Here is a 57,671-nt window from a genome sequence, read left to right on the forward strand (position 1 = left end):
TGACATATTGATACCTGCTTAGTTACGGTGATCTTATCACCTCTAATCAGGTGGCCAAAATAGTTGTACCACTACACTGGTACCTTTTATCCAAGATAGAGAAACACTGTAACCAATTTGTAAATATCAATGCAATGACTATTTACGCCTCTATTTAGAGAGATCAGGTTTCGTCAACAACAATAAATTTAGCTCAAACTCTATACATTACCCCTTCGCAGAATTTAGATATCCAGTTACTTTACATTGGCCAAATCAGCGCTGTATTGGCTTATAAAGCTGTTAACTCATTTCTGTTTCAAAATGAGATAGAAATTGATCAAGTTATGTTGGCTTTCGACATGATCAAAAAAAGCGTCAAGGTCTGGATCACTGAAGGAGATTTTGATTACTATTCATTACTGATGATGAACCGCCCATAGCACATCTTCTCAATCGAGAGTGCATGATGGGTGGTGTGGGGGCTGGAGGTTAGATACCTCCGGTTACCCGATTAGGCCTAGAGTTTTCGCCACATCAATTGCGCATCAGCACCATAACTTTTGCACACTTTTTCCGACAACGGTTTAAAACCTTGCCTTTGCCAAAACATCTCTGAGTTCTGGACTGAAACCAACCTAATTTCTTTGAAACCCAAACCAGTTGCAATCCCAACCAGATGCTTCATCAGTTTGGAACCAATGCCTTGGCCAAATGATGAGCTTGCAATTGCCAAGTCATGAAGAAACAAGATGTCCCCTTCAGTTTCTTTAGGTAAGGCGTTAAACAACTTTGGAGGCTGCTCTTTATTCCAAGAGTGCGCTAACAAATAACCCTTTAGTTCTTCACAGTCTCGATAGATAAAGCAGCATTTGGGTGTTCTGTTCCATTTATCCTTTAACACCTCTAGACTTTCGGGTTCGACAAGCTGATAGACCTCTGATTGTAGCTTTAGTATTTCAGGCCACACTGCTTCTCTGATTGTTTCTATCGACATACAATACTCTTGGCCCAACGCCCAAAGCAGCGGAGCGAGTTGGCGCGTCCAGCCCGAAGGGCGGTGCTGCCTTTGTTTGTTATGTGTTTGTAATTACTCTTCATCCCGCAGCCTATCTCTGCACTGCGTAATAAGTTCTTTGTATTCAATTGAAGATTCTTGATGCAATACCTTCTCGAGGATACAGCACAAATTCCAAAGGGCGCGCACTTCGGCCTGATCTTCAATATTTAGTTTATCGCTATCACTAAACCTTCGAGTTAATTCGAATAAGACCCAGGCCTCATCTTCAGTGAGTGTGATATTGACTTCCTTGCTCATAAACTCTCTTTACACATAACAGCTTATTAGACCCCTAAAGGGATGATCAAACGCCCCAAAACAGCGCCTAAAACATACCTTCAATATTTGCATTTACTTTATATAAGGTAAACAGTACTTTACCGATTTAGTGCAGGTAGCACTGTTATATTCCGACAAAACGACGACTAATAATATTATGCGGCAGGTTACGTTAACTCATTTCTGTCCAAAAACGAGTTGAGGCTGAAGTAGTGACAGAATGGACAGACTAAATTATTTATATTCATTAAACATTTCATACTCTGCTTCGGTGATATCACAAGCTTCCCAGTTGATAGCTTCACAAATCAGATTAATTCGAGCATCGCCCGCAGATACGTTTATATGCCACAGCTTTTCGGGCAATTCATCATAGAAATCTACATCTATCATATCGACAAGGTGAGATTTTGACTTGCGCGTGATATCAGCTTCAAACACTGTGTACATAGGCAATTCATAAGAAGGCTGATCCACACAGAATTTGGTTGGCTTACAGCACTCTACTACTGCCTTTTTCCTGATGCCGAACACGTAGAATGTCAGCGTAACCACACACCCGCCTCTGCCTGCCTTAATACTGATATCCAAATCAGCATTAGCAAGCCACGTATTACAAATATCTGAAAGGTTATCCATATTAAAATCCAAAGAAAATATAACGCCGTTTACGAATCAGCTTCTAATCACTCCCCTGCCAAGCAGACATTGAATAGTAAAAAAGGTAGCGCAAGCGCCTTGGTGCTTAGGCTAAAACTCGCTTCTCCCCTGTTACTAAAATAGCGTTAGCTGGCATTACCGAAGGATCCCCAACCATCACTTTTTGCACCATAAGGATTAGCAATGGTATTCAATCGTTTTTGGATGTCAATAATCGTGGCGTATGCAGGAACGACCAAGATAAAGCAATATAACGTCCAGTCAGACGTTTCTTCATCATGCTCTAAGGAACATTCAAATCCGAGCGGCTCAATTAATGGTTTCAGTAACACTCCAATTTCAGGGTTTGGAACAGCGACAAAAAAATCTATTTCCATTGGCTTGGATAAATTAGAACCATGCTCTCTAAGATTTAACAATGACATTCCATCTGCATCATTTGGGATACTTTCCATATTCATATCATCCTCTTCTAGTATCAGCTCTCGTCCGACTCAGACGCAGCGGCTGCCAGTTAGATTTCGTCTTCTAGTCGATCATTCTCTTGGGAAAGCAACTCATGCTGACGGGCCTCATTTGACCATTTAATTTGAACGCCACTTCTTGCCAGCTAGTTGCACCATTCGCATGCGCTAACAACTTTATCACCCTGATCTTGATCTCTGACCAATTAAATTCTTCAAGGATCAAAGTTGGCGGCATGAAGGTATTAACAGCACTAGATAAGAGCGCGCTTGGCGAAGCCACATAAAACTCAAAAAATACGCTGTCTACTTCATGCCCCTCAAAACAAACATCAACTTCAACTCTCACATTGAATCTTTCCCAGTCTCTCGGAAGCCCTGCTCCGGCCGGATTTAGATCATCACTATAGATTCTTAATAGCTTTAATTTCATCACTCAATTCCAAGTTAAGCTAACACTGTGATTGGGGCTTATCACTGTTGTTTTTATCTCTCATACTGCATATGAATTAATGCTACCGGTTCCAGATTACCCCTCTCTTTGCTCAATGACATAGGGTTTGAAGCCCCAAACTGGGTATATAAACCATCTCTTCCTAATTGGTTCCAATTGCACCCTCTTATTCCTTATATAGGCCAGCTTCCCTTGCACAATTGAATCTATAGCGCTGTCAAAAAGTAATTTAGGTGGGAGTCCCCTTTGTTCCAACATGGACAGGTTACGCAACCCCTTATGCTTGATGTGTGGTTCTACTTCCGAATGATCAAATCACCGCTACTAAACTGAACTTGCCGTCCATCAAAAAGAACTTCTTCCCAATATTCAGAGTTCGAAGATTCATTGTCACATACAGCGAGGTAGCCCGTATGTATATCGCCCGTTTCAGGCAAAACACTCACCAATGATCCTGCGTGTATCTCGAACTTCTCACATAACTCAAGCTGACCTATTGATGCGCGAACTTGGATAATCAGCCCAAAATGCTCCGCTTTTTCTTCGACTGTCGCAAATGAATCTGTAGCTTCTAGTTCTTCTAGATACTGTTTCAACTTTTTGATGGCTGGGTTCATGAATTTCCAAACATAACAGCTTATTAGATCCCATTATGGGGTGATAAAACGCCCCAAAACGGCGTCTAAAACATATCCACAATATTTACATCCTTTTTATCTATAGTAAACAATCAATTATAGAACACGCTGCGCCCTCGCTGTGTTCTTCCGACAAAACGGCAACGAATAATGTTATGCGACAACTGTTAACTCATAACCGCCCAAGCCCAAGTAAATCCTAACTAACCCTAACCTCTAGCGACAACAGCCACCCACTCCCACCATAAAAACACTTGAGAATAGTCAACTATTGCATAATAAATCAAAATCCCTGTGTTTTTATCTGTTAATATGCCCGCCGCTAGCAAAGTAGCCGTAGAGCGACAGCGCTAACTTCTTTCGAACAAACACAACAAACACAAGGACATTTACTAATGAATGCGGTTGTTATCGCTGTCAGCTTAATGCTGATACTCAGTTTACTTAGGATCAACGTAGTAATATCCCTTACCTTAAGCGCCATTGTTGGCGGCTTGGTGGGTGGGCTTTCTATTGAGGAAACCATTAGCGCTTTTAATGGTGGTTTAGGCGGCGGCGCAACCATTGCCTTAAGCTATGCCATGCTTGGCGCGTTTGCTGTGGCTATTTCTCGCTCAGGCATTACCGACCTACTGGCGCAAAAAGTGATTAATACCTTTGGCGGTACCACCACCAGCAATAATATTTTTTGGTTTAAAACCGTGTTGTTCTCCGCTATTTTGTTGGTGTCTATCAGCTCGCAAAACTTAGTGCCGGTGCATATTGCGTTCATTCCTATTTTGATCCCGCCTTTGCTCCATGTGATGGCGCAGTTTAATATTGACCGCCGCGCGGTGGCTTGTGTGATCACTTTAGGTTTAACCGCCACTTACATGTTATTACCGGTGGGATTTGGCGGCATTTTCTTAAACAATATTTTGCTTGCTAATCTAACCAGTAACGGCTTAACCGCAGAGGCATCAGATTTACCGCTGGCGATGGCATTACCGGTAGCAGGCATGGTATTAGGCTTATTAGTAGCCTTGTTCGTGTCTTATCGTAAACCCCGTGAATATTCGCTGGAAAAAATTCTAGCCGCTGAGCCAGAAAATAAAACTTTTAAACCGGGCCATATTGGGGTCGCGCTGGTTGCCATTGTAACAGCACTTACCCTGCAGCTTTATGCCGATTCGATCATTCTCGGTGCGCTCGCTGGCTTTACTATTTTTACCTTAGGCGGCGTGATCCGCTTTAAAGAAACCCAAGATGCCTTTACTCAAGGTGTGCGCATGATGGCGATGATCGGCTTTATTATGATTGCAGCTGCAGGCTTTGCAGCAGTAATTAAGGCCACCAGCGGCGTGGAAACATTAGTAAGCTCTATTGGTTCAATGATTGGCGAAAATAAAGGCTTAGCGGCAATGCTGATGTTAATTGTTGGCTTATTGATCACCATGGGCATTGGCTCATCATTCTCAACTATTCCCATTATCGCGACCATTTATGTGCCTTTGTGCATTCAGTTTGGCTTTTCGCCAATGGCCACTATGGCATTAGTGGGTACCGCCGCTGCTCTCGGTGATGCAGGCTCACCCGCATCTGACTCAACCTTAGGCCCAACCTCAGGTTTAAATGCCGACGGCCAACACGATCATATTTGGGATACCGTGGTACCCACCTTTATTCACTATAATATTCCACTTCTGGTCTTTGGTTGGATTGCTGCCATGATCCTGTAATGCTCCATTAAATCAGGCATAAAATTAAGACATAAAAAAAGGTATCCCGTTAGGATACCTTTATATTTGCGCTTTAAACCATTATGCGTCAGCGGCTTCGCCTTCAGGTGCTGCTTTAGCCGCAGCTTCTTTAATAAGGGGCTGTAGCTCACCTTGTTGAAACATTTCTAGAATAATGTCACAACCACCCACTAGCTCACCTTCAACCCAAAGTTGTGGGAAAGTAGGCCAGTTTGCGTATTTTGGTAACTCAGCACGAATGTCTGGGTTTTGTAAAATATCAACGTAAGCAAATTGCTCACCACACTGCATCAGTGCTTGAGATGCTTGCGCGGAAAAGCCACAGCTTGGAAATTTCGGGGAGCCTTTCATGTACAACAAGATGGTGTTTTCACTGATTTGGCTTTTGATCTTTTCTAAGGTTTCCATACTATCCTCACACTGCATAATTTTTATATAGTCTACCCTAAAGGCGCACCACAAAAAATCGTAAATTAAATAGGGTCTTTGTTTCAACCCACCTGATAATACGTATTCTAAAGAAAAGCCCACTAGGCGTCACGTTGATCTAGATCAATGTCGCAAAAAAGGCTAAAGTGTTTGCGTAAAATTCAACAACCTCTGATACAAAACAGAGGCATAACGAGCAATGGAGAATAAAAATGGCTTTTGAACTTCCAGCACTTCCTTATGCACAAGATGCATTAGAACCACATATTTCTGCTGAAACGTTGTCTTACCACTACGGTAAGCATCACCAAACTTACGTAACTAAGCTAAATGGCCTAGTTGAAGGTACAGAGCTTGCTAACAAATCTCTAGAAGAGATCGTTAAAACTTCTGAAGGTGGTGTTTTTAATAACGCTGCTCAAGTTTGGAACCACACGTTCTACTGGAACTGTTTAAGCCCTAACGGTGGCGGTCAACCAACTGGCGCACTAGCTGCCGCAATTGATGCAAGCTTTGGTTCTTTCGAAAAATTCCAAGCTGAGCTAAACGACAAAGCAGTAAACAACTTTGGTTCTTCATGGACTTGGTTAGTTAAAAATGCTGACGGTAGCCTAGCTATCGTAAACACGTCTAATGCAGCAACGCCGCTAACAGACGCAAGTGTTACTCCAATCCTAACTGTGGATCTTTGGGAGCACGCTTACTACATCGATTACCGTAACGTTCGTCCTGATTACCTAAAAGGTTTCTGGGCATTGGTTAACTGGGAATTTGCTGCAGCAAACTTCGCTTAATCAAACGCGATACCATCGAACACATACCCAGCCTAGCTGGGTATTTTTTTATCCTTTAATTAACACGTTTTTCGCAAACGTCTGCATCGTCACCTTTACGACACATTTCTGCCAACGCACTGTCACATATCCAGCTTATTTTTGAGCTATTGAGCTCCTAGATGACAACACCTTTTCAGGGCTCAAGCCAGCCTAACTGTTAAGGATGATATATGTTTTCAGTCGACCAAGTGGTAAACCAACATTTTCCTCAAATTACTGATAAGCCTTGGCTACGTAAGCCAGTGACTTATTTTTTACGCCGCTTATTACACGAGAAGGAATTTATTGAATTTGGTCAACTCTACCCGCACCTCACTGGTTTTGACTTTGTTGAGAAGGTATTAGACTACTTCGACTTTAGCTATCGCACTACCGAACGAGAAATAGAGCGGATCCCTGTAACCGGCAAAGTGGTGATTGTTGCTAACCACCCTATTGGCTCACTCGATGGCTTAGCATTATTGCAATTTATCCACCGCATTCGCCCCGATGTAAAAGTGGTTGCCAATGAGCTATTAATGTCGATTAAGCCACTGCAACCAACGCTGCTGCCGGTGAACAACATGAACGGCTTAACGGTGAAGGAAAACCTGCAAAACATCCATAATCATTTACAACAAGACGGCGCATTAATTATTTTTCCAGCAGGGGAAGTGTCACGCCTGCGCCCAACTGGTATTAAAGACATAAAATGGAATAGCGGTTTTTTACGCATGGCCAGTCGCGCCCAAGCGCCTATCCTGCCTATTCATATTCAAGCGCGTAATTCCGCACTGTTTTATGGCACATCAATGCTGTACAAGCCGCTTGCAACCTTACTGCTGGTAAAAGAAATGTTTAAGCAAAATGCTAATACAGTAAAAATGACCGTAGGCAAGATGGTGCCTTATGACAGCTACCAAGGGGATCAAATATCCACTAGCGCCAAAGTTAAGTTACTGCAAAAGCAAACCTATCGACTTGCTAAAGGCAAAAATGGCTATTTTAGAACCGAAACCCCGATAGCTCATCCCGAACCACGAATAGCCTTAAAGCAAGCGGTTGAGCGCTGTGAAAAATTAGGCACAACCCCCGACAACAAACATATTTATTTATACAAACACAGCGACAGCTCACCAGTGCTGCGCGAATTAGGTCGCTTACGTGAGGTTTCATTTCGCGCCGTGGGCGAAGGCACGGGAACCAAGCGCGATATTGACCATTATGATAGCCATTACCTGCATTTAATCTTATGGGATGCTGACGAGTTAGAAATAGCCGGTGCTTATCGCTTTGCCAAGGCGGCAGAAATTATCAAAGCGCAAGGCGACGATGGCTTGTACAGTCAATCATTGTTTCACTATGGTGAAGTAATGAAGCCCTACCTCGTTCAAGGCCTTGAGCTAGGACGCAGCTTTGTCCAGCCTAAATATTGGGGTCGCCGTAGCTTAGATTATCTCTGGCTCGGTATCGGCGCGTTTATTGCCAAACATCCACAATATCGTTATCTATTTGGCCCTGTTAGTATCAGTGACAGCTTGCCAAAAAATGCCAAAGACTTATTAATCTACTTTTACCAATTATATTTCTCGGCAGAGTCAGACATGGCAACTGCTAAAGTGCCATACCAAGTGCCTGAAAATTTATTGACCAGCTTAAGCGTTGAGTTTGTCGGCAATGATTACAAACAAGACTTTATTACCCTCAAAGCCGTGTTAGACAACATGGGCACCGCCATCCCCACTTTATACAAACAATACAGTGAAGTATGCGATCCCGGCGGCGTAAAGTTTTTAGACTTTGGCATCGATCCTGATTTTAATAACTGTATTGATGGCTTAGTGTTAGTGGATTTAGCGCAGCTAAAAGCCAATAAACGCCAGCGTTACATCAACGCGCACTTACCTGAGCCTGCAGAAGTGAATTGATTATTTCCCCGAGTGTCAATGACCGCAGCTCGGGTAGATCCTACCTCGCCCCCAGTTCTGTTTAAGCCAACCCTAACCCGATAGAATTTGCTTGACGGTAAAATTTCGTTTCGGGTTATCTATCGCTGTGGCCCAAATCTCGCTCCGGGAATAGCACATCACGCACGCGCTGCTTCAAAATCTTGGCTTCAGGGAAACCTTCATCCCGCACTCGGCACCAAATCAGCTGATCATTAACATAAATTTTAAACTCGCCTTTTTCGGCTGGCGCTAATGCCACTTCACCGAGATCGTCAGCAAAGGTCGATAACAGCTCTTGCGACATCCAGCTAGCTCTCAGTAACCAGCGACATAAAGTGCAATAGCGGATCACCACTCGTGGTTTAACTGTCACGTCATTCATTTAGCGAATACCTTGCAAAAATTCCTGACGGGTTTCAGGTTTAGATTTAAAATTGCCACCTAAGGACGTAGTGCGAGTATGACTTGATTCATCTTGTACGCCGCGCGCTTTAACACAGTAATGCACCGCATCAATAGAAACGGCAACATTGTCTGTTTCTAACAATGCTTGTAAAGCGCATAAAATTTGCTGAGTTAGCCGCTCTTGTACTTGCGGGCGACGGGCAAAAAAGCGCACTATGCGGTTAATTTTAGACAGGCCAATCACTTTCGTTTTGGGGATATAAGCCACCGTGGCACGGCCATCGATAGTGACAAAGTGATGCTCACAGGTACTGGTTAATGAAATGTCAGACACTTGCACCATTTCATCAACTTTCATCTTATTTTCGATAACGGTGATTTTGGGAAAGTTTTCGTAATCTAAGCCAGAAAATATCTCGTCAATGTACATTTTTGCAATACGACGCGGCGTTTCGGCCAAGCTGTCATCGCCTAAATCCAGCCCCATCAATGCCATTATGTCGCCAAAGTGTTGCTCTATTTTCTGTTTTTTATCACTGTTACTTAACCCATTTTCAACCACTGGGGTTTCTAAACCTCGGCTAATTAACGCATCGCGAACCACTAACGCCGCTTGGTTTGTGACAGACATCCATTTTATCCTTTAGCAAATATATCGGCATAAATAGAGGTTTTTTGCCGCAATTGCAACATCAACTGCCCGGTAATTGGCTAAAAACATCTTCCAGTAGATTGTCTAAATACGCATCTAAGTCTTGTTTGGATTGATTGATGTCGCTTTTTTCATCCTCAATCCCTTTAGTGGTCTGAGCTTTTGCCACTTGCTCTGGAGTTTGCGGGGCTAATTTAACTGTCATGCACATTACCTCTAAGGTAAGTAATGACTTAAGTATAGCCAGACATTTCACTTTTTATTGTTCTTAAGCTTATTCTTAGGGGCATTCAATAGCATAATGAGAGTCAATCGACATAAACAGAAGGAGCACCAGATGGGATGTTGTGATACCCCCGGCCTAAAACCCATAGCAGATGCATTAACGCAAATGTTAGACGCGGTTGAACCTTTTTGCGAGCAAATAACACAGCCGATCCAATCAGCCATTGGCTTTACCCTTGCACAAGCCGTTATTTCACCGGTATATGTTCCGCCATTTAATAATTCAGCAATGGACGGATATGCATTCAGAGCGGCCGACTTAAACAATAATACTGAGCTCACTCTAGTCGGAAAGTCATTTGCGGGAGCGCCGTTTAGAGGCGATATCCCCAAAGGAGGCTGTATTCGAATCATGACTGGGGCACCTTTACCTGAGGATGCTGATAGCGTTGAAATGCAAGAAAATACACAAATAAATGGCTCATTCATTCAATTTCAAGCCAATGTTCGCCAAGGACAAAATGTTCGTTTGCGCGGCGAAGACATCACTGCTGGCCAGCGTTTATTCGAGGCAGGACACACTTTACGTAGCCGCGATATTCCTTTGCTCGCTTCCCTTGGTATTGCAAAAGTGAATGTGTACCAACCCCTTAAAGTAGCTATTTTTTCTACCGGCGACGAATTGAAGCATGTGGATCAAGCCCTTAAAGAGGGACAAATTTATGACAGTAACCGTTACTGCCTTAATGCTATTTTAAGCAAAATGAATGTCGAGGTGATTGATTTTGGTATTATTGCTGATGATCCAGCCCTGCTTAAAGACACGTTTCTTCAAGCTAACCAACAAGCAGATGTAGTGATCACCAGCGGCGGTGTGTCGGTTGGTGAAGCAGATTACACCAAAGACATACTCGAGCAGTTGGGTGAAATTGGTTTTTGGAAACTCGCTATCAAACCTGGTAAACCTTTTGCGTTTGGTAAACTCAGTGACAGTGTCTTTTTTGGTCTACCTGGCAACCCAGTTTCAGCGCTAGTGACCTTAACGCAACTAGCATTACCCACTATGGCAAAAATGGCAGGGGCGAAACCAACACAAGCCCTGCGCCTTCCGGCTATCACCACTCATGGCTTTAAAAAAGTACCTGGACGTACTGATTTTCAGCGCGGTATTTACCAAGTTAATGACGATGGAAAACTAACTGTGAGCAGCACAGGTGGCCAAGGCTCTGGTGTATTTAGTGGCATGAGCCAGGCGAACTGCTTTGTCATACTAGAGCAAGCGCGCGGCAATGTAGCTGCGGGGGAAACCGTCACCATTGAAGTATTTAGTGATTATTTAAACTAACTTAAACCATCAGGGGCTTGAGAGCCCCTAGCAATTTCAATCCCAGTTAGCGCTGCCAACGCTTAGCAGCAGCCATATCTTTGTCATTGGCATCAAGCCAGAGCTCTCCTGACTCGGAATGTTCTTTTTTCCAAAATGGCGCCTGTGTTTTTAGAAAATCCATGATAAATTCACAAGCAGCAAAAGCCTGACCACGATGTTGGCTACTTACCCCAACAAATACAATTTGCTGATTAAGGCCCAAAGTGCCCACACGGTGGATCAAGGTAACATCAATTAAATCCCAGCGCTGTTTTGCTTGCTGCACTATGTTACGCAAGCTTTTTTCCGTCATCTCTGGGTAATGCTCTAAATGTAAGGCTGTGACTTTTTTGGCAAGGTTCATTTCCCGAACAAGACCGACAAAAGTCACTATCGCACCGGCTTCCGATTTACTCGCCAGCAGCTTATATTCATGGTTAATGTCAAAATCTTGCGTTTGTACTCGTATCATACTCCTCCCCTTTAACCACCTGTCACCGGTGGGAAAAAGGCAACTTCATCGCCGGCTTTAACGGCACTGGTTAAGCGCGCCATATCATGATTAATTGCCACCAATAATGGCCCTTGGCTTAACTCCCCTTTCCAGCTAGGGTGATGACGATATAACGTCTGCAATACATCCTCTACCGTCTCAATGCCCTTAGTATCGAGTTGGATACTTTCAATGCCTAAGCTTTCACGTAATTTGGCAAAAAACACAACATTAATCATATTTTCCCTTAAAGTGCCCAGACTTTCCGCCCTGCTTTTCAAGTAAACGCGTTTGCGAAATCACCATGTCTTTTTGCACGGCCTTACACATATCATAGATGGTTAATGCTGCAATGGAAGCCGCCGTTAACGCTTCCATTTCAACGCCTGTTTTACCTGATAACTTACACAACGCTTGCACTCGTACCCGATTCAGTTCTGGCTCAGGAATAATCTCCACTTCAACTTTGGTTAACGCCAATGGATGACATAAGGGGATCAAGTCAGCGGTTTTCTTGGCCGCCATGATCCCAGCAATCCTTGCAGTGGCAAACACATCGCCTTTATGATGCTGCCCAGATAAAATAAGCGCTAGGGTATCGGCCGACATGTCAATATAGCTTTCTGCAATGGCTTGGCGTTGTGTTACCGATTTTTCAGTAACATCTACCATATGTGCATCACCCTGTTGGTTAATATGGGTAAAATCTGTCATTGATGCTTTCACGACACTAAACGCCAATATGGGGCATAAAATTACACGGCTTAGAGCGTGAGTCTAACTGCGAGGCAAGAATTTTGGTCCAAGCGGTCTTACAGGCATTAGTCGAGCCCGGCATGCAGAAAATAACAGTGCGATTAGCAAAACCACCCAGAGCACGACTTTGTATGGTGGAAGTGCCAATTTCTTCAAAGGACACATGACGAAATAACTCGCCGAAACCTTCAATTTGCTTATCGAACAAGATGGACACGGCTTTTGGTGTGGTATCGCGCGCAGTAAAACCAGTGCCACCAGTGATCAAAATAACACTGATCGCTTCATCTGCAATCCACTCAGACACCACCGCGCGAATTTTATATTTATCATCAATGACAATTTCTTTCGCCATCAAGTTATGACCTGCCGTTTTTAATGCATCAACTAAGTAAGCCCCAGAAGTATCATTTTCTTCGGTGCGAGTATCAGACACAGTAAGTACTGCAATATTGGCAGCTTCAAAGGTTTTTTCTGCGTGACCCATGTAATTTTCCTTGATAAACAGGGCTTAATGCCCTCAATTAAGAACTCTATAAGTGTGGTTTACTTCAATCAAAACGGGATAAGAATACAGACCATGCCTACCGATAAGGCTCCGCGTTGAGGCTAGGTAAACGGTTCACTGGATTGTGTAAGTTGTCGCCATTGCGTCGGCGTATTTGCATTTCCTAACCGCTCTCTTTGTTGCGGGTTTGGCGTTATCTTTTTGCAGTTTACGCGTTTAAGCAATTGATATAAAGAGCGCTTTTTAGGGTCGTCTTGATTAAACATTTCTCCCAAACAATCTTCTAGCGCTTGATTCAATGGTAATAGCAATGGAAATAAGGCATCACTATAGTAAGCTCCGTGCTGATCCGTGCCCTCAACAAGGGCGAGAATCTCAGCTTTAGAAAGTAAAGGCATATCAACAGGAAAAATGAGTAAGGCGCCATTAGCAGCTGCTGCATATTTAAACGCCGATTCAATACCAGCTAAAGGGCCGGTATTTGGGTGCAAATCAGGTAAGCACGAAACCCCCTGATATTGACCGCTAACTTTTACTTCTCTAAATCCCATATGTTGGACTAACTCAACACAGTGCTGCAGCTGGGTTTTACCCTCTCGCATCAGTAGGGCTTTATCTTGCCCCATACGACTTGAGCAACCTCCCGCGAGAATGATCACGCTGATGTCTGAACATGGCCACTGCATAGTTAACCTCTTAGTTTTATAAAATAAAAAGCTAAGCCGTTAATGCCAACCCTCTACACCTGTCATATCGGGTAATTTATGAGCGATACCTTTATGACAATCGATACAGGTTTTATCGCCATTAGCAAGGGCTGTTGAGTGCATTTTCACGCTCCGCTGACCTTGCTCTGAAAAATCCATAAAGGCAAATTCATGGCAATTACGACACTCCTGCGAGTTGTTCTTTTTCATTCGGGCCCATTCACGATCGGCCAAATGACGACGACGTTGATAGAACTTCTCTGGCGTATCAATAGTGCCCATGGCAAAAGCCACCAGCTCTTTACTGGCTTGAACCTTACGGATCATCTTATCTGTCCAATTATGCGGTACGTGACAATCAGAGCAAATAGCCCGTACACCAGAGCGGTTTGAATAGTGAATTGTCTCTTTAATCTCTTCAACAATCGGTGCGTGACAGCTAGAACAAAATGCTTCGGTATTCGTCGCTTCCATCCCAGTATTGAAGCCGCCCCAAAAAATGATACCGCCAAAAAAACCTAAAAAGAGAATGAAGCCTAATGATGCCGAACTAGGCGAGCGCATCAGCAACCAGATATGACTTAACCATGCCATTAATTTTTTAAACATAATACCCCCTATCAACGTTGTAATGATTGACCACTATTTAAGGGCATCCACAGGTTTAAAATTATTTTTAACCAAAGGCTTGGCATCGGCTTGTGGCACATGACATTGCAAACAGAAATACCGCCTTGGTGATACATCAGACAAGGTCATCCCTTCCCGCGTTTCAAAATGGGTCGGGCTGATTTTGGTTGCACCCGACTCAGGTGCATTTTTCCAGCTATGGCAGGACAGGCACTTATTGGCATTAAGGTCGACTTCGTAGTGTCGAATTGAATGTGGGATCACAGGCGGCTGGTGCACATATTGACGACTAATCGGGTCACGATCGGTAATAACTTTCTTTAATTCTTCTGGCTGCTGTTGCGTGTTGAGCTCAACATTGCCTCGTAACGAAGTGATACCACCATTATTGGTTACTACAGTTTCGGCTTGTTGAGCGTCAGTTTCAGCGCTAACTAAGGCCGTTGCACTTAACAAAGCACTGGCGCCAATAATACATAATGCCGCTATTGTTTGTTTTCTCATATTTTACTCTCCACCTTAAGCTTGATTAGGCTTTAACAATTTTGACCGCGCACTTTTTATAATCCGTCTCTTTTGATAACGGATCGGTGGCGTCTAGCGTTAATTTATTAGTCAACTGCTTGGCATCAAACCAAGGCATAAAGACTAAGCCTTCGGGTGGGCGATTACGGCCGCGGGTTTCCACACGAGAGCGCAATTCACCGCGGCGCGAACTCACTATAATTTCATCACCACGACGTAAATTGCGTTTTTCTGCATCGTTGGGATGCATAAAGATCACCGCATCAGGAAAGGCGCGATACAACTCAGGTACGCGACGTGTCATTGAGCCTGAATGCCAATGCTCTAATACACGACCTGTGCTTAACCATAGGTCAAACTCTTGATCTGGCGCTTCCGCAGCTGGCTCAAATGGCGTGGCAATAATAAACGCCTTACCATCAGGTTTACCGTAAAAATCAACCCCCTTACCTTTGCCGACATAAGGGTCATAACCTTCACGGTAACGCCACAAGGTTTCTTTGCCATCCACCACGGGCCAGCGTAAACCATGAGCTTGGTGATACATATCAAATGGCGCTAAATCATGACCATGACCTCGACCAAACGCTGCATATTCTTCAAACAATCCTTTTTGGACATAGAAACCAAAATGGCGAGCTTCGTCGTTTAAACGTGCTTCTGGCACTTCATCTAAACCAAATTTATCAACATTGCCGTTACGATATAAAATATCGTATAAGGTCTTACCTCGCAGTTCCGGCTGCTTTGCAATCAACGCTTGCGGCCACACTTCTTCCACTTTAAAACGTTTAGAAAACTCCATTAATTGCCACAGATCCGATTTAGCGTCGCCCGGAGCCTCCACCTGTTGATGCCAAAACTGGGTACGACGCTCAGCATTGCCGTAGGCTCCTTCTTTTTCGACCCACATCGCCGTAGGCAAAATCAGATCAGAGGCTTGCGCGGTAACCGTTGGATAAGGGTCGCTGCAAACAATAAAATTTTCTGGATTTCGATAGCCCGGCAACCCTTCTTCATTCATGTTAGGCGCGGCCTGCATATTGTTATTACACATCACCCAATAAGCATTTAACTTACCGTCTTTTAACATGCGATTTTGCAGCACCGCGTGATAGCCAGGTTGCGCAGGAATGGTGCCTTCAGGCAGTTTCCAAATTTTTTCCGCAGTGGCGCGATGCTTAGGGTTAGTAACAACTAAATCAGCCGGCAAACGATGTGCAAACGTGCCAACCTCACGCGCAGTGCCACAGGCAGAAGGTTGACCCGTTAGTGAGAATGGACTGTTGCCCGGCTCTGAAATCTTACCTGTCAATAAATGTATGTTATAGACCGAGTTATTCGCCCAAACACCACGCGTGTGCTGGTTAAAACCCATGGTCCAAAATGAAGTTACTTTTTGATTTGGGTCAGCATAGGATTGTGCCAAAGCTTCTAGCTTTTCAGCGGGTACGCCAGAAAGTTCCACCGCCTTTTCTAGGGTATATTCGGACAAAAAGCGTTTGTATTCTTCAAATGTCATGTCAGACATGGCACCACTGTCTGGATTTTTCGCGGCTTGCTGTAAAGGGTGTTCGGGCCGTAAACCATAGCCTATATCGGTGGTGCCGCGCTTAAATACCGTGTGTTTATTTACAAAATCCCAATTTACTTTATCGTTTTGAATGATGTAGTTAGCAATATAATTGAGAATTGCGAGATCAGACTGAGGGGTAAAAACCATACCGTTATCAGCCAGTTCAAAACTACGGTGTTGAAAAGTGGACAATACATGGACTTTAACGTGAGGATTGGCTAATCGGCGGTCGGTTAGGCGCGACCATAAGATGGGATGCATCTCCGCCATATTAGAGCCCCACAATACAAACGTGTCGGCCGCCTCTAAATCATCATAACAGCCCATAGGTTCATCAATGCCAAAAGTGCGCATAAAACCGACCACAGCGGAGGCCATGCAGTGGCGTGCGTTGGGATCGATATTGTTGGACAAAAAGCCCGCTTTCATTAATTTCGCGGCGGCGTAACCTTCCCAAACCGTCCATTGACCAGAGCCAAACATCCCCACAGATGTTGGCCCCTTATCTTTAATCGCTTGTTTGAACTTGTCCGCCATGACATCAAAAGCCTGATCCCAACTAACAGGCGTAAAATCCCCATTTTTATGGTATTTTCCCGCTTTCATCCGCAACAGTGGCGTTGTTAATCGGTCATTACCGTACATTATCTTGGATAAAAAATAGCCTTTAATACAGTTTAGTCCTTTGTTAACTTCAGAGTCTGGGTCTCCTTGAGTTGCTACGACTCGCCCCTCTTGGGTTCCCACCATGACACTGCAGCCTGTACCGCAAAACCGACAAGGCGCTTTTTCCCATTTTATTTTGGTGGCATCTTTACTGGCGATCAAATTAGTTGCTGAGACAGGTAATGCAATGCCAGCAACGGCGGCAGCAGAAGCTGCAGCATTAGCTTTTACAAACGCGCGTCTGGTTAGTTTCATAGTTTGTTGTCCTCACATTGCACATCTAATTTTTCAAATTGGTGGTACACCATAGAGGCGTTGATAACACCTGCTATGTTGTTTAACTTTTCAACTGTTTCTAATATGTGGTTTTTACCAACACTCTCTATTACCACCACCAGCTTGCCACCTTCTTGGGCATATATTTCGGCTTCTTTAAGCTGTTCAATATCAGCAACAACCTGAGCCACTCGCTCAGGGTTACAGTGAACAACTAGACTAGAAATGTGGCATTCTTGTGGCTGCATGTATTCTTTACTCACTGGTTGTTTTTGATTCATTTCATGTGTTCAGCCACTGTAATCGCACTGACAGGACACGGCGCAACACAAGCGCCACAGCCACTACAATTGGCTAAATCAATTTCAGGTGTTGCACTGAGGCCGGGCTTAAAACTAATGGCTTGTTGATCGCAATGCTCGCTGCAACTGCGGCAGTAGACTTGTTGATTAGCAAGACAAGTTTCTTGAATAGTGGCGCTGAGTTGCCAAGGTGAACGCTGCGATAAATCGAATAAAGGCTCAGGACAGACAATGGCGCACTGTTGGCAAAAAGTGCATTCACCACGAGAGAAATCAATGGTTGGAAACCCGCCATCACCTTTAACAATTACCTTCGTTTCGCAAGCATCCACACACTTACCGCAGCGGGTACAATCATCAATAAATACCCGACTTTTATCTAACCAAGGCAACTCGGTTAGTGATGCACCTTGGCCGCGTAAAAAGCGTCGTTTAAGTTGATCTGGTTGGTTCGCCATCATTGTTAATCTCGTCGGTCATCCAACCAATTAAAGATGAATGTAGACCTTGATGGGCTAACTCGATATACCTAGCAGGGGGTAAAAAGATAGTGGAGTTGTGCTAGATCAATAACTGAGTACGACTTAGCTCACATTAATGGGAACAATTTTGAAGATTAATGATGGCATACCAATAGGTATAAAAAGATATCGCGATACTAAACAATATAATATGTTGCTGATTTAATACGGCCATATAATGAAAAGTGACAGACTCAGGCTAGAAACAACATTACCCGCCAATTGAGGCAAGATGAACAGTACCACCTAGCTCTCCTTGCTGCAGAAAGTGGCTGGTTCGTTTGGTTTTAAGGGCTTCCATTAACCTTTGTTGCAATGCCTCGCTATGCTCACTTGTTTGCAATAAATCGCGGAGTTCCGTCCCTTGCTCGCCAAATAAACACAAATGTAAACGCCCTAAAGATGACACTCTTAGACGATTACAGCTATCGCAAAAATGCGATTCGTAAGGCATGATCAAACCAATTTCGCCGCTGTAATCAGAATGGCAAAAAACGCGCGCGGGCCCGTCAGTGGCCTGACGCACCTTTTCAACCCAGCCTTGGTTGATTAATTGTTTCATGATCACCGAGCCAGAGATATGATGGGCTTGAAATAAAGCGTGATTATCACCCGTCTGCATTAATTCAATAAATCGCAACTGAATATTTCGCGGCTTGATCCAAGCTAAGAAGGTGTCTAATTCATGAGCATTTAGCCTTTTCATTAACACTGTATTGACTTTAACTTGGCTAAAACCCGCTGCAAATGCCGCATCGATACCGGCCATCACTCTAGTGAGTAGATTCTCACCGGTAATTTGATGAAACATATTGGCATCCAGACTATCCATACTGACATTAATGGCATCTAAACCCGCAGCTTTCCAATCAGCAACCGATTTCGCCATACGAAAGCCATTGGTTGTGGTGGCTACTTTTTCGATGCCTTGCGTATTTTTAACCGTTTCTATAATGTCTGCGAAATCACGACGCAGTGAGGGCTCACCACCAGTGATCCGCACTTTCTTGGTGCCTAGCTGGGCAAATCCTTGAACCAAATTGCTAATTTCTACCAAGCTAAGAAACTGTTTCTTATGCTCACGGTGATAGCCATTGGGCAAGCAATAGGTACATTTAAAATTACAGACATCTGTAACCGACAGCCGCAAGTATTCAAACTTACGCTGAAATTGATCAACAAGTTTTGACATAAACGCCTTTCCAAATTCGGGAGGCTAAACCATTTCTGCTTTAACCCTTCTCAGTACATAACTGAAGCGGTCTTATCATCGTATCTTCGACTTAGACGAAAAAGACTCGGTGTTCATTTATAATTGGGTATAACAGATATTGGCGCTAGTTCCCAGCAAACTGACTAGGAATTGCGTAAAATAGGCCTTATCACCCGACTTTCTATCCATAAAGTGATAATGAAAATTCGTCAGTTTAACCAATCTGCAACGTCGACATTACGCCAAGCATTAATTTTTATTTTTGGCCTTTCACTGCTTCAAGCCATGCTAACCCTGAGTGTAGAAAGCACCAATTTGAAAGATGCTAATATGGTCAACGTTGCTGGCTCACTGCGAATGCAAAGTTATCGCATCGCTCATGCCCTAACGACCCCCCACAGCACCATTGAACCTAAAATAGTGGAATTTGAAACCTCCCTATTTGGCGCTGCTCTCGCTGGTTTAAATACTTGGTATTATCCTGATGAAGTATCCCATCATTATTATCAAGTGGTGGTGCAGTGGCAAAAAATGCGCCAGTTACTAGAAGCGAATAAAGCACAAACCTACCATGACAATTTAATCAGCTTTGTTGCTCAGATCGATACCTTTGTACTTACATTGCAAAACTACTCTGAGAATAAAGTTCGCTTTCTTTTTATTGCCCAAAGTATCGGTTTAGTCGTCATTCTTTTAATATGCTCATACTTAATGGGCTTTATGCGACAGCGTATTGTTAAACCGTTACATCAACTGATGGCCGCCACCGAACAGATTAAAAACCGTCAGTTTGATGTCAATTTCCCGCAGTCAAAAGATCAAGAAATTGGCACACTTACACAAGCACTCCACCATATGGCCGAAGAGTTAAAACAACTCTACCTAGAGATGGAAGGTAAAGTTAATCTGAAAACACAAGAGCTGGCCAAAGCCAACCAAACTGTCAGCTTCTTATACAATATTTCGCAGCAGCTTAATGTCGCCGAGCTGACCGAGAAAGATATTATCCAAGTATTGGATCAATTGGTTTACCAACAACTGCTCAAATCAGCACGATTATGCTTTGCTGTTAAACAAGAAGCTTATCGGACCCTTTATAGTAACTCCGCTTGGGATCATGACAATTTGGCAGTCACTTGCTTAGAGATTAATCCATCGTCACAAAGTCAAAGTAATTCAGTGCAGTTACAAGTCCAAAAAAATGCTCATGTTGATATGATAGTACTTGAAAGCTTTGCTTTTTTACTCGGGCAAGCATTAAAACAGCAAGACATCATGCTGCAAAGTCAACGGATGGCATTAATGGAAGAAAGAGGGGTTATTGCTCGAGAGCTGCACGACTCAATAGCACAATCGCTGTCTTTTTTAAGGATCCAGTGCACCCTTTTAAAGCGCCAAATTAACTTAGAGCCTAATTTAACTGCTGCGCTTACTATTACCAATGAAATCGATCTAGGCGTTGCCAACGCCTATAAACAGCTACGAGAATTACTCAGCACTTTTCGCCTTAAAGTCGGCGAGGCTGATCTGTCGGCCGCTTTAACTACTATGATCGAGCAACTCAAACCGCAAACGCCTGCTACGATTTCATTAAGTTATGAAATCAACGATTACCATCTTAATGCTGGACAATACATTCACATCTTACAAATCATTCGAGAAGCCGTACTAAATAGCATCAAGCATGCTAATGCGAGTCAAATATCTGTAAACTGTGTTTATGATAATACCCATCATATTTTAATAAAAGTCTGTGACAATGGACACGGATTGCCAGAAGTAACTGAAAAACAAAATCATTATGGACTAAACATAATGAAAGAGCGGGCAACTAAGTTGCAAGGTCAACTCAGTATTGCCAATACAGCAGAGGGCGTTTGTGTTTTATTGCACTTTCCCATAACTAAAACCGAGTACTCATATGGAAGCAAATAAACTTTCCGTTATCGTTGTTGACGATCATCCTTTAATGCGTAAGGGTATTGTTCAATTGTTGTCTTTAGATCCTGACATTTTAGTCACGGGCGAAGCCAGCAATGGCACCCAAGCAATTGCGATGATAAAACAACATGAGCCGGACCTTATCTTACTCGATCTTAATATGAAGGGAATGTCAGGGCTTGAAACTCTCAAAGCACTGCGCGAAGAAGGTATCGACTCTCGGATCATCATACTTACAGTATCAGATGCCAAACAAGATGTAATTGCCTTGGTTAATCAAGGTGCCGATGGCTATTTATTGAAGGATACTGAGCCAGAGGATTTGCTTGTTCAATTAAAGTTGGCCGCCACTGGTGCGCAAGTGTTTAGTGAAGGGATCACTGAATACCTCAGTTGCCTAGAAGAAGACAACAACTACCAAGCCAAGGTGGATTCACTGACCAAAAGAGAATTACAAATACTACAACAAATAGCAAAAGGACAAAGTAACAAAGAAATTGCGGATCAATTACATATTTCAGAAGGAACAGTAAAGGTTCATGTAAAAAGCTTATTGAAAAAATGCGAGGCTAAATCACGAGTTGAAGCGGCAGTCATGTACTTAGAAATACAGCACTAAATAATGATTTCATATAGTTACTTCATCTTTATCAGCAGATAGAAACGAGTAGCGAAGGAATAGCAGCAAATAAGTTTGCATATGTAAAGTTGATAAGATAATTTCTCTGCTCAATTTGGAGTTTAAATGTGCTTATGCCGGAACATTCATTGCAACAATTTAGTCAAGTCGTCGCCATTGGTGGTGGCCATGGTTTAGGTCGATTACTGTCTTCTTTATCCTATTTAGGACCAAAATTAACGGGCATTGTCACCACTACAGACAATGGTGGGTCGACCGGTAGGATCAGGCAAAGTGAAGACTGCATTGCATGGGGTGATTTACGAAATTGTATTAACCAATTAGTTCCTGAGCCCAGTATTGGTAGCATGTTATTTGAATATCGTTTTCCTGGTAAGGGTGAGTTTTCTGGCCATAACTTGGGTAATCTCATGCTATTGGCTTTAGATCAATTATCCATAAGGCCCGTTGATGCTATCAAGCTTATCTCTAATATGCTCAAGGTAAGCAGCCAAATTTTACCCATGGCGGAACAGCCCGCAGATCTAATGGCCATGTGTAGCCAAGGGAAAAACTACCATGGTGAAGTGTTAGTTGATCAAATGCAAAGCTTCCCAAGCCAGCTAGCGATTAGTCCTAATGTTTGTGCAACACCGGAAGCCATTGCCGCCATTGAGCAGGCTGAACTGATTTTACTGGGGCCGGGATCATTCTTAACCAGTATCATGCCGCCTTTATTACTGCCTGATTTGCAAACAGCATTGAGAAAAAGCCAAGCAAAAGTGATTTTTATCGCGAATTTGGTACCGGAATTAAGCCCCGCAGATCAATTAAGCTTAAATCAACAACTTAATTGGTGTGAAGCGCAAATGGATATGCAATTTATCGATTATGTCATTTTGCCTTATGGCAGCGAGCCATTAACCGATTATCAAATGTTTTATGCTGATTTAGCCGAAACCGAGATTGTTCATCGGCACGATCGCGATAAGCTCAGCAAAGCCATTGAAAACGTGGTCAGCCTATTTAGTTGCAATTCACTAAACTCGGGTAAGCCACTTTAAAGCTTAGTGGCTCTTGTAACATTAATACTCGAATGAAATTGACCAAAGCAAGTAACCAAAAGCGCACCAAGGAAGGTCGCGATCGGAATTGAACGTCAAACTGCCAAACTTGATGTACCGCCATCATCACCAGCATTAAGCTAGTTAACGTAAAGCCGATAAATATCTGCATATCCATCACTCACCCACCTGAAACAATAAACTAACATTTTATTAACATTGCAATTTAATGTTACGCTGGCAAGAAAGGAAATATTGCTTTGCTAGCAATATCACATTAGCGGATGCTGTTTTACCTTATTTGAACCACGCTGCCTGAGCTATCCCATCACGATAGGCCAAAGAGCCTTAGACCGGATTATTGATCTCAACATACTCAACATCGAGGCCATAGTTTTCTGCTAGCCACTCGCCCACCGCTTGCACACCATAACGTTCGGTGGCATGGTGGCCTGCACTATAATAATGAATATTCATTTCCCGTGCGGTATAAACGGTACGCTCCGATACCTCGCCACTAATAAACGCATCAATACCTTGGCTGGCAGCAAGATCAATATAGTTTTGTCCGCCACCCGTACAAATGGCGACGGAGCGGATCTCTGGTTTGTTACCATCAATCCACAGCGGCTCACGCTCTAATGCCACATTCAAACGCTGACTCAGCTCTTGCGGAGTAATAGGCTCAGCGAACTTGCCGACTTGTGCAACACTGAGCGGATCCCAAGGCTCTAAACCACGACGTAATTTAATCCCTAAGCGCTGTGCTAACTGAGCGTTATTACCTAATTCAGGATGAACATCGAGGGGAAGATGATAAGCAAAAAGATTAATGTCATGTTTAAGTAGAGCAGCGATGCGCTCGCGTTTCATGCCCTTTAACACTTCTGGCTCACCTTTCCAAAAATAGCCATGGTGAACCAAAATAGCATCCGCTTGCTTGGCAATGGCAATATCAATCAGCTCTTGGCAAGCGGTAACACCTGTAACGACTTTTTGGATCTGAGATTTGCCTTCAATTTGCAAACCATTTGGACAATAGTCTTTAATTTTGTGCGGTGCGAGTAACTGGTTGAGCGCCCCTTCCATTTTAGTTGAACTAATAGCCACGCGGTCTCTCCTCAATACATCATCAAATAACAAGCCGTCTATTTTATACGTAAAGGGAGCAAAGCGCAGTCATTGGTCAAACAAAAGCTTAAATAAACGGTCGCCCAACTTGCTCTGATTCTGCAATCCAAACAGGTTTATCACTGGTTTTCAGCCACATCTTAAATAGCACACTACTGTATTTGCCTGGTTGTTTAATAAAAGGCAATGCCGGTAGCAAAGCAATAAAACCTATCACCACTGCAACGCGGCGAGCAAACAGCTTAGCAACACCATAAGTTTGATACATAAACGAGCACCTTAGTGATTTAAAAAGACTCTTACATTGTATAAAAACCAAACTCATCCGACCAGTTGTTTTAATAAAAAAATGATCGTAAACAAAAAGTCAATAATGAGTAAGTATTAAATATAAATCACAAAGATTAATGATATTGGATGAACAAAGTGCAAGAATGCTTATACTATTTATAAGTAAGAAGTAAATGTGAAAGTAGAGACGGGTCTGATATGAAACGAAATGGCTTCACCCTCATTGAAGTGCTTATTGTGGTTGCCATTATCGGTATTTTGGCAGCAATTGCGCTGCCTTCGTATCATAAGCACGTATTGCAATCAAACCGCGTCGATGCACAAATGGCACTGACAGAAATGGCGCAAATTTTTGAGCGTAATTATGCACGTCAAGGTGTTTACCCTGTAGCCGTACCTAGCATTAACAAACCAGACAGTTACACCTTTAGCCTAACAGCATCTGCGGCCAATAACACTTTCACCCTAAAAGCTGCCCCGGACACCAACCAGTCGGCTGATGAATGTGGCACTTTAACCATCAATCAAGCTGGGGTGTTAAGCGCTGCCAAAGCCACTTGTTGGCGCTAAATTTAGCAAGGACGGTATGATGAAACAACAGGCAACGTTGGGGTTCAATCTAATCGAATTAATGGTCACTATTGCCATTGTGATGATCCTTGCATTAGTGGCAGTGCCTAGCTATCAGAGTGTTATCTCAACCGAGCGTTTTACCAGCGCGACCAATAATTTATATAACGCTTATCGGTTCAGCCGTAGTGAAGCGATAAAAACTGCCACACCGATCCAACTAAAACCAATTAATAACGATTGGGCTAACGGCTGGCAGGTACTCGACCTAAACAATAAGGTGCTACATGAAACAGGTGCTCCTCATTCAAGTATCAAGATCACAGGCAATGCAGTGAAAGTACTCGGTACCGGAGCACTGAATAGTGCAACGAGCTTTAGCATTAAAGATAAGACGTCAACACGTTACATATGCGTTCTTTCCAGTGGCCAAAGCCAACTGCAAGCAGGAGCGTGCAGCTAATGAAATTAATCGCTCAGCAACAAGGGTTTAGTTTATTTGAAGTGTTGATCGCGACGGTGGTCGCGGTGATTGCTCTGTTGGGCCTAGCTTTACTCGAAATAAAAATGCTGCAATCAGCACAGTCCAGTTTTCAATACACAGTATCGACTATCCGAGCGAATAACTTAGTCGATAGCATTTGGCTAGATTTATGTAATGCACAAACGGATCCTGCTCGGTACACCGCATTAGTTAGCAATTGGCAACAAAGTTTACCAAGTGGATACAGTGTTACAACCGACAAACCCGGCGTGAGTTTTGCGTTGAGTACAACAATAGAGCTCAATTGGCAAGACAGTAAAATAGCCGAGGCTGATAACAATAAGCTCACCCTACTTGCCAACTTCCCTGACGTTTGTAATTGAGGTCATACGATGAAGAAAATGACATCAACATCAGGATTCACACTCATAGAGCTACTCATTGCGATGTTGCTCGGCTTGGTGCTGGTATTGGCCTGCAGTAGCGTCTACGGCTCATTAAAAAACACGTTAAATACCACAAAAAGCTTGTCCGAAGCGCAAGAGTCACTGCGCGGCGCATTTAACTTAATATCGCGTAGCGTGCGCCAAGGCGACAGCATAGGCATTAGCACCTTAAATAGCCAAGGTGAGTTATTGGTTACTTATCAAGACATTAATATCGGCGACCAAGTGTTAAGTTGTTTAGGAAATACACGAAGTAATGGCACCAGCGATCGCTTTTATAGCGATGGTAAAGGCCTTTACTGTGATGATGGCATTGGCAATCAATTAATTGCCTTAAATGTCGAAAAATTTCAACTGCAAGCTGTCGGAACTGAAGGAGTTAACGTTTCGATAAAAGTAACAGGAATGCCCTCGAACATGGGCACAAACGGACTGACCTTTACTGTAGCACTGCGGCAAAAAATACTGGCGCGGATCACCGCCCCGTAAGAAACGCTGGAGTAAACTATGAACTATACGTCTAAAGCTGAACAAGGCTATGTGCTTGTTACCGTTTTGATCGTCACCATTGTCGCAACCCTTGTGGCCTTTGGTGGCATGTCAGAAAACCGCCTACAAGAACAAATCGGTGGTAACCAACAAAAAGAAATCAATGCCCGCATGATGGCGGAAAAAGGCATTTTTGCCACTTTTTCTTACATTGAGCAGCAAAATAAGTTGAATGTTGATTTAGATACCATTGCGACAGGAATAAAAACCCTAAAAGATGTTAGCGCTGGCGTTGAGGGAAGTTATGAACTGCTCCCTGCTGACGTCAAGGTAAACGGTGCCATGCTGAGCTTTATCAGCAAAGGGACTTATCGCGGTGCAACGGCATATTTAAATGCGCAAATCAATGTTTCTTCAATGCAAAATATTTTCGAAAATGGCGTAGTTGGCTGCGATGGCATTGCACTCTCTGGTAGCGGCAAAATTGATAGTTATCACTCCGGTAAAGGCCAATATGGCGGCGCTAATGTCGGCAAGAATGCCAGCGTTATGACCATTAACAGCAACGCAGATATCTCTCTTAGTGGTAATGCTCCCATCCATGGAGATATCAATGTTAATGGTGACTTTAGTAGCACTGGCTCTTCAGAGTTAATTGGTAATGTTAACGCTGCGGGCGACATTAAAGTATCTGGCGGCGGTAATAATCGTTTAACGGGCGATTTCAACGCTGGCGGTAACTTAGATGTCGCGGGACTAACCATTGGTGGTAATGGTGCAATCGCTGGTGATATTAAGTACCATTCAAATACTGATATCCAGGGCAGTCTAACCTATAACGGCAGTGATTTAACTGGCGGCGATCTCTCGTCAATCGCGCAATCAGTTATCAAAGCCGATCCTAACCTATCTCCTTTTATTGCCCCAGCTTGTGATCCTCTTGATATTACTAGCAAAATGACAGGATTTTCAAACTATACTAGTAATGGCGTGATGGATACCTCTGCTTGGCAAACAGCTGGTCGCCCCTATCAATTTACCCAAAGCACTGCCGAAATGTTTCAAAAACAGGGTAACAGTGGCGAGGTGATAGAAAAGGCGGCGCAAAACTTAGATGTCGAAGGCAACGGAAAACCTGTTCCAGTGCATGTATTTGACAGCCTATCCCTAAAAAATGGCCAGATTAATGTAACAGGTGATGTGGTTCTGGTGATAAAAGGCGATTTTAGTACCAGTGGCGGCGGCCCTAGAATTGATATTGCCGCGGGCAGCTCACTCACCCTTTATATTGAGGGGAAAGTTGATATCGGATCAACAGGGCAAGTTGTTGCCCAAGGCAGTATTACTGACTCTGGCAAGCCGCCTTTCTCGATTTTTTCATCTTACGAAAGCAGCCGCGCCAATGATTATGGTGTATCGCTTGCCGGGGCAACGGACATGTACGCCTCTGTTTATGCGCCATTGGCCAACATCAAAGCGACTGGCTCTGGCGATCTTTTGGGCGCTCTGCGGGGTAAAGAAGTTAAAATCAGTGGTGCTGGCGGCATGCATTATGATGAAGCTTTAGCCGATGTTGGCATAGCAACCAAAGACAAAAATGCAGCTTTTGCCTCTATGCGTTATTACTACCCAACTTATGAATGATATTTTATTTTGTTGTGGCGCTAGGTTTTATTAGCGTCACAACACTGTCCTATCTGCGTTATTTACCCCTAGACTCCCTTTTGCTCATTGGATTAGTTTGTAAAGGGTTGGCGCGTCTAATACTGCTAACCGGCTTTGATAATCCAGTCCTTGGCTAACTATATATTCGGTCAACAGCTGCTTACTAATGTGCAATAATTCTTCGCCATCCCACGCCTTTTCTAGGTAGTGATCAATATGTGCCTGATTAACGGCTTTAATGGTATCAGCATGAGTTGCAAGGCCTGTTAGTAAGATTTTCTTCACCTCTCTAAAGCGCGGATCATCCGCTATCTCCGTTAACAGCTGCACCCCGGTTTTAAGGGGCATCACATGATCAGATATCACCAACGCAACATGTTCCCCATCTGCGTCAAGCTCATCCATCAGCTCTTCACATTCAGCTGCCGACTCACACTCTTCAATATTAAAATGGTCTGCCAGTGGCGCTAAGTCTCGTACCACAGCAGAAAGCACTTCGCGTTGGTCATCAACACAAATAATGTTAATTGTTTCCATTATTCACCTCTATTGGTAAGAAAACCCTAAAGCAGGTCAGTCCAGGCTGACTGACTACTTCCAGCTCTCCTTGATAACTACTAATAATTCGTTGTGAAATCGACAACCCCAAGCCAAGACCAAATGAGAGTCCACCTTTTTTGGTGGTCATGTCTGGCTGGAAGATAGACTTCATCAAGTTAGGCGCAATTCCGGGGCCATTATCTTCTATTGATACTTGTATGAAGTGACCAGATAACAGCGTTTTAATACGGATCATTGGCGCGGAGTTAGGCTGACTCAAAAGCGCTTCATACGCATTTTTAATCAAGCTAACCCACACTTGCACCCACTCGGCATGGCTGGCGCACAATAAAGGTAACTGGCCGGCTTGAATACGAATATCAACTGAGCGGCAATGGCTGCTCATTAGGTCTAAGGCACAGTTTATGGTGTCATTAATGTCTACGCCGTATTTACGCTCCGTGTCTCCAGCCCCAAGTAAACGAACCGACTTAATGATCCCCGTGGCATGATTAACGGCCTGCTTTAACTCCTTAAAATCACGACCAAGTTGCCAATAATCAGCAAACTCATCTAAGCGCTTTAAAAAGCTTTTGCCAAGTGCAACTACCTCATCAGGGTGGGTAAAAATACGAGCTAGGGCTTTACCTTGATCGCGCTCAACACCTAAGGTTTGTTCAAAAACTTTACCGCGCGCGCGCACTAGCTTGCTATCAAGTCCCTGCTTACTATCAAGGCCGGCACGAAAATAATGGTGCTGAGTGGGAAAATGTTGCTCAAAGTGCCGATCCATAAAGCGCTCAAAATAAGCACTTTTTCCTGAAATGGCTCCCAATGCATTATTAAGTTCATGGGACAACCCTGACGCCAACTGACCGATGGTCGACATTTTTTCTGCTTGCATGGCGCGTTGCTGCGCCAAATTGTGCTCAACTTGTGCATGTATTGCTAGAATTTGCCGCTGAGAAAGCTCATTTACAATTACTGGCATAAATTGCTGCGCTAAGGGGCCAAACTCAGCTTCTTGCTTAACCTCAACGTGAGTATCAATATAGGCAAGTTCACTATCTTTACTCGCCACGACACGAAACCGAGCACAATAAGAGCCCGAGAAATAACTATGCACACCAGTAAAGGACGGTGGATTGGATTGATTTAATTCAAAAAACTCGCCATCGGGCTCGACTTGATAATAAGCCGTTAATTGTCCAGACAGTAATAGAAACAGTTTTTCATTCGCCTGCCCTTGCTCGAGTAACATCTCGCCTTTGTTTAGCCGAATTTGACGCTCAGGCTGATTAAAATAACAGCGTTGTAACCGCGATATGGTTGCGGCAATCTCGGGTGAAGGGTCGCTGTGCATGTTAAATAAACCCAATAACCGTTAATAAATACACCATTGCAAAGGTCATCAATAGCCCTATAACACCAATACTGGCCCCCACTTTTGCCATTTGCTTAGTATTGATATGACCTGAAGCGTGAGCCAATGCATTAGGCGGTGTGCTAATCGGTAAAGACATTCCCAGAGAAGCAGCAAAGGTTACGCATAAAATAAGCGCAACTTGACCGCCGTAGGGTAGCAACGAATGCATTGAGAGTCCCAAAGCGGCAACAATCGGCATTAGTAAGTTAGCCGTAGCGGTATGTGACATAAAGTTAGCCATTAACAAACACAGCACCGACGCCCCGCCAATGATCACCAAGGGCGAGAAATCACCAAATGGAATGGCCGCCACCGCATTGGCGGCTAAACCGGTTTTTTCCAGCCCTAAACCAAGGGCGATACCACCAGAAACTAACCAAAGCACATCCCAAGAAATCTTTTTTAAATCCTCCTTGGTGATGATTTTTGTCACTGAAAACACCGCCACAGGGATCAACGCCACCACATAAGCATTCATGCCATGAATACCGCCCATTAACCAAAGTAAAATGGTTAAAGTAAAAGTACAATAAACAACAATGGCTTGCGGTGTTTTTAAAAAGCGTCCCTTAATAGTCAGCTCTATTTTATCGGTATCAGCGGGAAATAACCGACTTAGCATAAACCAAGACACAGCCAATAAAATAATCACAAAAGGCACACCAAACGCCATCCACTCACCAAAGGTAATCAGCTTATCGCCCACTAGATATTTCAAAGCTATCGCATTTGGCGGGGTGCCAATGGGAGTACCGATGCCCCCAACATTAGCTGCCACAGGAATGGCCAAGGCAAAGCCCACCTTACCTAAGTCATCTTTGGCAAAAACGGCCAATACTGGTGTTAATATGGCTAACATCATCGCAGTGGTCGCGGTATTACTCATAAACATCGAAAAGACGGCGGTAATCATCATGAGGCCTAACATCACGTATTTAGGTTGTTGGCCAAAGGGTTTCAGTAATACCCGCGCCAAGTTCACATCAAGCCGGTATTTAGTCGCCGCCATCGCCAGAAAAAAACCACCTAGAAACAGCATAATGATTGGCGATGCGAAAGTGGCCATGATGTCTTTGTAGCTGAGCAGTATCCCTAAATCGGGTGATGCTTGCTGAGTAAACCACAGCCCTTTATCTGACACGAACAGCAGTTCAAGGACAATAATCAGCACTGATGTCGCGTAAATAGGAATAGGCTCCAATACCCAACACAAAGCAGCCAGCACAAATATCGCGATAATCCGCTGCTCAGCCAAGGTGATGTTCTCAATCGGAAACCAACTAAGCGGCAGAGATAAAATTATCCCGGGAATAAGAATAGGAAATAAATACTTAAAATATTGTTTCATCGTTCCTTGATCCTGCCAAACCAACCAATGGGCTGATTTAAAAGTAAGAGATAATTACTTTGGCATTTAAAAGGAAAAATACTGTGAAATAGCGCAGACAACCCAAAATATACAGTGGATTTAGATCAATGAATGCTCGAATAACGGTGTTATACCCTATCACCGCGTTTTCACTACATTGTTAAGCTAATTTAAAAAGGTGCCGACATTCCTGCATTAGCGACCCTAGTATTGAAAACACAAAGGGGCGCTGAAACAGGCATCTTCAAGTTGATTGGGTATGACCAGTTACGCCTTGTCAGTAACAGCTCGGCTATTCGATTTAAATAACGCCCAACAAAACACGACCACACTTAATGCGCACCATAATCCACCCCAAAGCCAAGTAAAACCAAAAAACTCTTCGGCTAACATGGCCGCATCTGAACGTTGATGTGCATTGGCAATAGTGTCTTGGTAGACGTCAAATGGCACATAGCAAAGACTGGCTAAACCAATCAATTGCAACAGTGTTTGCTGCCAAAACAAGCTAAGGTAATAACGAGTAAGGCCAAGTACTAATGCTCCACCTAGGCTAAATAACAAGGTAAACATTGAACCAAAGAAAAACACACCAATTAACACAAAACATGCCACGAGTAACCAAAGCAAATTATTAACATGGCTAAAGCGGTATAAGAGTGCTCCACATAGAATCGATCCCAAATAGCCTGCCGATAAAATAAGAAATCGGCTTCCCCCTGCAGAAATAACATGACCCGATTGATCCGCTGAAACAACAAAACTAATGACACGACCGCCAGTAAGCCAGGTCATCAAGGCATGACTAAATTCGTGAAAATAGACAACCAAAATTTTCAGCGGCAACACCCAAATAGTATTCCAGGTTAAATACAAAACAATCACTAAGGTGAGTGTTAAAAGTGTTCGATAGTGATTCATACTAAACCCCGAGATAATTTTATAATTTTGTGATTGTAAGTCTCGTTGTGTAGATTGAAAACTAGGCCTTCTTTCTGAGAGACTATAAGATGTCCAAGGATTTAAGGACGTGATTTACCGAATTATATCGGCACCTCGGAGAATATAAATACCTCATGGTTGAAAAAAGAAAGTTAACTGGATTACGCTCTAAGCTTATGTTGGCATTTTTAATGCTGAGTATTGTGCCGTTTTCTACAATCTCAATATTGTTCTTATATTCCTATTCAAAAGACCTTACTTTACAAACTACCAGCCATTTAGTGTCAGTTCGGGAAATTAAAAAAAGCCAAGTTAGAGACTATTTCAGAGAACTCAAACAACAAGCCAGTCTATTTTCTCAATCCGATTTTGCGAAAGCCTCCATCGGTCGATTTTATGGTTTTAGCGCCGCCTTTGAACGTTTAGGGCCAACCATTGAAAGCGCTCGTGTAACAGCGCAACAACTATACGAGCCAGGGGGTTGGGACAAGTATAAAGCGCCAGAGCAAGACAGTGAACAACAAGAGAAGTTTAAATCCATTGAACAAGGCGATGGCTTGTACAAAAGGGTTCACCTGCGTTATCACAAAGAATATGCCAAATTAGTGCGAGAGTCTGATTTCTCCGATATTTTACTCGTTGACGAAACAGGTAACGTGGTTTATTCCGTCACAAAACAAGCCAACTGGGGTACAAACCTCATTAACGGTCAATATAAAACGACTTCATTAGCGGACTCATTTCAGAAATTAAAAATACAGATGGATCAGGTTAAAAACCCTTCCGAACTTTACCATTTCTCTGATTTTGCCCTAAATCCACTGACTAACGAGGTTGTGGCTTACCTTAGTTTACCGATCATGCAACATTCTTATGTACGCGGCGTAATTATTTTTGAAATATCAAATAAAGGCCTCAATGCCTTAATGAGTGATCGCGAAGGGTTGGGTAAAACAGGCGAAACCTTTATAGTGGGCTCTGATAACAAACTCCGCTCTGACCTGTCTTTAACACCTGAATATTCAGTGTTCAATAGCTTTACCAATAGCCAATATACAATGTCGTCCCCCCCCGTATCCGATGCGCTTAATGGAAAAAGCGGTGCCGGTCGATTTGGCAGTTATCGTCAAGAAGAAGTATTGGCAGCCTACACTAGATTAAACGTCTTCGATCAGCCTTGGGCGCTGATCTCCGAAATATCCGTCGATGAAGCTTTTGCCCTCACTCGCCAACTAGAGAAATTAGTATTGTCATTTGCGTTTTTCTCGGTATTGCTGTTTATCATGTTTTCTCGTTGGCTATCTAACACCATTACTGCGCCTTTGTTGAATCTAACTTGGTCAGCAGAATTAGTGGCAGCTGGCGACTTAGAAAAACCCATCCGCGGTGCTAACCCAGAAGGCGATGAGATTTGCCGATTAGCCCATAGTTTTGCTCATATGCAGTATTCCGTACGAGAAAAACTGCAGCTAATTAACCTGCAAAAACAAGAGCTGGAAAGCCAAGTTGAATTAATTCAAAAGCAAAATGAAGAGCTGCAACAAGCCGACAAATTAAAAGATGAGTTTCTTGCTAACACCTCCCATGAACTAAGAACGCCAATTCACGGCATAGTCGGTATGGCTGAATCCATGATAGCCGGTAGCGCGGGAGAACTCAGCGAGTCACAAAGACAGCAGCTATCACTCATCATTCGCAGCAGTGAAGGCTTAGCACGCTTAGTTAATGACTTACTTGATTACCACAAAATGCGTTACGGCCAGCTGCCAATTAAAATGCAAGCCATTGATTTGAAATCCGTAATAAACCTAGTATTTGAATTGTGCCACCACTTAACGGGCAATAAACCGCTGCGTTTGATCAATCAATGCCCAGACGACCTCCCAGTGGTGTATGCGGATGAGTTACGCCTAGAACAAGTGCTTTATAATCTGATCGGTAATGCAATTAAGTACACCCCTGAAGGCAAGGTAGTGCTGGGGGTTGAAACTTATGAACATGAACTGCGCATTACCATCACCGATACTGGCATCGGCATGAATGAAGCTCAGTTAAAACATATTTTTGAGCCATTGGTGCAAATTCGTAACAGCCGTAATCATGCTAAAGCGGGCTATGGTTTAGGTTTATCTGTCAGTAAACAGCTAGTCAGTTTGATGCAAGGCGAGCTCACCGTCACCAGTAAACCTGATTTAGGTTCGGTGTTCAGTTTTACGCTGCCGATACATGAAAACCAAGACATCTCGCCATTAGTGGTAAGCGATAACCCACAGCATCATTTACTACTCGATGAGCCAGTTGATTTAAAGATTAATAATTTCGTTGAAAAGCCAGTTGTACCTCAGGAAGTTTCTGATCAAGCGAACACTATTTTAGTAGTCGATGATGAAGTCATTAACTTACAAATCATGCAAAACCTGTTGAGCTTACAGGGTTATCAAGTGTACTGCTGTCAAGATGGCCAAGAAGCCCTTGCTGTACTTGACGTTGAACAGCCTGATTTGTTGCTAATAGACGTGATGATGCCAACCATGACTGGCTTTGAACTTTGTCAAAAGGTACGAGAAAAATTCGATCGCTTAACCCTGCCTGTGATCTTTTTAACTGCCCTCAATCAACCCAAAGACCTGTTAGAAGGCTTTGAGGCGGGAGCGAACGATTATTTAGTAAAACCATTTTGTAAAGATGAATTATATGCGCGTATTAATGCACATATACAAGCAAAGTTAGCTAACGATCATCGCATTGAGAACACGCTGCTGAAACAAGAAATTTCACAACATATTGAGACTCAACAAGGGCTGCAAAATACGCAAACTAAGCTGCTCACTATGCTAGAGCAAGCTGATGAAGCCTTACTGGGAATAAGCAGCGAAGGGATCATTGATTTTGTTAGTACTGGGGCTGAAAGCTTATTCGATCTTGAACGTGAACTGCTGCTCAATACCCATATAGACAGAGTCCTGATGGCCCCTTTTAAGGCACAATTAGAAGCCAATCATGATCCTGAAACGGAAACCCAAGAGTTTGAGTTAGCATGTAAAAGAGCTAAAGGGCCGTTTGCCGAGAAGGTGACAATTTCGCCTGCAACCTTTGGTCAAAAACGGGGCTGGAGCCTCATCTTTCATTGTATGCCAGAGAACAGCCAAAGCTTAACCGGGCGTCATAGCAATGAAAAAGTACAAGCGCTTACCAGCGCCATTACTTCGTTATCCAAGTACGTATTGACGACAGACCAGCAATTAATCAACGAACTACGCGCGTTAGGGCCTGACTTTTCTTTACTCGCCGATAAACTCAGTGTCGATCATGATGGAGATGGGTTGCGTAACCAGATCGTTGAAACCATGAAAACCGCTCTTGAGCTTTGGCAAGGTTCAACAGGTGAGGGAAAAATAGAACTCGCCGAAAAAAGTAAACTATGGCGTGTTTATTTAGACCGTAGCTCACTGCAAACACGCACCTTAGATAAGTACTTACAAATTGATACATTGCCCAAATCACCGCGCTGGCGTACTGTGTTGAGCACTGCTGAGTACGTATTATCACACTGTAAATTAAGTGATCCAGATCGTGAAAAACTAGAGCAAGCTAAAGTGGCGCTGCGTACTCAAGTCAATAAATCGGAGAGCTAAAAACCTTCCCTCCTGATCTCACCCGTCCCTAGGTGAGATCAGGATCACAACTTCGTTATCTATCAGCCCATCAGCCTCTTCATCGATTCAGCATTTCTATGTGACCGTTCTCACAAACACTTCATTATCGGGCAAAAAAACGACAAATAAGCATTCTTTATTTGCAGCAAGAAAAAACCTATCTAATTGTTTTAAATGGATTTACCTACAAAAAGTACGGGATTAACGTGAGTTGCTTCACGCTTAACGAAATCGACGACGAAAACATTTGCGTGTTGCCGCCGAAATTGGTGTTATATAGCCCGTTGGTGACAAACATTAATCGAGTCATTTGTTAATAAAACAATGGAACTCAAAAAACCAGCGGTTGGACAAGTGGAAGTCCAAAAGGACTACGACTTGTTCGCTTCTCATATACAAGGAATGGAAAAGGAATTGTTATGCTTGCTAAGTTAACTAAGATTTCTACCGCAGTAGCAATGGGTGCTACTATGATCGCAGGAGCTATCTCTGCTCCAGCAATGGCTGCTGATAAAGCAACTCTTACACTAGTTTCTGAATTGAAGCCAGCTTGGGTTCGTAACTTCAACCCTCTTACAGTTACTTCACGTCTTGCTACAACTAACCAATTCATTTACGAGCCACTACTAATCGTAAACGAAATCAAAGGTGGTGCAGTTGAGTACCGTCTAGCAAACAAACACTACTTCTCTGACGACCTAAAAACAGTTTTCTTTGAACTGAAAAAAGACGTTAAATGGTCTGACGGTCAAGCATTCAACGCAGACGACGTAGTTTACTCTCTAGGTCTAGCAGCAGCTGGCGGCGCATTTGACGTTGCAGGTATTAGCTCTAAAATTTCTGGCGTTAAAAAAGTTGACGATTTCAAAGTTGCAGTAACTCTTTCTGAAGTGAACACAGGTGTTGTATCTGAAATCGTTCGCGCTCCAATCGTTGCTGAGCACATCTTCTCTAAGCAAGCTGACCTAGCTACGTTTGCTAACGAAAACCCAGTAGGTACTGGTCCTTTCACAGAAGTTGATACTTTCACTCCACAGCTTTACGTTCAATGTCGTAACCCTAACTACTACGAGAACGATAAACTAGCTGTTGACTGTATCAAAATGCCACAGCTTGCTAACAACGACCAGCTACTTGCTGCAGCAATCAAAGGCGACCTAGACTGGACTTCAGCGTTCATTCCAGATATCGACCGTGTACTTGTTAGCCAAAACAAACACTACCACTACTGGTTCCCTGCTGCGGGTTCTGCATCTTTCATGCTTAACTTCAAAACGCCAAACAAAGACAATGCTAAAGCGTTCAACGACGTAAACTTCCGTCGTGCATTCTCTATGGCTCTTGACCGTCAAGCAATCGTAGACATCGCTGGTTACGGCTACTGGTCTGTGAACGAGTACCCAGATGCACTAGGTGACCAATTCAAAGCTTGGGCTAACCCAGATGTAATGGCTAAGTACGGTAAGTACAGCAAATTCAACATCGAAGGTGCTAAAGCGCTTCTTAAAGAAGCTGGTTACAAAGACGTTGATGGCGACGGTTTCGTAGAAAACAAAGACGGTTCTAAGATTGAATTTAAAATCCTAGTACCAAACGGTTGGTCTGACTTTGTAAACACAGTACAAATCGGTGTTGAAGGTCTTCAAGAAGTAGGTATCAACGCTAGCGTTTCTACTCCTGAATTTGCAATCCTAAACGAAAAAGTTATGTCTGCTGACTTCGATGCTCAGTTCTCTAACTACTTCGCAGGTCCAGATCCATACATGTACTACAACACTGCTTTCCATTCAGAGCAAATGGACAAAGCACGTTTCGGTGGTCACCACAATGTTGATAAAGAGCTAGATAAACTTATCGATGGCTTCAACAAAACTGGCAACCAAGACGAGAAGCTAAAAATTGTTTACCAAATCCAAGAGAAAATTGGATCTAACCAAACAACTATGGCTGCTATGAGCACGAACTACAACTACCAGTACAACACTAAGCGTTTCACTGGTTGGTTCAACGAAAGCAACCCACAAGCGCGTCCAGTAGTATGGCCTGATACACCAGAGCGTCTACTTCACGTACTAAATCTTAAGCCAGTTAAATAATTAACTGACTAAGACATCAAGCCTCTCCCCCGGGAGGGGCTTTACTTTAACGTAAACCTTCTAATTCGACCTTTTTTACACTCGCGTATCCCCTTTTGGATACATACCTGGAAACAGCTAGAGTGGCCCGAATGGAAGCAAATAAATAGGTGTAGAGATATGGGATTTATATTAAGACGTCTCGTCTTTTACTTTGGTGCCTTTTTGGTAGCCGTTGTAATTAACTTCTTCTTGCCGCGCATGATGCCCGGTGATCCAGTCGATGCAATGCTTGCACAAGGTGCGAGATTTACTGCAGAGCAAATCGCAAACTTACGATTAACTTTTGGTGTCGACCAACCCCTTTATCAACAATTTTTTACTTACTTAGGTGATGTATTCACACTTGAGCTAGGTAACTCAACCTTTTTCAGTAACATGCCTGTATCAGAAGTACTGGCTAACGCTTTTGGTTGGACCCTGTTCTTAACAGGTACTGCAACTATTTTAGCGTTTATGTTCGGTGCGACATTAGGTATTGTTGCAGCTTGGTACCGTGGTGGTAAGTTCGACAGTATCGCTTCACCGCTGTCTTTAGTACTACAAGCAACCCCACAGCTGGTTTTTGGTATCGTGGTATTATTCTCTTTAGGTGTAACGTGGGACTTAATTCCTATCAGTTATGCTTACGATCCAGAGCTAACCCCTGATTTCACATCATGGGAATTCATACAAAATGTACTTCTTCACGCTGTCGGCCCTATCTTCTGTATCTTCATTGTACAGTTAGGTGGTTTCTTAGTGCCAATGCGTAACAACATGATTAACTTACTTAACGAAGACTACATCACCATGGGTAAGGCGAAAGGCCTATCAAATATCCGCGTGATGTTAAACTACGGTGCGCGTAACGCGATCTTACCAAGTGTAACCGCATTATCTATGGCATTAGGTTTTGTTGTAGGTGGTGCACTGGTTGTTGAGGTTATCTTCAACTATCAAGGTTTAGGTTCAGTGCTTTACAACGCCATTATCAACCGTGACTATCAGCTCATCCAAGGCCAGTTACTTATCATGACAGTGTTCATGCTAGCGTTTAACTTTTTAGCCGATGTGTTGTATGTATTCTTGGATCCTCGTCTTCGTAAGGGTGGTAAATAATTATGGGTTTTATCAATCTTTTAACTCGTAACAAAAAGGCACTATTTGGTCTTTGTATTGTCGGGTTCTTCGTGTTTATTTCGATTTTTGCTCCGTTCATCACGCAGTACGATGCTAAAAAACGTGTAACTAAATCACACGTACCACCAAGTGAAGAGCATGTATTAGGCTCTACTCGTATGGGTCGTGACGTATTTGCGCAAACCTTATACGGTGGCCGCGTGTCACTGGCGGTTGGTTTTGGCGCAGGTATCATAGTAGTTGCAATGGCCGTTGCCATTGGTATTACAGCGGGTTACTTCGGTGGCCTAATCGATGAAGTACTAAGCTCACTAATGAACATTATGCTCGTTATCCCGCAGCTACCGCTGTTAATGGTATTGGCGGCTTTTATCGGGGAGGTAAGCCCAATGGTTATTGCCCTTATAATCGGTCTCACGTCCTGGGCGTGGGGGGCGCGCGTTGTTCGCTCTCAAACCTTAGCGGTACGTGAAAAAGAGTTTGTTGTAGCCGCTCAAGTACTAGGTGAGCCTTCATGGCGCATCATCTTGATTGAAATTCTACCTAACTTAGTTTCAATCATCGGTGCAAGTTTCATCGGCTCGGTAATCTACGCTATCATGACCCAAGCAACCCTTGAGTTCCTAGGCCTAGGTGATCCAACGTCTGTAACTTGGGGTACGCAATTATTTAACATGCAAAAAACTTCAGCTATCCACATTGGTGCGTACTGGGAAGTATTCTCTCCAATTGTTGTAATCGCTTGTGTGGGCGCAGGTCTTGCCCTATTAAACTTCGCGGTTGATGAAATTGCTAACCCACAACTACGTTCACACGTTGGCCTTAAACGTTGGAAGCAAATCACAGCACAAAAAGAAGCAGAAGCAGCAGCACAAGAAACAACAGCACAACAAGGAGCAGCATCATGAGCGTAAACCAAGCTAACGCATCTGTTCATGATAAAACAGACATTCAACTTTCTGTCCGTAACCTATGTGTTGATTACATTACCAGCAATGGCGATGTACGTGCAGTAAGTAACGTTTCATTTGATATCGGTCGCGGTGAAGTATTTGGCCTAGCGGGTGAGTCTGGTTGTGGTAAATCGACGGTTGCCTTCTCGGTATGTCGTTTACATAAGCCACCAGCGTTTATCTCAGGCGGTGAAATCGTTTTTAACGGTCGTGACATTCTTAAGTTTGACGACGAGCAATTACGTGAATACCGCTGGAAAGAATCAGCTATGGTGTTCCAAAGTGCAATGAACAGCTTAAACCCTGTTTTAACACTTGAAGAGCAATTTTGTGACGTATTACTTGCGCATACCAACATGACACGTCAAGAGTGTATTAAGCGCGCAGGCCAATTGCTTGAAGTGGTTGATATTCACCCTAGCCGTTTATCCGATTACCCTCACCAGTTCTCTGGTGGTATGCGTCAACGTCTTGTTATTGCTATTGCATTAGCATTGAACGCAAAACTCATCATCATGGATGAGCCAACAACGGCACTTGACGTAGTGGTTCAACGTGAAATTTTACAAAAAATCTATCAATTAAAAGAAGAGTTTGGCTTCTCAATCCTCTTCATTACGCACGATATCAGCTTAATGGTCGAGTTTTGTGACCGTATCGGTATCATGTACGCAGGTGAGCTTGCAGAAGTAGCACCCGCGAAAAACATTTTAACTAAACCTAACCACCCTTATACCGAAGGTTTAGGTAATGCGTTCCCTCCTCTACACGGTGAGAAAAAACGTCTTGTTGGTATTCCAGGTACACCATTGAACCTGTTTGAAGTACCTGTGGGCTGTCGCTTCCAAGCGCGTTGTCCTTACGTTAAAGACATCTGCCGTAAAGAGTACTGTAAGTTAACTGAGGTTGCCCCAGGTGAGTTCTCAGCTTGTCATCTACACAAAGATGGCATCGTTGACATCATCGCATTAGAAAAGCAACCGGTTCAGGGCTAGTAGGATTGAGAGAAGCATTATGAGCAATAATAATCCAATAATTGAAGTTAAAAATCTGGTTAAAGACTTTCCTATCAATGCCAATGCCTTGAAGAAGAGTCACATGCGAGCATTGAACGATGTTTCGTTCAACCTTTATAAAGGCCGCGCATTAGCCATCGTAGGTGAATCAGGCTCAGGTAAATCAACCAGCGCTAAGATCATTGCGAAAATGTACAGCCGCACAGCAGGTATGGTGAAATACCACGGCCGTGACATTGATGAATTTAATCACAAACAATCATTAATGGAATACCGTGAAAGTGTGCAAATGATTTTCCAAGACCCATTTGGCTCTTTGAACCCAACGCACACTATTTTCCATCATTTAGCTCGTCCATTGTTGTTACATAAAAAAGTAACGAGTAAAGCGGATCTACCTGGTCGAATTTACGAACTACTTGAACGTGTGGGTTTAACGCCAGCAAAAGAAACGGCTGAAAAGTTCCCGCATCAGCTTTCTGGTGGTCAACGCCAACGTGTGAACATTGCACGTAACTTAGCGGTTGAGGCAGAAATAATCCTTGCCGATGAACCAACATCAATGCTTGACGTGTCAATTCGTCTAGGTGTTTTAAACCTAATGGAAGACATGAAAAATGATGGCATCTCAATGATGTACATCACGCACGATATCGCCACTGCGCGCTACCTAGCAGAAGATATTGGTGTCATGTATGTTGGTCACTTAGTTGAATGGGGTGAAGTAGACGAAGTACTACAAAAACCAGCGCACCCTTACACTCAGCTGCTTATGTCTGCGGTACCCAACCCAGAAAAGAGTATCCATGACAACCTAGAAGGTGGTCGTAAAGGAGAAATTCCACTATGGACTCCAGAAAGTGTTGGTTGTCCGTTCTCTGGCCGTTGTTTACAGGTAATGGATAAGTGTAACCAAGCGTTACCTGAACCAAAAGAGATCGCGCCGAACCACTTCGTACGTTGTTTCTTACACGAGTAATAAGCAAGAAATATAGATAATAAAGGATCCTGCCATGCAGCTACTGACTAACCACATTGGTTATCAAGTTGGCGCAAATAAAGTGGCAGTCATCAAAGCAAAAGCCGGACTTGTTATGAGCCCGGCTTCTTTGATTTCATGCCAGGATAAAAGCGTATGTTTTACAACTGAAATAGTACCGCACGGATGCGTTGACCAGTGGAGTGACTGGTACTTCTACCAAATAGATTTTTCTGAATTTGATCAGCAAGGGGAATTTGCAATTGTCGTCGAAAATGATGGGGAAACCTTCAGTTCACACCCCTTCTGCATTGCCGAAGAACTACTACTAAATCGTACTTTGTCTGATAACTTATTTTACTTCAAAGGCCAGCGCAGCTCTGGGTCCTTTGATAAAGCCGATCAAAATTTACCTTTTTGGGGAAATGAGCAAAAAACAGCCGACGTGCGTGGCGGCTGGTTTGATGCCAGCGGTGACATGAGTAAATATCTCAGTCACCTATCTTATGCTAATTACCTCAATCCTCAGCAAATTCCCATGGTGGTTTGGAATTTAATCCGTTGCCATCGAGAGCTGGGGAAATCGGATAATATCAGCAAGGTGAACCTCAATAAGCGCATCCTCGATGAAGCTTTGTTTGGTGCTGACTTTTTGATGCGGGTATTGGATAAAGATGGCTACTTTTATATGACGATTTTTGATCAATGGAGCAAAAACGTTAATAACCGTCATATCTGCGCCTATGAAACCCAAAAAGGCACTAAGACGGAACAGTGGCAAGCAGCCTTCCGCCAAGGTGGTGGAATCAGTATCGCAGCTCTGGCTGCAGCTTCTCAGTTAGCACCCGAGGGGGAATTTGCCCCTGCGCAATACCTAGCTGGGGCCGAGCAAGCTTATGCCCATTTATGTGAAAATAATCGCGCTTACTGCGATAATGGCAAAGAAAACATCATTGATGAATATTGTGCCCTACTCGCCGCCATTGAGCTATTCAAAGCAACCAAAGATCAGCGCTACTTATCTGAATCTCGCCGTTGGGCAAAACGCTTGCAAGCGCGGCAGGTCAGCGATGAATTGGTCTCTAATTGGTGGACTGTAGAAGAAAACAGCGACCGCCCTTACTTCCACGCAGCAGAAGCTGGCTTGCCAGTTATCAGTCTTATTGAATACAGCAAAATTGAGAGCGATTCCAATTTTCATGCAAGTGTCTTAAAAACCATCAAGCAAGCCATACAGTTTGAGCTTGATATCACAGCAGAAGTCGTTAACCCCTTTGGTTATGGGCGTCAATACGTTAAAGCTGTGGATGAACCCCATAGACGAACTGCTTTTTTTGTCGCACAACAGAATGAATCTGGATATTGGTGGCAAGGTGAAAACGCTCGTTTAAGTTCGTTGGCTAGCGCAGCAAAAATGAGCGCTGAATTGTTTAAGGACAGTGACCCAGAGCTAGCAAAAAATGTACAAGCTTATGCTCAACAACAATTAAACTGGATACTTGGTTTAAATCCATTTGATGCTTGCATGCTTTATGGTCATGGCCATAACAACCCTGAATACATTGATGGTTATCCTAGCGCGCCCGGTGGCATCTGTAATGGCATCACCTCTGGTTTTGATAATGAGAGGGATATCAGCTTAGTGCCTGAAGCGCAAAAAGATGATTTCTTCCAAAACTGGCGTTGGGGCGAACAATGGATCCCCCATGCTGCTTGGTATATATTAGCAATCGCTTTATAGTAAACGCTATTTCCGCTTAACTATTTAAGTTAAGCGGTTTTCTCGGTATCTAACCCGATGTAAGTGATACCTTTATTAATCAACTTTTGAGGTTTTCCTTTGGCTGTCGTACTTGAAATCACAGAATTACGGAACGGCTCGCATAATTATAGTGCAGACTTTATGCTAACCAATCTGAGCCAATCCAGTTTAACGGATTGGACCCTTAACCTATTCTTAGTCGGACTCGTCGACCCTGCTAAGCTTGACGGTGTTGAACTAGTTCGTCAAGACGGTAGCTTTATCGCGCTGAAGCCGAACATGCCAACTAAGTTAGAGCCTGGACAGGTATTCAACTTTACCTTGCTGGTCGACAAGCTTGCGTTAAAAAATATAACCGACCTGCCATCAGGCATTTATCTTTCGTTTGGCGAGAAGGAGCAAATAATACAAGTTGAATTTGCTCCTTTTATCCTCCCTCACGTAGCGGTAACGCCAGCACCGAAACTCAATCAAGCACCACCAAACGCACTGGCTATTATTCCTCAGCCACAACAAGTTGAGCTAAATAATGACACCTTAGCAATACAACAGCATGTTTGGATAAATAACAACCAAGGCCTTGAAGTTGAAAGTCAGGTATTTTTATCCCAACTAAGTAAGCAGCGTTTAGGTAAAGAAAAAAGCACGGTCATTGATTGTCTGTGGGATGATAAATTAACTCTAGAAGCGTACCAAATCGCGATCAAAGACAAAATTGTCGTCTCTGCCGGTAGCAAAGTGGGCTTTGGCCGCGCTTTTGCTAGTTTGGCCCAATGTTTAAATGCAACTTCAGCATTACCTCAGGGTTTCATTAAAGACCAACCCCGATTTGCCTACCGTGGTTTTATGCTTGACTGCGTACGACACTTTCGTAGCGTAGAAAAAATCAAGCAAGTCATCGACCTTTTAGCTTATTACAAATTCAACACATTACATTGGCATTTTACCGATGATGAAGCTTGGCGAATTGAAATTAAAGCCTTTCCCCAGTTAACCGAAACAACCGCTTATCGTGGCCATGGCTTAGCCATAGAATCTCAATTTGGCAGTGGCTCAGATCCCTATGGTGGTTTTTATAGTCAAGAACAAGCAAAAGAAATTGTTGCCTATGCAGCAGAACGACATATCCAAGTGATCCCTGAAATCGATATTCCAGGTCATTCACGCGCGGCCATGAAGGCATTACCGGAGCTGCTAGTCGATCCTGATGATCGCTCACAATATTGCTCAGTGCAGTTTTATACTGATAACGTGCTAAATCCTGCTCTTCCTGGCACTTATCACTTTATTGATCAAGTAATTGATGAGCTATGTGACATCTTTCCAGCACCTTACTTACACGTTGGTGCCGACGAAGTACCTGAAGGTGTGTGGGAGCATTCGGCGATTTGCCAAAAAATGCTAGTAGATAATGGTTACCAAGATTTACGTGAGTTACAAGGTCACTTATTACGTTATGCACAAGATAAGTTACGTCAGAAAGGTAAAACCTTACTCGGTTGGGAAGAAGCCATCCACGGCGACAAACTAGAACAAGATGCGATTATATATGCTTGGCGTGGGGTTGAAAGCTCAATTAAAGCGGCCAATCAAGGCTATCAAGTCATCGCAACACCGGCTCATTTTACCTACCTCGATATGGCTTATAACCGTTCAGAAGTGGAGCCAGGTACCACTTGGGCAACCGATTTTGAGCTTGAAGAGGCTTATTGGTATGAACCGTTAAACGATAACTTATCTGAAACGGGCAAGGCTAATTTACTGGGTGTGCAATATGCGCTTTGGAGTGAATTTGTACGAACTGATAGCCAGTTTGATTACATGGTCTTTCCGCGGTTAATCGCTGGAGCAGAAGTAGCATGGAGTCAACCAGAGCACAAAGATTGGCAAGACTTCCAAGCGCGGCTTAATGTTCATTTTAATTACCTTGATCATCTTGGCATTAAATACCGCCATTATAAATAAACTAAAAAACCACGTTTACCCTGTAAACGTGGTTTTATCGCCTATATAGAAACAAATGATCTTTTAAGTCGCAATATTACCGGCAATACCAGTGCAAAAATACCGATCATCAATACCACTGTTGGCCCAGAAGGTACATCAAGCCACATAGAAAGAGAAAAACCGGTAATTAAGCCCAGTAACCCTATCACTAGGGCCATGCTATTACGCCAATTAGGCAAGCAATACGTTGCTGCAATAGCGGGTATCACCAGCATAGCAAACTCCAAGTAGACTCCTAAGCTTTGTACTAAAAGAGGTATGCTTAACGCAAATAAGCAATAGAAGCCAATACCATCAAGTAACCTTGGTCGCAACCAACGAATGCTCACTAGCCCCCCTGCAAGTAACGCTAACGCAGCCACATCAGTCCAGCTTGACCACAGTAATTGGCCATGTAACAAGCTTGTTGCTCGCTCATGAGCATGAGGCGCTTGACTCACGAGTAAAATGCCTAAGCAGGCGGACATAACATAAAAGGTGCCAATCAACGCCTCTAGGTTGTCCACTTTTTTTGCTTCTAGCCAAGCAATGCCGCCACCAACCACTAAAGCTAGAGCACATGCACCAAGTAGAGGAATCAGCTCATACTGATTAGTCAAATCCGGCCAATAAAGAGTAATAATGAGCATACCTAAGGCCGCAACTTGCGCCATCGCCAAATCAATAAAGATAATACCGCGTTGCAGCACTTGACGGCCCAAAATCAGGTTACAAATTAACGCTAGTACGCCGCAAAATAAAGGAGCCAGTAGCCATATATAATCTGCCACGCTAATTCCTTAATGCTTTGCTAACAACAAATTGATGCTGTTATCAATTAGCGTTATCAGATCATAAGACTGCTCGTTACCACCAACACTTTGCGCCAACACGATCATGGGTAACTGAGTGCGTCCTGCTAGCCACTTCGCGGCTTGCGAATTTTGATGAGAAGCATAAACGATGGCATAAATGTTACCCGGATCAAGCTTCGCGAGCTGAGTTAAATGAGCGGTTGTTGGCGAGACCCCAGGCTTAGGCTCCAAATCGGCAACTTGTGTCATCCCTAACCAAGCAAATAAATAGCGATAGGTGGCGTGGTAACCGACTACTTTTTTCCCTTTTAGAGACAGAGCCTTATTTTTCCAAATCAACATTTTCGCCGCCCAGCGCTGACGAAACGCCTCACCTGCTTGCAAATATTGCGCTGCTCGTTTTGGGTCAAGTTGCTGCAATTTCTCAGACAGTGCTTGAGATATATTTATCATATCCGCAACCGCAAACTGCACATGGGGGTTGCCACCTGCATGCACATCCCCCATCGAGCGATCAACGTGATCATGTTTATCTAGCACTGCGACATAGTCGGTAGTAAAAAATAATCCTTCACCTCCAGGGCTCACCTTGGCATTACGGCTTTGCCTTTGTAGTTCAGGCAACCACCCCACTTCAAGTTCAGCGCCTGAACAAATAACTAAGTCAGCTTGATGCATTTTGTTAATCAAGGACGGCCTGGCTTGAATAAAATGCGGATCTTGAAACGCTGTGGTCGCGCTAAACACCTCTGCCTCAGGGGCATGTACTTTTGCCAAGGACGCCCAATCAGGCTGACAAGCAAATATAGTCAAAGCATGTGCTGGTAAGCTAAGCAGTGCCAATAACCAGCCAGTCAATCGAGTTAAGTTAAAAAGCATGGGCACCGTGCGCTCCGAAAGTCATGATGTATTGCAAAGAAACAATATTATCCCGTTTATCTAAATAATCTTGCTGGCTCACTTGTGCTCTCACAACACCAAAATGCGATGAGTGCCATGCGATAGCAAAATCAATCTCTTTCAGCTGTTCATCTACAAAATGGCCATGGGCGTGATCACCATGTCCATGTACATCATGATTACTCATATGATCAAATTGGCTGTAGCGCGAACTGACAGACCAGTTTGGATTAAATTGATACACGAAAGCACCATAGAACCCCGACAGTGAGCTCGGTGCGCCGTCTAAGCTGCTAAAGCGTTCATCATAAAGATCATCTAGATACAGGTATTCTGCGGTGAAACGTAAATTTTGATATTTATAATTCCCTTGCGGTGCCCATTTCCACGTCAAGTCGGCGCCATAAAGCATACGGCCTGTATATGCAGGGCCATGGTTATGCTCGCCGTGATCATGACTACTATGATCATGACCGCCATGCTCATGCTCACTATGATCATGATCATGTTCACCAAACTGCATATGGCCATTACCATTTCGCAAAACACTGAGGCCTAACATCCAGCTATTTGAATCCCCAATATCGCTACCCGTTTCTATTTTGCCTGCAACCACACCAACTGTAGCGGGATCGTCAAAGCCAGCATCCATCTTTTTTCCTGAAAATGCTTCTGCAGAAACCGCCAAGTAAAACTCAGTTGGTAATAAAGCGCTCACTTGAATACCATCATCAAAATAATGACTTCCCAGTAAAGCGCGGTAAACACCTGGCCGTTCAGTGAAAGCATCCTCATGAGTATGTTTACTATTTAAATAACCAAATTCAGATAAAAACCGTCCCGCTTTTATTTTTAATCCTGCAGGTAAAGCTAAGGTCTCAATGAACGCTTCTTCAAGCTCTATTTCTGTGCTGCCATGATGTGACTCAAATATTCCAGTTAGCACACCGCGAAATTTGTCATCAACGCTGCCCGTTAGGCCTAATTCTGTATGACCTAAGCCAAAGCCTTCATCACGGTGAGAAAAAGCTCGCTGCCCATCTTGGTAAAAACCATCGAGTACAACACTCACATCGGGGCCTGAAATAATAGGGCCAGTATTAGCAAAAACACTACCAGAACACCCCATAACCACTGCATTTATTAACCACTTAACCTTCATTTTTTAATTCCATATCAGCACCTTACATTTAAAAAACGTCTCAAATGAAAGGGGCGAGTTCAAAAAAATTGCGAATGATCCGCTTGCGAAGCTTGGATGTTATAGTATAACATTTCATTAAATCAAGTTAATGATAACAATTAATATTCACAATATTAGGAACTCTGTATGAAACCCAATACCCCTTTAGCTGCATATATAAAGCAACCTTTGCTTGCCCTGCCTATTAGCCTATTACTGGTTGCATGTGGCAATGGCAGTAATGTCGCAGGCAGCGACAATAGTGGCCAAAACCCAACTCCCACTATCGCGCCAAGTCAGCCGGATCCCGCACCAACTAGCGCGCCAGTTTTATCCTATGGCCGCCTTGCTGTTGCAGAGGCAGACCAAACAAACGTCAGACTATTAGATTTAGACTCAGGTAATATTGCAGCCGATATAAGCTTGCAAAACCCCGCGAGTGCGCTTTATCGAAGCCCACAATCTGGCTATGTTGTAGCCATCCAACGTAATCAAGACAAAGTAGAGTTTATTGACTCAGGCCTATTAGGGAGTCAACCTGAAGCCCCCAGTCTGCATTCATTTTCAATAGAGCAAGCGAAACCGACCCACTTTGATTTATCATCCACTGCCGCATCACTGTTTTTTGATGGTGACCAAGGAGCAGGTATCAATGCTGGGTTCCAAGTACTGACAGATAGCAGTATCAAGCAAGCTAAAGCACTAGCAAGTCATGACTTTACACAGGCAATGCACGGCACGGCGCAATTGAGAGGAGAGTTTGCACTGACGACTTTTCGCAGCGACGTAGCGACAACATCACTACCAGACCAAGTCGTAGTAATGCATCAACATAATGATCATTACCATGAGGAAAAAACCATTACGGAATCTTGCCCTGGGCTGCATGGCAGTATGCAGGGTATCCATTGGACAGTATTTGGCTGTGAAGATGGCGTGTTAGCCATCAAGCAAGTTGGGGAAGAATTCAGTGCAATCAAAATCCCCAACATAGCCACCATGGTCGATACTCGCATAGGTACGTTGAAAGGTAGCCACAAACATGACAAGTTTCTTGGTTTAACCAGAACCCAACAAGCATTTTTGGTCGACCCAGAAAATAACCTGATGACAGAAATTCTGTGGCGTGATCAGCCAGAAACGACTTTTTTAGCTTATGGGGTTGATCACCATCAAGCACACTTCCTAATGCTTGATAGCAAAGGTTATCTAGGTGTATATGAAATTGAAGAGGATTTTAAGCGCGTCGCTTATATTAAAGTATTAGATAGCGTGCCAAACTTAAACTCTGGGCAAAAATTCAACATCACATCATCAGGCAGTCAAGCCCACGTTTATATTTCCGATCCGGTCAACAATAACCTGCTCACCGTTGACTTAACGAGCGAAGCGGTTATTAAGCAGCTAGCACTGGCCTTTTCACCCGCCCATATCGCATGGGTTGGCATTGAAAAGGAGCCTGCAGCACACCAACACTAATTTAATTATCGGCCTTGGTGCATAAACCCAAGGCCAATATTCCTTATTACAAATTTCTCGCCTAAACTAGGGTCTGTTGATCTTTGCTGGTTAATTTTTGTTCGAGATAAAAGCGTTTTGAGCAAGGCGAGCAGTGTGTAGCTTAGCATTCTAAGTAAATACTGCTCAACGATGGGCAAAACGCTTTTAGCCGAATCCGTAGGACAGCGTTTGTTGGGTATTTCTACTGCGTTATCGCCTTTTCGTGTAGCTAGCTACACCACAAAAGCGCTGCCTTGTATAAATACCCAACAATTCGCTGCAAAAATAATCACGAAAGATCAACAGACCCTAGCAACACTCGCCAATGCTGAATTACCTGTATAAATTCAGCTAGCTGTACCCAATTTACGTTTAGGAAAAAACGAAGATGAAACCAGCAAGCTTTATCCTCCTGCTTTCCCTGCTATTGCCCATGTCGGCTTTTGCGACTTCACAAGTCAGCGATCAAATCGCACCTGAAGCGGCCACCGGTAATCAATTTCAATCTTTGGTAATAGCTAAGAAGCACATGGTAGTCACTGCAAACCCTCATGCCAGTGAAGCAGCTTTTGCCATACTTAAACAAGGTGGCAGCGCCATTGATGCGATGATCGCCGCACAGCTGGTTCTCGGCTTAGTTGAGCCACAATCATCAGGTATTGGTGGCGGCGCTTTTTTATTGTATTACGATCAAAAAAGTAAGCAGTTACTTAGCTTTGATGGCAGAGAAACAGCGCCAAGCAAAGCTACAAGTGAGCTTTTTATTGACGCCAACCAAAAGCCGATGGGCTTTTTCGATGCCGTGGTTGGAGGTCGATCTGTTGGGGTGCCGGGAGTCATTGACCTGATGTGGCAAACTCATCAGCAATACGGCAAATTACCCTGGCCTAAGTTATTTGCACCAGCCATCCAACTCGCCCAACAAGGATTCCAAGTATCGCCTAGATTGGCTCAATTAGTCGCAATGGATCAAGCGCGTCTAAAACAACATCCAAGTACCCGCTCTTACTTTTTTGATGCCGCTGACCAACCCATTACTGCGGGATACATCCTCAAAAACCCCAGCTACGCGAAGAGCTTAAAAATCATCGCAGAGCAAGGCCGCAATGGCTTTTATCAAGGGATATTAGCCAACCAAATCGTCAAAGCAGTGCAAAACCACCCCACTAACCCAGGGTTACTCAGTTTAACGGATTTAACTCAATACCAAATAAAAACGCGGTCAAATACGTGCGTGCAATACCAACAGGATTACCAAGTATGCGGCATGGGATTACCTTCATCAGGTGGCCTAACCGTTGGTCAAATTTTAGCCCTTAGTGAGCGTGCTAACATTGCGCAATATACTGCCAATAGCGCATCGGCATGGCGTATTATTGGAGATGCCAGCCGCCTTGCCTTTGCTGATCGCGCCAAATACATGGCCGACCCAGACTTTGTAGAAAATAACAGTGAAGCATTACTTAGCCCCGACTATTTAGAAAAGCGCGCGCAGCTAATTAAGCAGTCAAAAGTCGCATTACCTCAGGTAAACGCTGGTCAACCAGAATTATTAGCCAAACAAGCACAAAGTTGGGGAATACAAACCAGTCAATCTTTACCTTCAACAACCCACTTAGTGATCCATGACCAAGCTGGTAATATTGTTTCCATGACATCCAGCATCGAGAATGCCTTCGGCGCGAGAATAATGGTAGGCGGTTTTTTACTAAACAATCAACTAACCGATTTTTCTTTCCAAGCCAAGGCGAATGACAAGCCAATCGCCAATCGAGTGCAAGCCAATAAACGGCCGCGTTCGTCTATGTCGCCCACCTTAGTGTTCAAGCATAATAAACCCTATCTAGCACTTGGCTCGCCGGGCGGCAGCCGCATCATCAATTATGTCAGTCAAGCCTTGATCGCCCACCTTACTTGGGGCATGCCATTGCAACAAGCTATCGAGCTACCCCACTTAGTCAACCAATCAGGTACCTTTGAATTAGAGCAAGGAACATCAAGCAAGCAGCTCAAAACTGAACTAATCAAACTTGGCTATAACACCACAGAGAAAGACCTTAATAGTGGCTTACATGGCTTTGTCATTACCGACCAAGGCATTGAATCCGGGGTAGACCCACGCCGTGAAGGCTTAGCCCTAGGAGAGTAGTGCTAACCATCAAGATCTCCCCCCCTCAAAGGGGGGTGAGCATTATTCTGGTATATCTAATCAATCCCAATCAAACTGGTAATACACGTCAAATGCACTGTATAAACCACTCACCGCTTCTAAATAGAGTCTAGGCATGACTTCATAACGTAAGGCGATTTCGGTCATCGATGAAAATAGACCAATACCGTAACGAATTTGTACACCCGGTAAGATATAACCGGTAATATTCAATTGTGAATTATCACCACTACCACTGGAGTCGAGCGCTAAATCTTTGACCCCTAGGGCTTCGCCAATTTGACTGACAGTGTCAGCACTTTGGCCCACGCCTAAATTTATCAACATAGACGTCATCATCGAGTCATCACCTGCTCGAGAGTCGATTCCCTTGCCGCGTAACAAATAGGATAATGCATTTTGTTGGTCCATCGCAGGGGTAGAATAAATAGTGATCTCAGGCGCCGATACAGGCCCTTCTAGCTTGATCCCAGCGGTTACGTTATCGGTAATGAGGGCTGGATCACGAATCGCATTCACTGATAGGTAAGGTTGGTCCGGAGGTCCAGAGAACAAGAGTACTCCTTTCCTAATAAGCAAATTTTGACCAAAAGCACGATATGAGCCATTCACCAAACGAATATTACCGTTAGTCAGAATAGGCCCATCAACTTTTTTTGTTACAGCGAGCTGTCCCTTTAGATTCGACTTTAGGCCAAATGCGTCAATTTTCACATCATCACCTAACTGCACTCCTAATTTCATCTTCAGTGGTAGATTAGCGGCTTCATCAATTGCTGTACCGGAATCCACCACCACTACATCATCCGAAATCGATACTGCGCTAGGAGGCAAGGTTTTCACCGCAATCATCCCTTTTGGGACCAATATATTGCCGGTTAAATCCATTTTTTTATCATCTAAAATAAATTTCAAATCCGGTGAAATAAATAACTGAACTTGTGATTGGTAGTCTACTTCAATCCTATCCCCCTTAAGTGTAATCCAAGCGTTCAGTCCTTTCTGCCAATCAAATGCGCCATCGATCTGTCCAGATCCATCGCCGGTGTTAAAACCACCTGCAACCGTACCTTTAGTACCATTTAGCTTGATTTCTGTATTCAGGTCAGAAAGGTACATAGGAACACTGCCACCACCTAGTGCCGCATCTTTTAACTGAGCGATCCCTTTTACAATCGGCGCTTTGAGCGGACCATTCACATTTATATCAAGGGAGACATCCCCCGCTAACTCATCTAAATTAGGGGCGAGGTAATGTAGCGCTTTTAAATTTAAGCCCTGATAAAAGAACTTACCTTGTAACAACTTTTCTGCCGTATATGGCTGTAAGGTTAAGTCAATATCTGCATTACCTAGCTTATCGGTATCTAGATTAAGCACGAACTTAGCTAGTGTTTTATCTAGCTCACCTGTCAACGTTAAGGTCGTTACGGGAATGGCATGCTCCTGACTATTATCATCAAGAAAAGTCACATTGATATCGCGACTATTAACATCGAAACGTGCGGTTGGCTTAGCGCCCTTGGTCCACTTGGCTGTCACGTTCGTTTGTATCACGCCTTGCAACTTCATTAACTCAGGTAAAAACTGCTGTAAGCGGCCGAGATCATAATGCTCAACCACCAGCCCTGTTTCACCACTTTCGCCCGCTTTCGTTGGCTGAAGACAAAATAAACTGGGCGCAGATGACCAACATTGCTTAGCTAACACCACTTGTTTATTGCGGTAACTGATTTGGCTGGGTTGATCTAGCTGCCAGCGCCCTTCAATGGTACTAAACCACGCTTGCTGTAATTGCCCCTGCCAGCCTTGATTTTGCCAGCGGCCAGACAGCGCTAATTCCGTCGCTACAGGCTGGCCATCGACCTTAAGGGTAACCTGATGCGATAGATCAGACCCTGACGCAGTTAATCGCAGCATATCAACGTCGATACCAGGCTGCTTTAATTGCTTGATTTCAAGATCTGCGTGACCAGAAGGCTGCTTACTGGCCAACACATCGGCTTTTAGGCTTAAGCTAGCCAAGGAAAGTTCGCCCAGTACAATCTTGTTGCCGGTGAGATCAATATTAACCTTAGGCGCAGTTAATTCTCCCGCGACCTTAACATCCCCCTGTAAATTACCAGCAATGTCCGGCAGGGAGCTAGAAATATCCGGTACATTTATATTTAATAGTAAGTCGACTTTATCTTTAATATGACCCATTGCAGTGACCTGATTTTTACCATTGATAACCACGAGGTTATCTATTTTCCATTCTAGGCGATCATTGCCCGACACTTTACCTGCGACTTTTAGCGGCTGCTCCATAAACTTACCGTGCAGGTCTAACTTCTCCACTCCTAACTGCCAATGTGAACCTTGCAGGACAAAACTGTGGCTTAGCTGACCATTTAATTGTGCAGGGTAGTCAGGAAAATAGCTGGTACTATCTATATTGCTTAAATCTAGGTCTCCTCGCCAAGCTAACTGATCAGCCAGATCAAGCTTACCCACTAAGCTCACCTCTCCAGATAAGGTTTTTGCCAGCAGCTGTTTAACATTTATTTTTTCTAAATTACCTTGAACTTGACCGCTAAGATCAACATCCGGCAAGCCTTCACCGAAAACTGACGTGGCAAGATTAACGTTAAAATTATCTAGGTTCCCTTTCGAATTAACCTCGCCTTGCTTAAGGGTAAACTGCGGCGCTCCCGTTAATGGCCATTGCAACTTCTGCCAAGTTAGCGCTTGTTGATGATCAATACGCGCACTTAAGGGGGCTGACCATCCTTTAAGGTTCAACTTAACGGGCCCAGTTAAAGTAAGATCTGTGCTCAGCTTCTTGGTGTCTCCTGCAGCGCTAAGACGAAGTTTCTGCCCCACTAACTGCCCATCTAAAAAGGGGTCGGCTAATAATTTGGCGGAGAGATCCGCTGTTAATGGCCAATCATTACGCAAGCTAACCTGTGCCTGTAATTTTGCACTTAGCTCAGGTAACACTAACTCAAGATCTTCAACAGTGAGCTCATGCTCTACCCAGCTAACTGAGATATAAAAACGCGTCAAATGGAATGGTGTTTCGCCTTGTTCCAAAGTGAATTGCGATAAACTCAATTGCGGAATGTGAATAGGTAATGGCGCTTTCAAGGTCGGTAGCACCAACGCCTCTTTATTAGTAGGTGTGCTAGAGACGGTAGGCTCGGCCTGAGCAGCATTCTCAGTTGGCGTTAGCCTAACCGTTAAGCCATTGACTATTGGCGATAGCGTCGCACCGCGTTGGTTGACCTGAGCAGAAAATAAAAGCTGGCTTAAATTCACCGCTAACCCAGGTTGTTGATAGGAAACATCCGAGATATCAACGCCTTCAATACGCAATCCTATCGGAATAGCAACTGAATCGGGTAGCCCTCCGCTGCTAGTTGGCGCAGGCTCTGCCGTTTGCAGTGGGTGAAAGTTCGCATCAACACCCTTTACTGTCAGCCCATCAACACAAATCGCTTTGGCTAAACAGCCCCAATCAAATCGATAGCTCAATTGGTCTATCATTAAATCGACTTGTTCATCTTGCCAGGCAATACCAGATAATTTTGGGGAAAATAATAATGCTCCCTCATCTAATTCAAGCTCTAACTGCGGTACAAAGTGTTTAGCTAGATTAATCAATAACACATTGCCGTGATGGGATAAAAGTAAGGCAATCAATAAACTAAGCAGTAATAAAATACAAAGTAAGCCTCGACGTAACCAAATCCTCATAGTTCTGGCCCCATCAAGAAATGTAATCTCACCGCGGTTTCCTCACTATTTAGTGGTACACCGAGAAACAGTTTAATTGGTCCAATCGGCGATGCCCAAGCGACACCTGCCCCGGTGCCATATTGCAGGTCTTCTGAAAAGTCATTAGTAGAAGTGCCGCCATCAATAAAGGTGGCAATGCGCCAATTGGGCTTTACCGGATAACTATATTCTAAACTCGCCACCGTCAAGTACTTGCCTCCGATAAGCTTATTATCATCGTCTCTTGGCGCGATCGACTTATAGTCATAACCACGGATGGATTGGTCCCCACCAGCGAAAAATCGCATTGATGAAGGCACGCTTTTAATGGAATCAACAGCGATAGCACCTAGCTCTAAACGCGCTAGTACACGGTGTTTTTCAGTAAGGGAGCGTAGCCATTTTGTTTGTCCGTACACCTTAAAAATATCTGCATCGGAGGCCCAATACTTACTAGAAACTTCCGTTGAAATAAGCTGTTTATCTCCCCATACAGCATTGAGCCCACCACGAACTCGAGTACGACTATAAGAGAGTCCTGGAATAATTAGCTTGGTTTTTAGTGTTTGATTACCTTGAGTACTGTCTTCGATATCGTACTTAATAAATGCGGTACGATCCCATTTACTAGGCGTTTTCCAAAATCGTTGTACGCCAAGGGTGAACTTAGTACTTTCAGTATCATTCTCGTCAAGGCGCTGGTAGCCCGTTTGTATATTTAAATAACTCCAATTGGGGTCATCTATAGGAACTTTGTAATAGGTTGAGACGATTTGCGATTGCTTACTCAACTCTAAATCGGCACCCAAACTATGACCCCAATCATTCACCCAAGGGCGCGACCAGCCGAATTTAACTCTTGGTCCATTGTCTGTTGTTACACCCGCACCAACTTCAAAACTATTGGTCGGTTTTAAGCCCACTGTTACTTCGATAGGCACTTGATTGCCAATGGCTTTCTCAATATTTGGGCGCACTAACACATTTTTAAAATAACCACTATCGCTGATTTGTAGGCTATATTGAGCAACTTGGGTAGTTAGGTAGTAATCCCCCTGAGTAAAACTCGCCATACTACGCACCAACTCCTCAGCAGGCGATGGTTGAGTCAACACCAGCGGGCCATAGCGATAACGCACCCCAGAATCGAACCAAAGCACAATCGTTGCTCTATTTTCCTTGGCTTCAACCTCAACGCTAGACTTAACAAACTTGCCATTAAAATAGCCCCGTTGCAGTGCCATACTTGTGATACTTGACTTGGCCGACGCATAAACGCCATGATTAAGTGGCTTATCAACCTGCAACGGGAGTTTTTTTGCAAAAGTTAAAAATTCTTCATCATGGCGGGCTTCGCCCATTAGCTTGAGATCAAGGGCTTTGACTATCACAGGCTCACCTGCAGTAATAGATGCTGTCACTTTCAGCTTACCCACCTGCCCATCTTTTAAGCTCACATCTAACTTTATAT

The 57,671-nt window shown here is 43.7% G+C and carries 55 protein-coding genes and 1 riboswitch (1 of these 56 running past the window's edge); of the genes, 22 read left to right on the plus strand and 33 right to left on the minus strand.

The window, feature by feature from the left end; translation table 11 throughout:
* Positions 1 to 499: 499 nt before the first annotated feature.
* From Q4519_RS12480 to Q4519_RS12505, 6 genes are all read right to left on the minus strand, one after another.
* On the minus strand, positions 500 to 976 hold the full coding sequence (locus tag Q4519_RS12480) for a GNAT family N-acetyltransferase (protein WP_303512652.1): 477 nt from the start codon (positions 974 to 976) through the stop codon (positions 500 to 502).
* 93 nt (positions 977 to 1,069) lie between these two features.
* Positions 1,070 to 1,297: a hypothetical protein gene (locus Q4519_RS12485; RefSeq protein WP_303512655.1), complete on the minus strand. Its 228-nt coding sequence runs from the start codon at positions 1,295 to 1,297 to the stop codon at positions 1,070 to 1,072.
* Between the two features lie 255 nt (positions 1,298 to 1,552).
* Complete coding sequence (locus tag Q4519_RS12490; RefSeq protein ID WP_303512657.1) at positions 1,553 to 1,957, minus strand: hypothetical protein; 405 nt, start codon at positions 1,955 to 1,957, stop codon at positions 1,553 to 1,555.
* Positions 1,958 to 2,103: 146 nt separating this feature from the next.
* Positions 2,104 to 2,433, minus strand: a complete 330-nt coding sequence (locus Q4519_RS12495; RefSeq protein WP_303512660.1) for a ribonuclease E inhibitor RraB — start codon at positions 2,431 to 2,433, stop codon at positions 2,104 to 2,106.
* Between the two features lie 73 nt (positions 2,434 to 2,506).
* Positions 2,507 to 2,875: an Imm8 family immunity protein gene (locus Q4519_RS12500; protein ID WP_303512662.1), complete on the minus strand. Its 369-nt coding sequence runs from the start codon at positions 2,873 to 2,875 to the stop codon at positions 2,507 to 2,509.
* Positions 2,876 to 3,192: 317 nt separating this feature from the next.
* A complete protein-coding gene (locus tag Q4519_RS12505) occupies positions 3,193 to 3,513 on the minus strand; it encodes a hypothetical protein (protein WP_303512665.1) in 321 nt (106 codons plus the stop codon).
* 416 nt (positions 3,514 to 3,929) lie between these two features.
* On the opposite strand from Q4519_RS12505, the gene Q4519_RS12510 reads away from it, so the two are divergent.
* On the plus strand, positions 3,930 to 5,252 hold the full coding sequence (locus Q4519_RS12510; protein ID WP_232803604.1) for a Na+/H+ antiporter family protein: 1,323 nt from the start codon (positions 3,930 to 3,932) through the stop codon (positions 5,250 to 5,252).
* 81 nt (positions 5,253 to 5,333) lie between these two features.
* Here Q4519_RS12510 and Q4519_RS12515 read toward each other — a convergent pair whose 3' ends face one another.
* Positions 5,334 to 5,681 carry a Grx4 family monothiol glutaredoxin gene (locus Q4519_RS12515; protein ID WP_232803605.1) on the minus strand — a complete coding sequence of 116 codons (348 nt, stop codon included), beginning with the start codon at positions 5,679 to 5,681 and terminating at the stop codon, positions 5,334 to 5,336.
* Between the two features lie 233 nt (positions 5,682 to 5,914).
* Between Q4519_RS12515 and sodB the strand changes: the two genes are divergently transcribed.
* A complete protein-coding gene (gene sodB, locus Q4519_RS12520; protein ID WP_232803606.1) occupies positions 5,915 to 6,496 on the plus strand; it encodes a superoxide dismutase [Fe] in 582 nt (193 codons plus the stop codon).
* 212 nt (positions 6,497 to 6,708) lie between these two features.
* Positions 6,709 to 8,445 carry a lysophospholipid acyltransferase family protein gene (locus tag Q4519_RS12525; RefSeq protein WP_303512672.1) on the plus strand — a complete coding sequence of 579 codons (1,737 nt, stop codon included), beginning with the start codon at positions 6,709 to 6,711 and terminating at the stop codon, positions 8,443 to 8,445.
* A gap of 115 nt (positions 8,446 to 8,560) precedes the next feature.
* Here Q4519_RS12525 and Q4519_RS12530 read toward each other — a convergent pair whose 3' ends face one another.
* The 3 genes from Q4519_RS12530 to Q4519_RS12540 all read right to left on the minus strand — a co-directional run bounded on the left by Q4519_RS12530 (position 8,561) and on the right by Q4519_RS12540 (position 9,728).
* Entirely contained in the window at positions 8,561 to 8,839 is a 279-nt protein-coding gene (locus Q4519_RS12530; RefSeq protein WP_348983278.1) for a SelT/SelW/SelH family protein, read from the minus strand.
* Between the two features lie 9 nt (positions 8,840 to 8,848).
* Complete coding sequence (folE, locus tag Q4519_RS12535) at positions 8,849 to 9,502, minus strand: GTP cyclohydrolase I FolE (RefSeq protein WP_232803609.1); 654 nt, start codon at positions 9,500 to 9,502, stop codon at positions 8,849 to 8,851.
* Between the two features lie 61 nt (positions 9,503 to 9,563).
* Positions 9,564 to 9,728: a hypothetical protein gene (locus tag Q4519_RS12540; protein WP_232803610.1), complete on the minus strand. Its 165-nt coding sequence runs from the start codon at positions 9,726 to 9,728 to the stop codon at positions 9,564 to 9,566.
* A 132-nt stretch (positions 9,729 to 9,860) separates the two neighbouring features.
* On the opposite strand from Q4519_RS12540, the gene moeA reads away from it, so the two are divergent.
* Positions 9,861 to 11,093, plus strand: coding sequence for a molybdopterin molybdotransferase MoeA (moeA, locus tag Q4519_RS12545; RefSeq protein ID WP_303512679.1), 1,233 nt, complete (start codon positions 9,861 to 9,863; stop codon positions 11,091 to 11,093).
* Between the two features lie 46 nt (positions 11,094 to 11,139).
* Here the strand turns inward: moeA and moaE are convergent, their stop codons facing one another.
* The 11 genes from moaE to moaA all read right to left on the minus strand — a co-directional run bounded on the left by moaE (position 11,140) and on the right by moaA (position 19,266).
* Positions 11,140 to 11,586 carry a molybdopterin synthase catalytic subunit MoaE gene (gene moaE / locus Q4519_RS12550; RefSeq protein ID WP_303512682.1) on the minus strand — a complete coding sequence of 149 codons (447 nt, stop codon included), beginning with the start codon at positions 11,584 to 11,586 and terminating at the stop codon, positions 11,140 to 11,142.
* 11 nt (positions 11,587 to 11,597) lie between these two features.
* Positions 11,598 to 11,846, minus strand: coding sequence for a molybdopterin converting factor subunit 1 (gene moaD / locus Q4519_RS12555; protein ID WP_232803613.1), 249 nt, complete (start codon positions 11,844 to 11,846; stop codon positions 11,598 to 11,600).
* Positions 11,839 to 12,321: a cyclic pyranopterin monophosphate synthase MoaC gene (gene moaC, locus Q4519_RS12560; protein WP_232803614.1), complete on the minus strand. Its 483-nt coding sequence runs from the start codon at positions 12,319 to 12,321 to the stop codon at positions 11,839 to 11,841. The genes moaD and moaC overlap by 8 nt, the downstream gene beginning before the upstream one ends.
* A gap of 16 nt (positions 12,322 to 12,337) precedes the next feature.
* Positions 12,338 to 12,850: a molybdenum cofactor biosynthesis protein B gene (moaB, locus tag Q4519_RS12565; RefSeq protein ID WP_303512687.1), complete on the minus strand. Its 513-nt coding sequence runs from the start codon at positions 12,848 to 12,850 to the stop codon at positions 12,338 to 12,340.
* Positions 12,851 to 12,972: 122 nt separating this feature from the next.
* Entirely contained in the window at positions 12,973 to 13,557 is a 585-nt protein-coding gene (locus tag Q4519_RS12570; protein ID WP_303512690.1) for a molybdenum cofactor guanylyltransferase, read from the minus strand.
* A gap of 39 nt (positions 13,558 to 13,596) precedes the next feature.
* A complete protein-coding gene (locus Q4519_RS12575; protein WP_232803646.1) occupies positions 13,597 to 14,172 on the minus strand; it encodes a NapC/NirT family cytochrome c in 576 nt (191 codons plus the stop codon).
* A gap of 48 nt (positions 14,173 to 14,220) precedes the next feature.
* Positions 14,221 to 14,712 (minus strand): nitrate reductase cytochrome c-type subunit, encoded by a 492-nt coding sequence (locus Q4519_RS12580; RefSeq protein ID WP_232803617.1) that lies wholly within the window; start codon positions 14,710 to 14,712, stop codon positions 14,221 to 14,223.
* Between the two features lie 25 nt (positions 14,713 to 14,737).
* A complete protein-coding gene (gene napA / locus Q4519_RS12585; protein WP_303512708.1) occupies positions 14,738 to 17,230 on the minus strand; it encodes a nitrate reductase catalytic subunit NapA in 2,493 nt (830 codons plus the stop codon).
* A complete protein-coding gene (locus tag Q4519_RS12590) occupies positions 17,227 to 17,532 on the minus strand; it encodes a chaperone NapD (protein ID WP_232803619.1) in 306 nt (101 codons plus the stop codon). Before Q4519_RS12590 ends, napA begins: the two co-directional genes overlap by 4 nt.
* Positions 17,529 to 18,014 (minus strand): ferredoxin-type protein NapF, encoded by a 486-nt coding sequence (napF, locus tag Q4519_RS12595; protein WP_303512711.1) that lies wholly within the window; start codon positions 18,012 to 18,014, stop codon positions 17,529 to 17,531. The genes Q4519_RS12590 and napF overlap by 4 nt, the downstream gene beginning before the upstream one ends.
* Before the next feature lie 271 nt (positions 18,015 to 18,285).
* Positions 18,286 to 19,266, minus strand: a complete 981-nt coding sequence (moaA, locus tag Q4519_RS12600) for a GTP 3',8-cyclase MoaA (protein WP_303512713.1) — start codon at positions 19,264 to 19,266, stop codon at positions 18,286 to 18,288.
* Positions 19,254 to 19,390: riboswitch (molybdenum cofactor riboswitch) on the minus strand. Its footprint overlaps the gene before it by 13 nt.
* A gap of 95 nt (positions 19,391 to 19,485) precedes the next feature.
* Here moaA and narQ point away from each other — a divergent pair.
* From narQ to yvcK, 3 genes are all read left to right on the plus strand, one after another.
* Positions 19,486 to 21,222, plus strand: a complete 1,737-nt coding sequence (gene narQ, locus Q4519_RS12605) for a nitrate/nitrite two-component system sensor histidine kinase NarQ (protein WP_303512715.1) — start codon at positions 19,486 to 19,488, stop codon at positions 21,220 to 21,222.
* The gene (narL, locus tag Q4519_RS12610; RefSeq protein WP_232803623.1) at positions 21,209 to 21,847 is read left to right on the plus strand and encodes a two-component system response regulator NarL; all 639 of its coding nucleotides are present in this window, start codon (positions 21,209 to 21,211) and stop codon (positions 21,845 to 21,847) included. Before narQ ends, narL begins: the two co-directional genes overlap by 14 nt.
* A 134-nt stretch (positions 21,848 to 21,981) precedes the next feature.
* Complete coding sequence (yvcK, locus tag Q4519_RS12615) at positions 21,982 to 22,911, plus strand: uridine diphosphate-N-acetylglucosamine-binding protein YvcK (protein ID WP_303512721.1); 930 nt, start codon at positions 21,982 to 21,984, stop codon at positions 22,909 to 22,911.
* Here yvcK and Q4519_RS12620 read toward each other — a convergent pair.
* From Q4519_RS12620 to Q4519_RS12630, 3 genes are all read right to left on the minus strand, one after another.
* Entirely contained in the window at positions 22,874 to 23,089 is a 216-nt protein-coding gene (locus tag Q4519_RS12620) for a hypothetical protein (protein WP_232803624.1), read from the minus strand. The two genes, yvcK and Q4519_RS12620, sit on opposite strands and share 38 nt — an antisense overlap.
* Before the next feature lie 170 nt (positions 23,090 to 23,259).
* A complete protein-coding gene (locus Q4519_RS12625) occupies positions 23,260 to 24,015 on the minus strand; it encodes a Nif3-like dinuclear metal center hexameric protein (RefSeq protein ID WP_303512804.1) in 756 nt (251 codons plus the stop codon).
* 94 nt (positions 24,016 to 24,109) lie between these two features.
* Positions 24,110 to 24,310, minus strand: coding sequence for a DUF2517 family protein (locus Q4519_RS12630; RefSeq protein WP_232803625.1), 201 nt, complete (start codon positions 24,308 to 24,310; stop codon positions 24,110 to 24,112).
* Between the two features lie 221 nt (positions 24,311 to 24,531).
* On the opposite strand from Q4519_RS12630, the gene Q4519_RS12635 reads away from it, so the two are divergent.
* From Q4519_RS12635 to Q4519_RS12655, 5 genes are read left to right on the plus strand one after another with little or no spacing between them, the layout of a single operon-like run.
* Complete coding sequence (locus tag Q4519_RS12635) at positions 24,532 to 24,903, plus strand: type IV pilin protein (RefSeq protein WP_232803626.1); 372 nt, start codon at positions 24,532 to 24,534, stop codon at positions 24,901 to 24,903.
* 19 nt (positions 24,904 to 24,922) lie between these two features.
* Complete coding sequence (locus tag Q4519_RS12640) at positions 24,923 to 25,366, plus strand: GspH/FimT family pseudopilin (protein WP_303512730.1); 444 nt, start codon at positions 24,923 to 24,925, stop codon at positions 25,364 to 25,366.
* Positions 25,366 to 25,770 carry a prepilin-type N-terminal cleavage/methylation domain-containing protein gene (locus tag Q4519_RS12645; protein ID WP_232803627.1) on the plus strand — a complete coding sequence of 135 codons (405 nt, stop codon included), beginning with the start codon at positions 25,366 to 25,368 and terminating at the stop codon, positions 25,768 to 25,770. Before Q4519_RS12640 ends, Q4519_RS12645 begins: the two co-directional genes overlap by 1 nt.
* 9 nt (positions 25,771 to 25,779) lie before the next feature.
* Entirely contained in the window at positions 25,780 to 26,322 is a 543-nt protein-coding gene (locus Q4519_RS12650; RefSeq protein ID WP_303512732.1) for a PilW family protein, read from the plus strand.
* Positions 26,323 to 26,340: 18 nt separating this feature from the next.
* Positions 26,341 to 27,966, plus strand: a complete 1,626-nt coding sequence (locus tag Q4519_RS12655) for a hypothetical protein (protein WP_303512735.1) — start codon at positions 26,341 to 26,343, stop codon at positions 27,964 to 27,966.
* A gap of 84 nt (positions 27,967 to 28,050) precedes the next feature.
* Here Q4519_RS12655 and Q4519_RS12660 read toward each other — a convergent pair whose 3' ends face one another.
* The 4 genes from Q4519_RS12660 to Q4519_RS12675 all read right to left on the minus strand — a co-directional run bounded on the left by Q4519_RS12660 (position 28,051) and on the right by Q4519_RS12675 (position 32,243).
* Entirely contained in the window at positions 28,051 to 28,524 is a 474-nt protein-coding gene (locus Q4519_RS12660) for a response regulator (RefSeq protein ID WP_232803630.1), read from the minus strand.
* A complete protein-coding gene (locus Q4519_RS12665) occupies positions 28,511 to 29,890 on the minus strand; it encodes an ATP-binding protein (RefSeq protein ID WP_303512736.1) in 1,380 nt (459 codons plus the stop codon). The genes Q4519_RS12660 and Q4519_RS12665 overlap by 14 nt, the downstream gene beginning before the upstream one ends.
* A 1-nt stretch (position 29,891) precedes the next feature.
* Positions 29,892 to 31,301 (minus strand): SLC13 family permease, encoded by a 1,410-nt coding sequence (locus Q4519_RS12670; RefSeq protein ID WP_303512737.1) that lies wholly within the window; start codon positions 31,299 to 31,301, stop codon positions 29,892 to 29,894.
* Positions 31,302 to 31,589: 288 nt separating this feature from the next.
* Positions 31,590 to 32,243 (minus strand): M50 family metallopeptidase, encoded by a 654-nt coding sequence (locus Q4519_RS12675; RefSeq protein ID WP_303512740.1) that lies wholly within the window; start codon positions 32,241 to 32,243, stop codon positions 31,590 to 31,592.
* A 212-nt stretch (positions 32,244 to 32,455) separates the two neighbouring features.
* On the opposite strand from Q4519_RS12675, the gene Q4519_RS12680 reads away from it, so the two are divergent.
* The 8 genes from Q4519_RS12680 to Q4519_RS12715 all read left to right on the plus strand — a co-directional run bounded on the left by Q4519_RS12680 (position 32,456) and on the right by Q4519_RS12715 (position 45,852).
* Positions 32,456 to 35,899: a response regulator gene (locus Q4519_RS12680; RefSeq protein ID WP_303512742.1), complete on the plus strand. Its 3,444-nt coding sequence runs from the start codon at positions 32,456 to 32,458 to the stop codon at positions 35,897 to 35,899.
* Between the two features lie 440 nt (positions 35,900 to 36,339).
* A complete protein-coding gene (locus tag Q4519_RS12685; RefSeq protein ID WP_303512744.1) occupies positions 36,340 to 38,016 on the plus strand; it encodes an ABC transporter substrate-binding protein in 1,677 nt (558 codons plus the stop codon).
* Between the two features lie 159 nt (positions 38,017 to 38,175).
* Positions 38,176 to 39,156, plus strand: a complete 981-nt coding sequence (locus tag Q4519_RS12690) for an ABC transporter permease (protein ID WP_303512746.1) — start codon at positions 38,176 to 38,178, stop codon at positions 39,154 to 39,156.
* A gap of 2 nt (positions 39,157 to 39,158) precedes the next feature.
* Positions 39,159 to 40,085, plus strand: a complete 927-nt coding sequence (locus Q4519_RS12695) for an ABC transporter permease (RefSeq protein WP_303512748.1) — start codon at positions 39,159 to 39,161, stop codon at positions 40,083 to 40,085.
* Positions 40,082 to 41,125 carry an ABC transporter ATP-binding protein gene (locus tag Q4519_RS12700; protein WP_303512751.1) on the plus strand — a complete coding sequence of 348 codons (1,044 nt, stop codon included), beginning with the start codon at positions 40,082 to 40,084 and terminating at the stop codon, positions 41,123 to 41,125. The genes Q4519_RS12695 and Q4519_RS12700 overlap by 4 nt, the downstream gene beginning before the upstream one ends.
* Positions 41,126 to 41,144: 19 nt before the next feature.
* Complete coding sequence (locus tag Q4519_RS12705) at positions 41,145 to 42,125, plus strand: ABC transporter ATP-binding protein (RefSeq protein ID WP_232803639.1); 981 nt, start codon at positions 41,145 to 41,147, stop codon at positions 42,123 to 42,125.
* Between the two features lie 34 nt (positions 42,126 to 42,159).
* Complete coding sequence (locus Q4519_RS12710) at positions 42,160 to 43,866, plus strand: glycoside hydrolase family 9 protein (RefSeq protein ID WP_303512752.1); 1,707 nt, start codon at positions 42,160 to 42,162, stop codon at positions 43,864 to 43,866.
* Between the two features lie 162 nt (positions 43,867 to 44,028).
* Positions 44,029 to 45,852 carry a beta-N-acetylhexosaminidase gene (locus tag Q4519_RS12715; RefSeq protein WP_303512754.1) on the plus strand — a complete coding sequence of 608 codons (1,824 nt, stop codon included), beginning with the start codon at positions 44,029 to 44,031 and terminating at the stop codon, positions 45,850 to 45,852.
* A gap of 41 nt (positions 45,853 to 45,893) precedes the next feature.
* Here Q4519_RS12715 and Q4519_RS12720 read toward each other — a convergent pair whose 3' ends face one another.
* Genes Q4519_RS12720 through Q4519_RS12730 form a run of 3 tightly spaced genes read right to left on the minus strand, consistent with a single transcriptional unit; the run spans position 45,894 to position 48,750 of the window.
* Positions 45,894 to 46,664, minus strand: a complete 771-nt coding sequence (locus tag Q4519_RS12720) for a metal ABC transporter permease (RefSeq protein WP_303512755.1) — start codon at positions 46,662 to 46,664, stop codon at positions 45,894 to 45,896.
* Positions 46,665 to 46,673: 9 nt separating this feature from the next.
* Positions 46,674 to 47,567 carry a metal ABC transporter solute-binding protein, Zn/Mn family gene (locus tag Q4519_RS12725; protein WP_303512757.1) on the minus strand — a complete coding sequence of 298 codons (894 nt, stop codon included), beginning with the start codon at positions 47,565 to 47,567 and terminating at the stop codon, positions 46,674 to 46,676.
* Positions 47,557 to 48,750: a hypothetical protein gene (locus Q4519_RS12730; protein WP_232803644.1), complete on the minus strand. Its 1,194-nt coding sequence runs from the start codon at positions 48,748 to 48,750 to the stop codon at positions 47,557 to 47,559. Before Q4519_RS12730 ends, Q4519_RS12725 begins: the two co-directional genes overlap by 11 nt.
* Positions 48,751 to 48,918: 168 nt before the next feature.
* Here Q4519_RS12730 and Q4519_RS12735 point away from each other — a divergent pair, with 168 nt between their 5' ends.
* Together Q4519_RS12735 and ggt are read left to right on the plus strand one after the other, a co-directional pair.
* The gene (locus Q4519_RS12735; protein ID WP_303512760.1) at positions 48,919 to 50,250 is read left to right on the plus strand and encodes a hypothetical protein; all 1,332 of its coding nucleotides are present in this window, start codon (positions 48,919 to 48,921) and stop codon (positions 50,248 to 50,250) included.
* 409 nt (positions 50,251 to 50,659) lie between these two features.
* Entirely contained in the window at positions 50,660 to 52,420 is a 1,761-nt protein-coding gene (gene ggt / locus Q4519_RS12745; protein ID WP_303512763.1) for a gamma-glutamyltransferase, read from the plus strand.
* A 60-nt stretch (positions 52,421 to 52,480) separates the two neighbouring features.
* Here the strand turns inward: ggt and Q4519_RS12750 are convergent, their stop codons facing one another.
* Both Q4519_RS12750 and Q4519_RS12755 read right to left on the minus strand, forming a co-directional pair.
* Positions 52,481 to 56,179, minus strand: coding sequence for a translocation/assembly module TamB domain-containing protein (locus Q4519_RS12750; protein WP_303512765.1), 3,699 nt, complete (start codon positions 56,177 to 56,179; stop codon positions 52,481 to 52,483).
* Positions 56,176 to 57,671, minus strand: partial view of an autotransporter assembly complex family protein gene (locus Q4519_RS12755; RefSeq protein WP_303512768.1) — the 3' portion only. 232 nt of this gene lie beyond the right edge of the window; the window shows 1,496 of its 1,728 coding nt (coding positions 233–1,728); the start codon falls outside the window, past its right edge; its stop codon occupies positions 56,176 to 56,178. The genes Q4519_RS12750 and Q4519_RS12755 overlap by 4 nt, the downstream gene beginning before the upstream one ends.

The sequence above is a fragment of the Motilimonas sp. 1_MG-2023 genome (genome assembly GCF_030547455.1).
In the GTDB taxonomy this organism is placed as follows: domain Bacteria; phylum Pseudomonadota; class Gammaproteobacteria; order Enterobacterales; family CBDFNC01; genus Motilimonas.

Coding starts and splice junctions, on each gene's coding strand:
- Q4519_RS12480 (WP_303512652.1), bottom strand. CDS start 976: ATGTCGATAGAAACAATCAGAGAAGCAGTGTGGCCTGAAATACTAAAG.
- Q4519_RS12485 (WP_303512655.1), bottom strand. CDS start 1,297: ATGAGCAAGGAAGTCAATATCACACTCACTGAAGATGAGGCCTGGGTC.
- Q4519_RS12490 (WP_303512657.1), bottom strand. CDS start 1,957: ATGGATAACCTTTCAGATATTTGTAATACGTGGCTTGCTAATGCTGAT.
- Q4519_RS12495 (WP_303512660.1), bottom strand. CDS start 2,433: ATGGAAAGTATCCCAAATGATGCAGATGGAATGTCATTGTTAAATCTT.
- Q4519_RS12500 (WP_303512662.1), bottom strand. CDS start 2,875: ATGAAATTAAAGCTATTAAGAATCTATAGTGATGATCTAAATCCGGCC.
- Q4519_RS12505 (WP_303512665.1), bottom strand. CDS start 3,513: ATGAACCCAGCCATCAAAAAGTTGAAACAGTATCTAGAAGAACTAGAA.
- Q4519_RS12510 (WP_232803604.1), top strand. CDS start 3,930: ATGAATGCGGTTGTTATCGCTGTCAGCTTAATGCTGATACTCAGTTTA.
- Q4519_RS12515 (WP_232803605.1), bottom strand. CDS start 5,681: ATGGAAACCTTAGAAAAGATCAAAAGCCAAATCAGTGAAAACACCATC.
- sodB (WP_232803606.1), top strand. CDS start 5,915: ATGGCTTTTGAACTTCCAGCACTTCCTTATGCACAAGATGCATTAGAA.
- Q4519_RS12525 (WP_303512672.1), top strand. CDS start 6,709: ATGTTTTCAGTCGACCAAGTGGTAAACCAACATTTTCCTCAAATTACT.
- folE (WP_232803609.1), bottom strand. CDS start 9,502: ATGTCTGTCACAAACCAAGCGGCGTTAGTGGTTCGCGATGCGTTAATT.
- Q4519_RS12540 (WP_232803610.1), bottom strand. CDS start 9,728: ATGACAGTTAAATTAGCCCCGCAAACTCCAGAGCAAGTGGCAAAAGCT.
- moeA (WP_303512679.1), top strand. CDS start 9,861: ATGGGATGTTGTGATACCCCCGGCCTAAAACCCATAGCAGATGCATTA.
- moaE (WP_303512682.1), bottom strand. CDS start 11,586: ATGATACGAGTACAAACGCAAGATTTTGACATTAACCATGAATATAAG.
- moaD (WP_232803613.1), bottom strand. CDS start 11,846: ATGATTAATGTTGTGTTTTTTGCCAAATTACGTGAAAGCTTAGGCATT.
- moaC (WP_232803614.1), bottom strand. CDS start 12,321: ATGACAGATTTTACCCATATTAACCAACAGGGTGATGCACATATGGTA.
- moaB (WP_303512687.1), bottom strand. CDS start 12,850: ATGGGTCACGCAGAAAAAACCTTTGAAGCTGCCAATATTGCAGTACTT.
- Q4519_RS12570 (WP_303512690.1), bottom strand. CDS start 13,557: ATGCAGTGGCCATGTTCAGACATCAGCGTGATCATTCTCGCGGGAGGT.
- Q4519_RS12575 (WP_232803646.1), bottom strand. CDS start 14,172: ATGGCATGGTTAAGTCATATCTGGTTGCTGATGCGCTCGCCTAGTTCG.
- Q4519_RS12580 (WP_232803617.1), bottom strand. CDS start 14,712: ATGAGAAAACAAACAATAGCGGCATTATGTATTATTGGCGCCAGTGCT.
- napA (WP_303512708.1), bottom strand. CDS start 17,230: ATGAAACTAACCAGACGCGCGTTTGTAAAAGCTAATGCTGCAGCTTCT.
- Q4519_RS12590 (WP_232803619.1), bottom strand. CDS start 17,532: ATGAATCAAAAACAACCAGTGAGTAAAGAATACATGCAGCCACAAGAA.
- napF (WP_303512711.1), bottom strand. CDS start 18,014: ATGATGGCGAACCAACCAGATCAACTTAAACGACGCTTTTTACGCGGC.
- moaA (WP_303512713.1), bottom strand. CDS start 19,266: ATGTCAAAACTTGTTGATCAATTTCAGCGTAAGTTTGAATACTTGCGG.
- narQ (WP_303512715.1), top strand. CDS start 19,486: ATGAAAATTCGTCAGTTTAACCAATCTGCAACGTCGACATTACGCCAA.
- narL (WP_232803623.1), top strand. CDS start 21,209: ATGGAAGCAAATAAACTTTCCGTTATCGTTGTTGACGATCATCCTTTA.
- yvcK (WP_303512721.1), top strand. CDS start 21,982: ATGCCGGAACATTCATTGCAACAATTTAGTCAAGTCGTCGCCATTGGT.
- Q4519_RS12620 (WP_232803624.1), bottom strand. CDS start 23,089: ATGGATATGCAGATATTTATCGGCTTTACGTTAACTAGCTTAATGCTG.
- Q4519_RS12630 (WP_232803625.1), bottom strand. CDS start 24,310: ATGTATCAAACTTATGGTGTTGCTAAGCTGTTTGCTCGCCGCGTTGCA.
- Q4519_RS12635 (WP_232803626.1), top strand. CDS start 24,532: ATGAAACGAAATGGCTTCACCCTCATTGAAGTGCTTATTGTGGTTGCC.
- Q4519_RS12640 (WP_303512730.1), top strand. CDS start 24,923: ATGAAACAACAGGCAACGTTGGGGTTCAATCTAATCGAATTAATGGTC.
- Q4519_RS12645 (WP_232803627.1), top strand. CDS start 25,366: ATGAAATTAATCGCTCAGCAACAAGGGTTTAGTTTATTTGAAGTGTTG.
- Q4519_RS12650 (WP_303512732.1), top strand. CDS start 25,780: ATGAAGAAAATGACATCAACATCAGGATTCACACTCATAGAGCTACTC.
- Q4519_RS12655 (WP_303512735.1), top strand. CDS start 26,341: ATGAACTATACGTCTAAAGCTGAACAAGGCTATGTGCTTGTTACCGTT.
- Q4519_RS12660 (WP_232803630.1), bottom strand. CDS start 28,524: ATGGAAACAATTAACATTATTTGTGTTGATGACCAACGCGAAGTGCTT.
- Q4519_RS12665 (WP_303512736.1), bottom strand. CDS start 29,890: ATGCACAGCGACCCTTCACCCGAGATTGCCGCAACCATATCGCGGTTA.
- Q4519_RS12670 (WP_303512737.1), bottom strand. CDS start 31,301: ATGAAACAATATTTTAAGTATTTATTTCCTATTCTTATTCCCGGGATA.
- Q4519_RS12675 (WP_303512740.1), bottom strand. CDS start 32,243: ATGAATCACTATCGAACACTTTTAACACTCACCTTAGTGATTGTTTTG.
- Q4519_RS12680 (WP_303512742.1), top strand. CDS start 32,456: ATGCTGAGTATTGTGCCGTTTTCTACAATCTCAATATTGTTCTTATAT.
- Q4519_RS12685 (WP_303512744.1), top strand. CDS start 36,340: ATGCTTGCTAAGTTAACTAAGATTTCTACCGCAGTAGCAATGGGTGCT.
- Q4519_RS12690 (WP_303512746.1), top strand. CDS start 38,176: ATGGGATTTATATTAAGACGTCTCGTCTTTTACTTTGGTGCCTTTTTG.
- Q4519_RS12695 (WP_303512748.1), top strand. CDS start 39,159: ATGGGTTTTATCAATCTTTTAACTCGTAACAAAAAGGCACTATTTGGT.
- Q4519_RS12700 (WP_303512751.1), top strand. CDS start 40,082: ATGAGCGTAAACCAAGCTAACGCATCTGTTCATGATAAAACAGACATT.
- Q4519_RS12705 (WP_232803639.1), top strand. CDS start 41,145: ATGAGCAATAATAATCCAATAATTGAAGTTAAAAATCTGGTTAAAGAC.
- Q4519_RS12710 (WP_303512752.1), top strand. CDS start 42,160: ATGCAGCTACTGACTAACCACATTGGTTATCAAGTTGGCGCAAATAAA.
- Q4519_RS12715 (WP_303512754.1), top strand. CDS start 44,029: ATGCTAACCAATCTGAGCCAATCCAGTTTAACGGATTGGACCCTTAAC.
- Q4519_RS12725 (WP_303512757.1), bottom strand. CDS start 47,567: ATGCTTTTTAACTTAACTCGATTGACTGGCTGGTTATTGGCACTGCTT.
- Q4519_RS12730 (WP_232803644.1), bottom strand. CDS start 48,750: ATGAAGGTTAAGTGGTTAATAAATGCAGTGGTTATGGGGTGTTCTGGT.
- Q4519_RS12735 (WP_303512760.1), top strand. CDS start 48,919: ATGAAACCCAATACCCCTTTAGCTGCATATATAAAGCAACCTTTGCTT.
- ggt (WP_303512763.1), top strand. CDS start 50,660: ATGAAACCAGCAAGCTTTATCCTCCTGCTTTCCCTGCTATTGCCCATG.
- Q4519_RS12750 (WP_303512765.1), bottom strand. CDS start 56,179: ATGAGGATTTGGTTACGTCGAGGCTTACTTTGTATTTTATTACTGCTT.